This is a genomic window from Rickettsiella endosymbiont of Rhagonycha lignosa (genome assembly GCF_964031165.1).
Taxonomy (GTDB): domain Bacteria; phylum Pseudomonadota; class Gammaproteobacteria; order Diplorickettsiales; family Diplorickettsiaceae; genus Aquirickettsiella.
The window spans coordinates 400,343-458,013 of record NZ_OZ035011.1; the positions used below are offsets into that span (position 1 = coordinate 400,343).

A 57,671-nucleotide genomic window follows, 5' to 3' on the forward strand; every position below is an offset into this window, starting at 1 on the left:
TGCTTATGATAATCGGTATTCAAACTAAAGGGATTAAAATTGGTTTGCGTATCATAGATATCTAAATTTTCAATAATTTTTAAACGTTTTGCCAGGCGGATTGAAAAGGGGAGCAGCAATAATTCGATAGAAACCATGAATACCCAAGAGGCTAAAATATGGTGTATGAAATGTTTAAAATTTGGAATCAAGCCATAAAAAGCAATTGGGGCATAGATCAGTTCATTAATCGTATAAGCAGTTAAGGTAGAACCTATAAAGCGTATGCCCATGTATTTACCTTTTAAGCTAATTTTTAGTTTCGCCACGATATAAGAATTAATACTTTCAGTAACTAAATAACTTAAAATGGCTGCTAAAAGAATACGATTGTTGGTCATTAAAAAAGTGCTTAAAGCAACTTGAGAGATCGAGCCAGGCGCAAGTGTAGCAACCACCAATTGGTCAAACAGGATAAAGATTAAAAAAAATAATAAGGCGGTCCAAACGGCTATTCGGGCATGCTTATAGCCATACACTTCAGTAATAATATCAGAAATGAGATAGGTTAAAGGAAATGCAAATGAACCGGCACCCGTATTTAACCCAAATATATTTATTAAGCGCGGATCAAACCAATTTGCAAGAAAAAAAGCTAAGGTATAACCTGAGATGAATATCCATAAATAGGTTTGTCGAATAGGGTTAAGTTCTGTGTTATGGTGGGTGGCCGTTTCCAAAGTAATCCTTGTTGCTATTTAATTGATCTTATTCTGCAATGGATGCAATTTATTTAGCGTGGAAATTGATCAAATCCATTATTGTTGTGGATATACTTTACTTCAAATTTGAAAAAATTAAACTGTGTATTTTGGTCATATATATCTATTTTTTCCAGTTGCTTAACTTTTTCTATGCAAAAAGTAATAACAGGTAAACAAATCAGTGTTAAGAGTGTGCTGATAAATAGGGATGAAATGAACGGAATGTTTATTAAGCGGTCATTATAATCACTTAGATGTAAAATCAAGACATTGATGAATGTTGTAAGCATGACACAGACTAGCAATCTAAATTTTAGATGCTTGCCATTTAATTTTAGTTTTAGTTTGGCAAGAAGAAATATATTGAATGGTGCAGTCATTAAATAACTCAACATAAACATAACGCTAGTTTTCAAATAAGCGACCATGATCAAATTAAATAACGTGTTATGTACTGCGTAACTGGGACTGGGTAGATTGATAATGAATACAGCATAGAACACAGAGAGCATATTGAAAAAAAATCCGCACCAAATCGCGCGTCTGGAATTTTTATAGCCATAAACTTCAGTGATAAAGTTAGCGAGTAGAAAGTTTAATGGGTAAAGTAATATTCCAGCATTGATTGTTATGTTTTGCAAAGAGATGCTACACATAATAAACCAGCTACTGAGTAAGCTTAACATGGCATAACTTAGTGTTAAGAACCATAAACATTTAGCATCTAACCTAAGGGAAGAATGTTTTTTATTCAGATTTTGGCGGAACAATTTCAACTTCCTCGAAAGAGATGACTAAGCCTTTAGCAATAATTTTTCCAGCGGCTAAACCTACTTTTTTATTAATAGTGGGGTGTGATTTTGTTAAATCACTGACATTAAGATCATTCCAGGGTTCTTTAAAGATATGTCTCTTAAAGGGAAGCGCACAGGTTACAATGAGATAATTATTTTTCATACACAGACTTAAAGGTCGCATTTTTTCTTTATGTATACCTAGATAGTGACAAAATAAGCTATCCAGTTTTTTCGCAAACAGTTTTAATAACATACACTTCCGTGCGTCGATTAAGTTTTAGCATTGACTTGTATTACCACGCCTAGAATAGAATGCAACTGTGGATTCAAAATAACAGGAGCAGTGCTATTATCGTAAGTCGTCAGTAAAATTTCATCAAACTCAATTTGAAGCTTTCGAATCAAAATTTGCAGATTATTTTCTATTTTAACAGCGACTAAGCTATTTTTTTCAAGTGCTGCATTGGGATCAACGATAAAAATAGAACCTTTTTTAAAAATAGGTTTAATTTCTTCTTCGGATTGCAAGGCAATCAAATGTTGGGCTTGGGTGCTTAACTTAATGCATATTTGGCCAATTTTTTCAAATATAGTCGCATTAAAAGAATAAAGTGGTAATTCGGTCTCCGTATTAAAAGAAACTGCTTGCTGATCTTGAATTATCAGTTCTGATTCGTTATTAAGTCCCATCAATAAATCATTTATTGTGATATTGAAACCATCTAATTTAAAAAATTCAACAATTTTATTTAAGGTATCAATTCTTGGATTATTGACACGTTTAGTTGGTTCGAGATGAATTAATCTTAACAAGACAGAATGTGGCATGTTTAAATTTTTTGCCAGTCGGTACAGCGTGAATTTGACGCCATCGCGAGTTGACTTCATTTGCATCAAGGTTCTTAAAGTAAGATGTATTTTATTAGCATTCATCGTTGCATTGCATTTTAATTAATAGTTGATAGTTTTTCATAGTGGATGCTATCTCTTAAAGCACAGATTATTCAATGAGTTAGCGTGTACTTATATTCTCCATTACAAACTACCGTAAATTTAAAATTAATTCAATTATTATGTAAATATATTAAAAAATTTAATAAAATAAAAAAATTTAATTTTAAATAGCAAGTAAATAATTTAGGTTAAATAAGTAAATAACTTATCAAAATTTTGCAATTAATTAATAATAAATGCGCTAATGCGGAAAAGTGGAACAGGTGGGTTGAGCCGCGTCATGCATTTCTACATCAGGTTCTTGCAAAGCTAAAAATTGATTATTAATTTGTGTTAAAGATTTTTGAAGCGATTGATAAAATTTCTTAACCGTTGAACTTCGCAAACATGGAGTAGAAGAATTTTTTTGTTTGATTAAAAGATATATTTCTGAAAAAAGACTTAGCATCATAAAATTATTTTGCTCAATATTCGTTTCAGACTCTGAAGTGTCAAATGGTATTTCATCGAAAATCTTACGAATTTTTTGAATACCATCAGGAACTTTTTTGAAAAAAAATCCCCAACCTAATTTATTCCAGTCCGGGTTTTCAACCTCCTTTTTTAAATCAATTAATTGAGTTTTCAACGAATCAAAAAGATTATGTTTTTGTTGTGTATTATCTTCCTTCGATAATTTAACAATCCATTGTAAAAGAAGGTCTCCCTGCCAATTTAATTTCTTGTTCAGCAATTGTTCTTGTTCTTTGTGGGTAGAGTTTGATTTTTGTTTTTCAATTTCATTCATTATTGTATTTATAGCCGCTTCTTTCTTTCGCAATTCATCTTGAGTTTGTGTCGATTGGTTTTGCCATTCTTGGGTTTTTGAATCGCAGATTCTATTTATTACTTTTTCAATTGGATCTCCATAGACTTTCTTAGTTTTTTGTTCAGTTTTGCGATTTTCTAATTGCTCCTTTAAAGCAAGATTCAATTTAATTTTTTTCTCTTTAAGAATTGTTATATTTTCACGAGAGTTTATTTTTTTTTTGTTACATTCAAATTCCAATTTAGCAACATCTTTTTTATCATCTTCTCTTTCTAATTCAGTTATTTTTTTTTCTATTTCTGCGATTTGGTTTTGCAATTCATCAATTTCACGAATGGTGTTATCAGTAATTTTTTGTAATCTTTCGAGATTAATTAATGAGTTTATTAAATTATTATCTTCAAGTATACTGAATATATATTGATCATCTTTAGTGGCTTGTATTTTTTCTTCCACTTCACTTATTTGACTTTTAAGTTTATTTTTCTTACCTAGTATTTTTAAGTTTTGCTTTTCAATCTGTAATTTTTCGACTTCTTCTTGTTTATCGTCAGTCAATTTTTTAAGAAGTTCAATTAATTCAGATTCGTTTAGTTGTAAAAAATCGATTAATTCTTCATTAATTTTTGTTTGTTTCGTTTCTAGTGCATTTTTGTCTACGTTTAAATTTAGGATAGATTGTATTTTTTTTAAAAAATTCTTAATAATATTATTATTATTGATAGGAACAAGTTGTATTATATTTTTAAAAAAATCCGTTATATCATCTAAAGTCTGTGCATTCTGTGCAAGGTCTTTTTTAATTTTGCTTTCGGTACGTAAATCTTCTTGCTTAGTATTTGGATGTTCGATTTGTATTTTAAGGATTTTAATTGGGTCGCATTCTTTTAGCTCTGATATTAAAGAAAGTCTAGTATTTTCTAATTCCAATTGCGATAAAAGTTTTTTTATAATGTCGTCTATGCGTATCTGTTTCAAAGTGTACAAATCGCCTTCCGAATAATAAAGTTTTCTTTGATTTATTCTTAAATTTGCTTCAAGCTGATCGATGGGAAATGTCAGTTCTTCTTCAATTTTTGCTGCCTGTTCATTTATTTCGTCTAATTCCTGTGTATGCACTTTTAATTCCGCTTCATGCATAGCAATTTCAAGCTTAAAATCTCTATCAAGCTCGAGCCTAAATTTTTTAAGATCAGTTGTCAGTTCTATCAGACGAGTTAGTTCAACATCAGGAAGCAGTAATTTTTCCAATTGTTTTTTTTCTTTATTTAAATCCAATAGTTTAATTTGCAATTGCTTTGCGTCTTCGGTTAAGCTTGGTTGAGTAACAGTTTCTTCTAATGAAATCAATTTTGCATAAGTATCGCGGTATTCATCGATTAATAAACGGCAATTTTTGAGTATTTCTTCAATAAAAAATTGAATGGATAATGAAGGATCCTTTTCTTTTGCGATAAAATCATCTAATGCTAATAAAAATTCAATGCTAGTCTTTTCACATGCTTCAGACTGTAATTTCTTATCAAATGATGAAATTAAATTTGCAAGGGGCGCTGAATGTTCGATTTGAGACAAAAAACGTAGTCGGCTATGTGTTTTAGTGAGCCAAGCATGAAGAGCTTCTTGCTGTGGAGTTTCAGTTTGTTGAGAAGTCCCCGGAACGGGCTCATTATCATGCAAGAAGTTTGAAGAAGATGTAGTGCTTTGTGTGCTGGATGTAGTAGTTGATTTCAATGTGGCCCCCTAGTTCATTTATCGGTTATTATCTAAAAGGTCTTTTACTGAATCTTTTCTATATTATCGCCTTCTTAACTTACCTATTTTCCAATTTAATGCAGTGTAACAATTTTTTTTATGTAACGAAAGATCTTTTTTTGGATTAAAAGATTACATATATGTAATCTTTCTTGAGCTTTTAACACCAAAAAATGATTTAATTTTATCAAAAAAATAATTTTTTATCTATTTAATTAAAAAATATAGCTTAAAGAAATAAATAAGAAAATAATTAGGGAACAACTACTATAAAAAGAGTGAAGTGACTCCCACCTAATAAGACTTAAAAATCTCAACAAATAATTTCAAGATAAACCAAACTTGTCTTTTAATATCATTTTGGATAGTTTTATGGGAAAAGGTGGTTTTATCTTAAGCAATGAAATAGTAAGCTTCCAAGCATTGCACTATTTTATAATTTTTTTATTTGCATAAAATTAATGATTTTTCACATACATTTGTATGGATTTTTTTAGGAAAAATTCATTTATACTCTCTCATGGGAGGAGTGAAATATGGAACATTCAAGATAGATTGCAATTTTTTATATAAAATATCCATGCATTAAAAATACTTTGTTTGGCAATTGTATATGAAAGATGTTTATAACAAAGTATTGTATTTGTAATTATACTAATAATGAATAGATTGTTTTTTAAGCCTGTCAATTGAAAATTAATGGATATTAAAAAAAATCAAGACAAATAAGGAGTATAAAATGCTAAAAGAAAGTATTTTAAATAATTTAAGTAATCTCAATATAAATTACTTTGAAAAGGATATTCGATTAAATTATACAGGATGTAATGATTCAACTGCTGAATATGCAAGCCTTGATTCCCCTCAACAAATCATCCATAAATCCGATTATGATTTAATTTGGAAAGATTCTTCAGCGGAATCCTTTCGAACAACCGATCAAGAAGTCATATCTGGAAAACCGCAAATTAATCATTTAGAGTCAATTCAAGTAGCGGGTGGAATGAAGGATTTTCTTATTACCAAAACAAGCCTTCTGGATGATAACGACAAGGTTGTGGGGATTATTGGATGCAATATTTGCGTAAGTGGATTTACCCTAGCCAAAAAGGAAGGTTATTTTAACTTGGAAGAACAACGTTTATATTTAGGAAAGGCGTTTGGAGATCAAAATCTGACCAGAAGACAGCTGGATGTGTTTAAATGTATTCTTCATGCCTTTACTACTCCTGAGATAGCGCTTTATTTAAAAATATCAACGGCTACCGTTCGTTCGATCATCAGGGATTTGAAAAATAAACTTCAGTGCCGATCTAAAGCTGAAATCGTGTTAATAGCTATTAAGAATGGATGGACTTTTCTTATCAATGAAAAAGTATGCCTACCTAAAAATCTTGGAGCGACATCATGATGCAAACTCATCCTTTAGAAAAATTATTTCATGGAAAACCGTTATATTTAGAGGACAAAAAGGAAATAGAAAATTTTTTTGCAAGTCACTCTAGAAAGAAACCACTATTATTTACGAAAAAAAACAATTTGGAAAAGAAAATTTTTGAAAAATATATAAAAAACATCAATTTAAAGGAATTTAATGCCAATTTTTTTGATAACTGCCTACTTTTCTTAAAGAAAGATTTAAATACTGAAGAAGAAGAAAAACTAAAAAATTTTAAAATTCTTAATTATCTTATTGAATCGATCGAGTGTGAAAGTAATCTTAAAAACAAATTACTTAATGAAATAAGTGAAATGGAAATATTTAAGAAATTTAAGGATTCAGAGAAGAAAGAATTTATAAATTTAATAATAAACTTCTCTTCCGAAATAAATGCCTACAATAATACTATTTAATTAAATAGTATTTACAATACCTTAATAATGATTCTATCAAGGTATTTTTTTACTTATAAAATAATAATAAAATGCAACGGAACAATAAAAAAATAACTCTGTTATTCCCAATTAGTCTTATTCTTTACGAATTACCACTGTACTTTTCTAATAACCTTTTTTTGCCGGCTTTACCCGAAGTAACCAAAAATTTGCAAGTAACTAATGCTATAGGTCAATTGAGTATTGCCTACTGGTTTCTAGGTGCTTCATTATTTCAAGTCTTTTTAGAACCGTTATCTGATCATTACGGACGAAAAAATATATTATTGGGCGGGGGTGTTCTCTTTGTCTTCGCAACCTTACTCTGTGGTTTAACCCATTATATTATTTGGTTTCTTATTGGTAGATTTTTTCAAGGATGTGTCGTCAGCAGTATTTTAGTAACAGGATACGCTGCTATTCGTGAGATCATGGAAAGAGAACAAGCAGTTAAAACTATTTCCTGGATGACTAGCATCGCTATCTTAGCACCTGCTTTAGGGCCCTTATTAGGGAGCTTGTTACTACAACGGATGAATTGGAGAGAGTTATTCATTGCTCTAAGCGCTTTTACAGTCCTGAATTTGTATTTATTGTATACGTTTATGCCTGATAGTAGAGCTAGTTCAGAAAGGCTGAAGTTAGAAAAAATATTTTTTAATTACCGAACGATTTTTACTAATTTTCAATTTTGGACCTATACTTTATTTTTTTGTTTCTTATTTGCTAGTTTGATAGCCTGGAATACCTTAAGTCCTTTTTATTTGATGGATTATTTAAAACTTAACCTCATTCAGTTCGGTTTTGTGCAGCTATTAGTTTATGGTTCTTTTATTGTCGGTATTTATTTAAAACGGCTATTAATATACCCGATAGAAGAAATTCTTAAGCGCGGATTATTTTTGACGATAATCTATTTTATTTTAAGTTTGTTTACCTTAATCCATTCACCTTCACATTTATTTTGGGTGGTGGGGAGTGTTTTGCTGTTTTGCATGAGCACCGGACTTATTTTCAACGCATTGCATCGTAAAGCAATTGAGATCCCTAAAGTACCTATGGGCACAATCATATCTGTATTTTCTATCACGATGAATTTATTTGGATTTTTAGGAAGTTTAGTTGCTAGAAGCTTTAATATTTGATTTAAAATTATTTACTACATTTAATTTTTGTCTTAATAGCTCATGCAGAAGGCTAGATAAGAAAAATTGCAAAGAAGTGGGCGTCACTGGTGTACTTCATAAGTCATTTAAAAAATATATTCATATCATCATTGATTTTAGATAAATAAAAAATAGTATTTAGATGTATATATTATTTTTAACTTTTTTTAATACTGTGTTATTTGACAATAACTATTATGTTTTAAAAAAATAATAAGCTTTAATGTTCTAAAAAATTACGTCAACAAGAAACCTGGCTATAAGTAAAGAATCAAATTGTGTTGGGATTATTCTCGTTATGTTCCCGTTTGATGAGGAACAGTTGATGATAGCAGGATGAAAGTAGACTTTTCTACTATAGCGGCATCGCATTTAAAATAGCAGCATTAGTTAAAACTGATAGGCAATGCCAAATACAATTTGGTAATTTCTATTTTCAATTCCTGCACAACTAGAACAATTCAGGGATATGCCATTTACGGTAGTTCTGCCTCTCCCCAGGGTATATCTATTCCATATCCATTCACTAAAAAATTTCATCTGTGGTGTTATATAGTAACCAATATTTGCTCTTGCTGAATAATATTTAGAACTATGTGTTTTTTCTATAAAGTTTAATTGACGTAGATAATGCTCATCATTATCCATAGCTAAAACCCATGGACTATATTTTAATAAGGTATTAAATTCCCAATTTTTATATTTATATTGAATTTTACCACCAATATAAGGAACACTTAGTTTTTGTTTATATGCTATACCAGGTATCGGTGGGAACTCACCTTTTTCCTGCCCATTATTATAATCATAATATCCGCCAATTGCTGTCCAATCAAATTGCGTTTGTTGATATCCTATAACGCCAGCTAGCTTAAAATTATTTTTTTTCATCAACCAAATATTAGAATTAATATTAAATTCATTAGCATAATTAAGACGAGTGTTTGGGCTATAGCTAAGATCCGACCAATGTGTTTGATTCGGAATCGTCCAGTCAAAATCATGCATAGTTGAATGGCTTGGTTTCAAGGTTATCCATCCATTTGCTTCTAATGTTAACCAAGGGGTAGTATTCCAAGAAATATCGCCTTTAATTATGGGTGTACTTTTAATTTCCCAATCAAGTTCACTAAGTTTGCTATTATTTTCTCCATAAACATATTCCTTAGCTTGGCCTGTTAACCAACCAGATGATATATTTATTAATAAATTATCAGAAGATAAATTTTTATCTTGATTAAATTGTGCTGCATTAGCAGCAGAAGACAAGAATGTAACAGTTATTATTATAATTAAAGGTAATATTACAGGTTTCATATAATTTATTATTTTTATTTTTTTAGTGTTTATTGAATCAGCGGCAACTGATAAATATTTTTTAAGTTAGGTTGTGTTGTTGAGTCAATATCTGAGACGTCATTATTGGCAAAAATAACGACGGAACAAGATTATACTCCTCTAAGTTTTGCCGTACAATTAAGTAATGAAGATCTCATTAAGGTGTTGATTAACATAATCAACATTGATGTAAATATACCAGATAAACTTGGGCGCACTCCATTATATTGGTAGCTTCTAAAGATGATATCGAAGGAGTTAAGTTGTTGCGTAATGTCGACGATATTGATGTTAATAAGTCAGAAAATGAAGGTGCCAGGATCTCGAATAATAATCTTTAGTTAAAAAATTGCGAACCTCCTTTTTTAATAAAATGCTGGGTATAATATTTTACTTCTTGGGTATTTACTTATTTTTAAAGAAATATATAGCTAGTTTTTTTTAAATATTAAGTATCTTAAGCTTATTCTTAAGGTAAAATTAAAGTTGCTACGTATATTTAGTTATTGGCTTTATTAAATTTAGGAGGGATAATGAATTAATAAGACAAAGCTTAATTATTGAGAATAAAATGATGATAGAACAACAAGATTTATATGAAAGAGGCATCGATGTGTCCAAATGGCAAGGAACTATCGATTGGGAGAAGGTTGCCGCTGACGGGATTCAGCATGTCTTTATCAAAATGTCAGAAGGAGGAACCTATACAGACATTAAATTTCTTGATAATTGGCATGCTGCTAACAATGCGGGCCTAAAAGTTAACGTTTATCATTATTTCAGGGCATTAAATAGTACTCCGAAAGAGCAATTTGCCAATATTAAAAGAAATCTTAGCTTAGTAGGCTTTGATCCTTTTATCAATTTGTTAGCAATTGATGTAGAGAAAAGAGGCAATGAAAAGGCTAGTAAAGATGAAATAGCTGATCATCTTCAAGATCTTCTTGGAATGATTAAACAAGATATTTTGTGTCATGTTAATCCAATTATTTATTGCTCACCTGCTTATTGGGATAGTGCATTAAATTGGGAGAAATACGACTTTAGTATGAATCCACTTTGGATTGCTAATTGGAATGTAGATAAGCCTCGTATACCTCAAACCTGGCAACAATCTGGAAGTACCTGGTCATGGTGGCAATATAGCTCAAAAGGAACGGTTAACGGAATCAGTGGCTTTGTTGATTTAGATTGGGTCAATAACAAATTAACAAGCTAAACAATGGTTCTATTAATATTTAAAATAAAAAGTTTTAAATTGTTTTAACCGAAATTTTATAAATTAATTTATTCTTTGTTTAGCAATTTGACAGTAGATAACCTCGTTATCAATAATATGCAGCGTCTTTGTAAAGAAACTGCTGCTAAATCCGTGGTAGCAATATCAACAATCAAATCATTAGGTTTTGAAAGTCATTAGATAAAAAATTGAGGGAAGCAACACGGAAAAACCGCTGGATGACCTTGATTGCGATTTTCTGGACTAGCGACCGGCGTTGCGGCTGCTGCTTTAGTTTTTTAGGTTAAATTTAAAAAATTATAACAAGAATAGTTTTACGATAGAGCAGGGTGCTAACTTAGGTAGACCTAGTAAAATCCATATTTCTCTTGCGCAAAATTATATAACAATAAAAAGGGAGGCTTATTTTTTTAAAATAAAATAATTATTTATTGAATATAATTGAAGATTTTTCTTCTTCTAGTTCTTCTTTTAACGCAGGTAACTTACTCCTATTTAATTTAAAAATTCTATGGGATTGATAAATTCCTTGTTTTTGTCTTTTTCAAAAAACTGCTATGCGATTTGTTGAGCTTGCCATTCATTGGTTTGTTGAGCTGTATGGTTTGCAATTAAATTTTGTAAATATTCTGTCATTAGCGGCGTTGAAGTTTGATTAGAAACAGAAGTATTCGCTTGTTGAGCTAATTTTTCTTGAGCTGCTTTTTTACCTTGTTCATACGCATGATGTTTTGCTTGTTTAACGGCATTATCAACCACGGATTGCGGTATTTTTTTTTCAACAGGGCCTACAGATTCGATTCTTATGCTTGTTTCAGTATTGGGTAAATTTTCCATTGTTATATTTTCACTCATTTACTTTCTCCGACATTTTCCCCGTCACGCTTAAGCCTTATTTAACGTTTAAGTCCCGACTATTTACTCCGGATAGCTCCGCTCGGTAAAACCTCCACGATGCAGGAGTCTCAATAAATGCTTTTATAGTATTTAAAGGCTTATTATCTAAATACTAAATATAAATAGCGAGCCCATTATATGGGGGTCCTTAAGGGCTAAAAGCGTTTGCCCTGGTTTGCTTTGTCTGACAACTCAATTTTAATATTTCTTTAATATTATAGTTTTAAAATAAGCTAAACGGAGGAGAGCAACGGGAAGAAAAAATTTCTGTAACAAAAAAATGATCGATAAATTTAAATATTTTTATATAGGCTTTTTTATGCAAAAATTCGAAAAAAAATACCTTAACAAACAAGGTTACTTAGACCTGAGAACGCTTTGTCCCAATAATGTGAACTATTTAATAAATAAAACCAACAACAGAGTACTGGGGGTCCAGAGCATTGAATCTAGAGGCCTACAATCTTCGGATCTTAGTAATTGGTCAGATTTCAGTTCTGAGGAAAAAGCAGAAATGGTTAAAATTATACTGACTAACGAAAAACAATTTTATCAAAACCAAGCTTCTAAAACTTGGAAATGTCCAGATTTAATGCGTATGACGTTTGTCGTCACTATGTTGTCCGCCCAACTTATTGCTATGCCGGCAATAGGTTCTATCGTCGCTTTAACAGCATCATTGCCGCTCATAGCAAACTTATTAGTTGGCACAATACTTTTATCACTGGCGATTTTTGGACCCACTACTTTATTGGCTGGGTTAATAATAGGTTGTAGTTACTTGTTATATAAATGTAATGAAAGAAATTATAAGAAGGAGTTAGTCACAATTGATCAACTAGAGAAAGAGTTGTCTAGCTACCAAGCAAATACAATGGATCAATCCATCAAAAGCTCTACGGATGTTAATGTGCTAACTGAAGAAATGAGCCCTAATGTCGCAAATGATCAGACAATCACTCAAAACATTGTTAAAAACTTAAATTTAGTTGGTAACAACTTACTTGGGTACAGGGGAACATTATTTAACCAAAGCCCAAGGCAACTTGAAACTATTCATGAAAATACCATACTGAGCTTTACTAAATAAACCTAGGGCACGAAGTGTTTCGTGCCCTAGGTTTTGTGTTATTTGTCGATTCTATTTCTACTATGCAGAAGACTTAGCTTTTATAACCCTCATTGCAGAGACTCTCAATAAATGCTTTATATTTATATTGCTATTATCTAAACAATAAATAAAAATAGCGAGTCCATTATATGGGGGTCAGTCGTAGTTTTAATGTTTTTAAAAAGATAAGAAAATAGAAGGATATGGATCTGTTTTTTCAAAAGACATGGATGCGAAATATTGTTTAAATTGACTATTTCCTTGTGAACTTATTTTTATTCCTATTTCTAAAATATCAGTATAATCTAATGAATCTTTAATATGCTCAAAAATGGTTTTAAATATATTTATATCTATATTCATCAAACTATAGATATCAGAAGTTGTAATAAGTGCTTTGTTTAATAATTTCCGTTCTATCAAAAGAACGAGAAAATTATTTAAGCCATAGTAAATTGCAACATCTAAAAAAATTCTTAAGTTATCCTTTATGAGAATTTCATTTTCTTTTATTAAGGTTTGCAAATAAATTTCCCCTTTATGCTTAATTAATTCATTTATTAATGCTCCTATTTCTCCGGCAATAACTTCAAATCCTTGTCAGTTTGAAGCCATTTTTCTATAATTTGCTGGCTTAAAGAAGGGATTGCCTCTTTTCATGTATTTTTGCTCTTTCAATATAATCCCTGCATTTATGTTATCTTCAACCCCCATGAAAACCCTTGATCTACTATTTTGTGTAATAAATTGATCTAAAGTTATTTTATGCTTATTAATAAACTTGTGACTTCATCCGGTTTATGAATATCATCAATAATAATCGCACCGGAGAAACGATCAACATTTTGTAATCCTGCGCCTCGTCCGGTAATCGTTCCACCACTGCCTGCTGCAAACACACAGCCGCCCTGGGTGGTTTCAAAATTATCTTTAGCACTTGATACATCTGATAAATGGACATCAAATAATTTCTTATATTGCGGTAATGTCATAATCTGACGAATAGTTTGCGTTTGTTTCTTGGCTAACGAATGTGAGTAGGAAACATAAAGAAATTGTGCATCGGGAAAACGCGATAAACTCCAGGCGACAAAATGAATAAGTAATTCTGTCTTTCCATAACGTGGAGGAATATTAATTAATAAAAACGGCATTTTACCGTGTATCGTTTGTGTTAAGGCACGGCAGAGTGTTATGACATGGGGCTCGCGACAAGTAGGCTGAGAGATGCTAAATTCACGTCCAGTACGTAACTTATAAAACACTTGGGTAAATAATAATAATGATCCCCAAAGTTTAGCTTTGGTTAATAAGGTGCTTTGAACATTCTCAATATTCTTTACCATGTTGCTTAATGAGATCTTCGAGTTGTTGTAGATCAGGATCTGTTTTTATATTGACGTTTACATGCTTTTCTGGGGAATAGTGTCCTTGCATTTTATTCATCTCGCTAATCGCAATTAAGGCTGTACGGACTTCTTGAGACGTTAAACTGGCTTCATCATGGATAAATGTATCCACGATCTGTTTTAATTTTTTGAGCTTCCAGGCATAATTGATATTCATTTTCTCGATTAATTATTGTCTAAAAGGGAAATTGCTAACGTTTGCGTAGCCTGAAGCCGTATTGGAATTTTGTCTGTCACCTTCGTCATAATCGCTCTTTTTTTGCTTATAGAAATCACAGTAAGCTTTTTTATCAGGAAATGTGCTAAGAAGCTGCTCTAGCTCTGTGATTTCCTGCTTAGTAGTGTCAATATCTATTTGTAAAACGGTAATCTTATCTTCATATTTAGTGTACATATTCCAATGATGATCAACTTTTTCACTTAACTGCTTTATTTCGTCCAAGTTTTGAGGGTTTCGCATTAAAGCGATATTTAATCTTTGCTGTGAGTCGTTAAAAAAACCAAATCTTCCATTTTTTAATTGAACTGATTCAATAAGAAACTCTTTCAATGAGCGTAAATGCTCTCTTTTTTGATTCAATTGAACGAGTAAATTCTTGCTATCCATTTTTATTTCTCATTAAGCGTGTTTGTTCATTATGTTGCATTGTTGATGAAGTTAACTAAATATCTATTTCAATTTTTTGAACTTCATGCATTACCAAAATTCGGTCATTAACTACCGATGAAACATAAACGGGTAGTCTGTGAAGACTGACAAATTTTACTTGAAACTTGAAATTCATCATTATCAGAATCATCTTTTTCTTTGCAATGCAATAAAAATTAGACCAGATTTTTTTATTCATGGATTCGTATTTTTTGAGAGCCGTCGTTCTAGGCGTATAATTTCAATTTTAGTTGCTACACTATCTGCTTGATACGCTATGATATGAAGCTCACAGTTAGCATATGCGCATCTATCTTCTTCAAGTCTTTCTTTGATTTCAACAATTTCATCGCAGTTTTTCGGTTTTCGTAAAGCCGAAGTTAATTTTTCTTCTAAATTCTTAATAGAGAATAATATTGCAGCTTTCAACTGCATCGCATTAGTAAGTGCTGATTTTATTAAGAATAATTGTTGCTGCAATTTTCCTTTCAAATTTATAATGTCCATTTTGCAATCAATCCCAAAACTCGCATTTTTACATTATTATCTGTTTTTTTCAATTGGACAAATAGCTTATAGAGGATTAGCTTTTTTAATCAACTCAATAGTTTGTTTCCATTTAGCACAAGAATTATTTCCTGAAAAATAAGTCATAACTTGTTTAAAAGTATTACGTTTATCATTATTAACGGTCCCTATATAGATAGGTATCTCAAGAGTAGTATATCGTGTTTGACATTTATAACAGTAATGTCTTCTTCTGGTTAAACACTCTTGTAAAGCAAATGAATCACATATTTCGGTTTTAAAATAATTGCAATTTGGGTTAATGCATTTCATTTTTATCTCCAATAACAAATGATTTATTTTTTCTGATTTCTGAAAACTCGACAGCAACAGGAATATATTTTTCATGTCCATGAACTGCGTTTTGATGCGCAATACGGCCCGATAACTGTTTAGGTAATGCTATTGGCCGTTTTCGGCAATAGATTTGATACCGACGTTCAAAATCGCGTTGTATGAAAGGTAGTTCTTTTTCGTTGTGTTGACACAAAGAAATCCAACCGCCCATATCTTGAATGACTGCATGAATTAATTCATCTGAAAAAATTACACTGTCGTAATGACCAATTTCACGAATAGCTTTTGTTACTTCAATCCAGGCTAACAAACTTTTTGTATTAATATCTCCATCGATGATGGCAACAATATCTGTAGGTAGAGGGAAATAAGGATGTTTTTTAATGTCTGGATTTTTCAATACTTCACCCAAAGCATGTTGAACCTCCACGAAGGAGTAATCTTTTAAACATTCCCAGTAAGCTTTCATTAATATCGAGGATATTTTTCGATTAACCGTTTCGGCAATCACAGCAAGACTTGCAAAAAATGCTTGTTTTTCATTAGCTTCCACAGTCTTCCTCCAATAACTGATTGATGACAGCCATGTTGTGATCCCAAGTACTTAGAGATTGAACAGGTTTAACATTTAGCTTTTTCGCATGGCCTAACCATCCTTGGATATGACGATTAATTCCACGTTTTGTTTTTTGTCTATCAGGATTGGCTTGATTCCAGGCAATGAGCTTGCGAAGTTCTTGTCGTACATTCACATCAGGATAATTCTTTTGCCATTCGTCAATTTCAGATTCTTCAATTGCGCGTGAACCTCCTTGGTGTAAAGGAATAGTAAATACAACTGATGATTTAGTTTTAACAGGAAATGTAATTAAATTTTTAACTGGGAGTTTTTCTTCAACGACATTCGATGTGGGTTGCTCCCCACCTAATACTATAAGGGTATCTTTCTCTATATCTACATTCTCTATTATCTATTGCTTCGAAGGGTCTCTGAAGCCCCTTTGATGTCCCTTCTTGTAAATCTTTAGTTTGAGGTAATTCTAATTGTAATAAATCTCGGTATTTCTCGTAAAAATCAGGTAAAAAAGTTATTTTTGGTAATTTTCGAAAAAGGCAATTTACATATTTCACTCGATTATCATTTTTCTTTAATATGCCTATCTGAGAAATAGCCATTTCGTGAATCCATACATATTCTGATTCTAAGTCATAAGAGCAGAAGCTAATCTTAATCAATGCTTCTAAGCCCCTTTGAACCCCCTCCATAGGGACTCCAATTTCATGTGCAACTAGAGGCAACGGTAAATAATAAATCCCCATCATGTTGGCATGAGGGCATGTCAATAAATAAAATGTTAAGGTTTTGGCTTCCAACTCGCAGTTTCTTATTTTCTTCCCTGATGAACTAGTCCAGAAATCGCTAGATATTTTTGCAAACTCACGCATTTATTTTTCTCCTTATTATATTTAAAGATAATTTGATATTTAGCGCTGATTAAAAGGAAGATAGTCTGCCGCAGCAGCTATCCTAATTTTTTTAGCTCTTATTTTCTCAATAAGCTCATCACTACAATAATTAATTATTTTTTTAAGTTGTTGATAGTGAGTAATTGAAAACCCTAATAGACTTGCAATAAATTGATCAGTATTACGAAAAACTTTATTTCTAAATAAATTCTTATCTTTCCCTTGATAATTTCTAATGAAACTTTCTAAAGCTATTCCTATGTGGCCTAGCTCAACCGAATCGAAAATGTTGATTAAATAGGAAACTTCATATTTTCCGTTTACCAAATCATAAAGTGATATTTTCCAGGCACATATAGTTGTTTTTTTATTTTGTATATGCAAAAAATAAGTATTGTGGTTACCGATGAGTTGATTAGTTTCATCGATAATGATTGGCTTTGCTTGATTTAAATCAAAAAGCTCTTCGTTTACCCAGTCCGTTTTTGTATGGTGTTTCACATCATTTAAAAACATATTCCCTAATGTTAAAAGCGGATCGTTAAAGTTCAGTTTAATTTTGTTAAATCTATTTTTTTCTTCAGCTGAAAGTAAATCTGAAAAATTTACTTTAATGTTCTTTAGATTTATATAAATAGTTTGCTATTAATATTGCAAAATCTACTTGCATTCGGTTACGACCACTTCGAATGGCGCTTAATGTTTCTCGAGTTGTCTTTATTTGATTTGCTGTTTTTTCTACAGTCCCACAACTTTTAATAAATATTTCTAATATACTTCTGTCCATATTTATTACCCGTTCATTATTTTTTTGTTCACTTATATTACCTAAAATATTTGGTACAAAAATACCAAATATTTTAGGTAATATTACTTGGATAAAAATAATTAAAATTATTAAGCGAAAAAATGAAAATGAATAAATTTAAAAAATTCAATTTGATATTGAATAATTGGGAGTTACAAAAATGAAAACTTTCAATTTGGAAGAAGCCGCTGAGTTTTTGAAGATGAGTTCGGGAGGTCTTAGAAGATTGGCAGCTAACAAAAAAATAACTGCAGCAAAACCTGGAAGAAGCTGGTGCTTTCTTGAAGAAGACCTTGTTAATTATCTCAGATCACTTTACGATTCTTCCTGCAACCAAGTATCGCAGGGTGTCTCTAACAATAGGAGAGAAAAAATATGGCACTCTACGCGAGAAACAAAGTTTGGTGGATTGACCTTACCCACAACGGTAAGAGAATACAAAAATCGACTGGGACTACCCATAAAATAGCGGCGCAAGAACTACATGATCAACTAAAAGCTGATCTCTGGCGCCAAAATAAGTTAAACGAAAAACCAGAGCGTTTATGGCCCGAAGCTGTAGTAAAGTGGTTAGATGAAGTAAAAGAAAAACGTAAACGAAGTATGGAAAATGCCAAAATACAACTGAAATGGCTAGATCCTCATCTCGGAGATAAAAAGCTTAGTGAGATTGATCGTAGTTTACTTCAAGAAATAGCTGCTATAAAAGAAAAGGATAACGTAGCACCTGCTACTGTCAACCGAATATTGGAAATAGTCAGAGTTATACTCAATAAGGCAGCTGGAGAATGGGAGTGGATAGAAAAAGCTCCTAAAGTTCCAATGCGCTATGAAGGAGAAGGACGTGAGCGTTGGTTGACCAAGGAGGAAGCGGATCGACTTCTGTCAGATTTGCCTCTTCACTTAGCTGATATAGCAGCCTTTTCATTGGCAACAGGATTACGTAAAGCAAACGTTTTAGGTCTCCGATGGAAAAATGTTGATTTAGTAAATCGACATGCACAAATTTCTGCGAGTCAATCTAAGACAAAAAAGGCAATTCCTGTTCCTTTGAACACACAAGCAGTTACTATTATTCGCAAGCAGATAGGTAAACATCTTGAATATGTTTTTACTTATAAAGGGAAACCGATTAAAAGATGCAATACACTTGCTTGGCGTAAAGCATTGAAACGAGTAGGGATTGAAGATTTTCATTGGCATGATTTACGTCACACCTGGGCTTCATGGCATGTGCAAAATGGAACATCATTGCAGGAGTTGCAGCAATTAGGAGGTTGGTCTTCTTTTGACATGGTATTGCGTTATGCACACTTGAGTAGTAACCATTTAAAAAAGGCGGCAGAGCGAATTTACGTTACAAATTCGCTACATTTGGATTGTGTAGGGTGATGAGAGTTAGTTAAGTAAAAGTAAAAAATAACGTTATTTCCCGGTATTTTTTAATAAAACATTGGTCGGGATGAGAGGATTCGAACCTCCGGCCCCTAACTCCCGAAGTTAGTGCTCTACCAAGCTGAGCTACACCCCGTATTTTGTAAACTAAACCAAAATATGCCAATTTTAACAGCTTTACTAAGTTTCAGCTAGGTCCATATTGAGTATACCGAACATGCAATAAATTTGTAGTAACAATCATTTTTAATCTTTTTAAGGAAACGTATTATTAATTGTAAAATATAGATGATATTCGGATTTAATTAAAAAAATTTAGAAAAAATAGCCATTAAAAGACCTTCGCAACTAATAAATAAAATACAAATCTTATAGTATAAATTTTTTTACTTAAGCAGAGTATGTCAAAAAAATTAAATTTTTAAGATTAAATTATAATATTTCATTATGTATATATTTTTTTTTTAAAGTAAATTATAATTAAACGAATAAAATAAATTAAAAAAATAAAAGGAGTTTTTATGCCCAGGTCTTTTCAGATAAAATCTGATCAATTCTTTATAGCTCTAACTAATCCGATAAATATGCCTATGCCTATTTAATCAAAAAATTTTCATAAAATTCAAATAACTAGCTCATCATATTATAAAACGGAGAATAAATATGGATAAGGTTGTAGCAATTTTTGGTTATAATAACACTCGATTATATGATGTAAAAAAGATAAAAAATATTCTTGAAAAGCAACAAATTGATGTTCTACTTTGTAAAGAAGGAATTACGGATGAAGATAAAACAGTTTCTCAATACTTTTTCGATACTAAATTACATGGAACTTATCAGGAAATTGAGCAAGCATACATTTTTTTTAAAAATTGGCTTGCTTTACAAGATGTGCAAATAATTGGAATATTACCCTTTTCTGATAAAGGGATAGTATTAGCATCGTACGTTGCAGAAAAGTTAGATTTAATTTCCGATAATTATATTACAGCGGTTACAGGTTTAGACAAATTTGAATTTAGAACAATAGAGCTTACTACATCTACACCAGTTTGGTATAAAAAGCCAAAATTTCAAGAAATAAAACAAATTACAGACATTATAAAATTTTATAATCAGATTGGTGCACCCGTCTATGTTAAGCCCACTCAAGAAGGAAATAGCCGAGGTGGATTTTTAGTGAAATCAACTGAGGATATATGGAATGCATTTCAAAATGTAAAACCCTATATAAATGAAGGCGCGATTGCAGAAGAATGTGCTATGGATGCACGTGAGTATAGTTTCGATACGGTTGCAGGAAAATGTTGGGTAACAGAAAAAGAAACAACAACCGGGCATTATAGGGCAGAAATACAACAGATTTTACCCGCTCCCTTGCTCCAAAAAGAATATAATACATTAATTGAAGCAGGTAGGTTAGTAGCAGAAATAAGTGGTTCAAAAGGCGGTGCGGCTCACAACGAATTATTTTTATTCCCTGATTCTACTATCATGACGGTAGAGCCTAATAGACGCCCTGCTGGGATGCATATATGGGATATGGCTGAACATGCTTTCGCTAATTTTAAACCTTTTGAAATTTGGATAAATTGGGCCATCGGAAATCAATCTATGGTTTCCGAAGTTTTAGAAGCACACCAGTATGTTGGTATTAGAATGATACAAGCTTCTTTGGATGGAAATATTCTAGAGTTCGATAATGAAAATATTAATAAAATTAAAAACTGTTTTAATGAAATCATTGAAATAAATATTTCAAAAAAATCAAATGAGATTGTTTATGCTGATCCTAGAGATAATGCTGGATTTTTAGGTTATATAATTGCCCGACATAGGGATCCTAATAGATTAAAAAATTTACTTAAGGATTTATGTGATCAGGTTAGTAAAAGTTTTGAAATTAAATCATTAAAAGAAGAAAAGATAGATTATTCACTGATTAAAAAGATTCGCGAAGAAGCCGAAAAAGAAAAAGTAATAATATTAGATTGTTCTTATTTGAAACCGTTCATAGAAGAATGGTGGAATAAATCTGATCGTGATATTAAACGAATGGAAAATAAAGAACAGTTAAAACATTTATTGACAGACAAATTCCAAAATGAAGAACAACTTAAATTGAGCAGAGTAGGTATAAGTGAACATTATATATCTGTAATACTTATGATTGGATTATTTTCCAAGGATGATCCAGATCTTGCTTACCTAGTTCATGAGGCTTTATCTGATCTAGCACAAATCAATGATATAAAGTATGCCTATGAAGATCATAAAAAAATATTTATCAAACCAGAGGGTTTTGAAATAGGGGATTGGGGAAATGGAGCAGGTGCTATTAGTCCTCATTGTGACGATTTATATGAAGAAACAGATACAGATTTATTATCTTTAACAACTTGCAGAAATAAATTAAAAGTTTCAACGTTACTTTTTATGGCTAATCAAATATTTAAAAATTTATCAGATAATGAAATGGATAGATTGATAAAGATGGTTCCTTTATTTTCTTCTGGAAAAAATGTCAGTGATAAGGTTATAGAGAAAAAACGTCCCGTTTTATTATGTAAAAATAATAGTTTTTTTATGGCACTCGATTATAGAATGGATGAAAAGAGGGGAGATCGTATGCGAGTTGAAGACGATCAAGATTTAGCGCTACTAAGAAAAATTAGAACCTGTCTGAGTTCAGATAATGCCTTAAGAGCCGAGTCGGAAGTAGGTAATTTTGTAATTTTATCAAACACTAAAGTTTTACATGCTAGAGAGGCAATAAATGCAGTAAAAGAATTGTGTTCATTGGATATGGACTCTACACCCCGACTTCTATTTAGAAGCAAGGGTCCTAGACTATAATTTAGACAATTGAATAATAAAAAAATTAAGGATGTTAATATGGAAAACGATAGATTAATTGTTAGGAATTATAATAATGCAGACGTATACTATAAATCTGAAATAATAGTAGATATCTTTTTATTTTTTCTGGCCTCATGGTCTGAGCTCGGATATGCTGTTTTTACTAATTCTTCCGTTTCAGAATCTATTTTAGATCCACTTAAACAATATTTATATCCTTCTTTATCACCTGAAACATCTAGCAGTATTACTCAATATTTGAATATAGCATCAGAAGTATTTAGTTTTACAGATGCAAGTTTAACGATTGCAACGATACTTGATATAAGAACAAAAAGACAAAAATTTCTCAAAGAAATAAAAAAAGGCTTTAATCAAATACAGAATGGGGAAATTAAAAAATTTGCTTTCTCGTTTAATTTATTGATATTTTCTATTTCTTTTATCATTATATCTCTTTCTCCATGGACTGGTCTAAGAATGAGAAATTTCAGTAATAATTTTTCATTACCAGTAGGGATTAGTATGTTTATAGGTCAAATTACTATACTTTTATTACAATATGCTGACTATATTTTTTCAACACCTAAAGGTATGGTAGATTTTTTAAATTTATCGCGAGATGATAAGAAAAATATACTTCACAATATCCTTTGCTCTAAAAAAGGATTTGGACTTTCTTTGCGAAGCGCAGCAAACGCAATAACAATGGGTTTACGCTTTCATGGTATTAGTTTATTTACTAATAAATTTTTATTTGCTGATAGTGAATTTAGATTTTTTTATTCAGTTATTGCGCCTGTTTCAGTCGTTTATCGAGTGCTAACAGCACAAGCATTGAAAGATTATAGAGATACATTTAAAGAAAACAATGAGATTCAACATCAAATATTACCTAATAATGAATTACCACTTACGCCGGTTGAAACAAAAAATAAGTGTAAAGGGCTATTGTTAGTATTATTGGCTGGTTTAATTGGAATGACCTTTTTATTAAGAACATTTTCTACACCCGTATTATTTACAGGGCCTATAGAAAACCCAGAAAACAATTATGGTATAAAGGATACCGTTTTTGGATGTTTTGGTTTGTTATTTGGTGCATTTGCTTCTTTTCAATATTGTAAATTCATGTGGGGTTTAGGAAAAGAAGCATCCATAAATATTTCAAATCATAGTTTTTTTAGATCTACAGGTCTTCGTGCTACTGAAACCAGTATTAATAATGATGCTCAAGCTTCTTATGGAAGTATAGAAGAGGATACGGAGAGTCTTTTATCTGAAGCTAGTTCGAGAAGTAGGCTTCACCCTTAATTTCGATGTTTTTTTTCTTTATGGAAATATAAATTTTACTTGCTTTCTGTAAATTAGATCCTTGTTCTATAATATAATTAGATTCTAATTCTCTTTTGCTTTGACTTATCAATAGGCTCAAGGCTGCAGCTGCAACCCCCGTAGCAATATCTTCTTGATGGCTAAATAATGGGTTAAAGCTACGACCAACATAGCTAGAGTTTGTGTTTTCGGTATCTTTTGAGTATGCATACATCCCATTGACACAATGATTTTTGCACCATTGAATAATTAGATCGAGTTTGGGTAGCATGCTAAATAAAATTTCTCTATCAATAATAGGTATTAATAATTTTGGGCTTCCTATTGATGCGATCCCGCAAGGTAAATTTGTATCTAGATAAACTTGGTCTATATCCAAAAGTTTACTTAGGAGTGAAAAATCTATATTTGTAGTTAATATTTTTCCATGATTGGGTATCGACATTGATATTAGATTATTAGCATATCTAACGTTAATCTTATGGCGATCATGGTAAGATTGTATATTAATTGGTTTCGGGCTATTTGACTTAAATAAATAAAATGCTGCTCCAAGAGTGCCATGACAGCACAGAGGAAGTTCACCTTTTGTAGCGAAAAAACGAATAATATATCGATTTTTATTCCGAATGATGTAGACAGTTTCAGGAAAATTTAAATGTGTTGCCATGATCTGCATTTTTTCGACACTGAGATTATTGGCATTATCTACTATGACACAGGGGTTTCCGCCCTGATTATTTATTGAGAATACATTAATAGTATTAACGTCCATGAAATTGGTTGCTTCCTTTCATCGCCAATAAAGTCTTTTAATATGAGTTATTTTTAATACGATCAAAGTGTTTTATTTACTTTGAATTATTGTTCTATAAAGATTGCAAAGAAAAGTTATTGAATAAAAGTATTAGCATTAATATTACCTTATATTATCTTTTATTTCTATAACTCCTTTTTAATTAATAAGAGTCGGCGAGCTAAACTAAAATACAATTTTATAAGGTAAAATTAGATGTTTGGATATCCATGCTATGTTGATGATAAGCGGTTGATATTTTTTGATAGTTTTCATTAAAAAAAGTGCTTATAGAGGGCAATGCTTGAACGACATTTTTTATTTGCGGTTTAGAAATAGGTTTATTTGCTTGCTTTAGGTTTTCATTAGCGGGAGGCAACACATTATTAATCGATGAGATGAACTCTGAAATAATGAAATTTTCTGATAGATTCTCTTTTTCAAGATCTATTTTAATCTGCTTTAATGTTTCATATAATACTTCTTTTGTTAAAATTGTTGGGAAAATAAAATATTCAATGGTAATTTTTTTTAGGGATTCGATATATTGTTTTAATTTTTCCTTTTGTGAAAAAAGAAGTATGTCTTTAGAAAACACTTCAGTATATAAATCAGGCGAAAAATTTAAACGTTGCAGATAATCATCAAGCTTTGTAACAAAACTTTTTATCGGTGTATATTCTTTAAGCGCATTCCCAAGTAGGGTGGCTTCGAGATTAATTTTATATTTATCCTCAAACTCACTGATTAAGAAAGATTTACCCATCGTTTTAAAAGTTTTCAAGTATTTTAAAAAATTGAGCATGCCTTCGCGTGCTTGATCACTTTGTCGATATTCATCAAAAGCTGGGATTTTGTCAGCTGCCTCTTGTAGGTGCTCTTTTCTGGTAATAATAAACTCTGACATTAGCGTAATATCATAGGGATTAGTAATGTAATTTTGCGTAAAAAATTGAATAAGTTCGTTAGGTAATGAAATTACGCGCAAAATAGTTCGATATAATTCCTGTTTAAAATAAGGACTTTGATTGATCTTTTTGTCTAATGGTGTCGGATCATCTTTCATGGCACCTTTTTGCAAGTCCCATTGAATATGGTGCAGCCAATTACAAGCCTCATAGGTTTGTAAATTAGGCAATGCTTCCAGATCGACCTGCGTAATATCAAGATTTTTCCCTTCATGTAAATGCTTATATTTAGGATTCAGTTTAATTAAACTTAAACCCCCATCAATTTTAATAATATGTCCATCCTTATCTATACCTACATTACCGCTTTTAAAATCAATTTCATTTAGCCATAAGGCAAGTACTTGAATAGCAGCCAATCCGGTCATGCTATTGTTGAATATCTTTTTATAATTTTCTGTAGTTAAGAAAAATGCTTTAAATTTTGGTACTTCTTTGGATAGAACATAATATTCGTTTACTCCAGTTGCTGTTGATATTGCTCTGCGTGTTTTAGGTTGAGGAGGGTGTATTAGGCGATATAATTCTTGAGTAAGTGTTTCTAATATCGCTTCACATCTGTTTTCTCCTAAAGATTTAGTGTACCAAATACTTTTTTGTATTCCTTTTTTGATCTTATATTTTAAATTAACTGCATGTGAAAAATTCACGTTTTTTTTAATTTTTTTTGATAAAAAAAAATAATTCAAATTTTTTTGAGAAAATTTTTGAGGAATATATGGCATATAATAAGTTTTTTTATGTTTTTTTGAATTTTAGCTAAACTTTATTATCAGAGCCTTAAATTGTTGATATAATTTATTTTTTAAATAAAAGAAGCGAATGTAAATTAATAATTTATATAATAAATTAGGCTTGATTTAGATAAATACTTAATCAATAAGTGCGTGCACAGGCAAATTTTGCTAATCGTGCCAATGCTTGACGGTATTCAGAATTAGGAATGATATCTAAGTGCAGCAACGCTTGCTGGATGTGATGCTCTGCAAGGTTGCGCGTATAATCGATAGCCGAGGTGGATTTCAGAATGGCGATAATGGCTGCTAAATGCTCTAGATTACCTTGTGCGATGGCATCGCGAATTAACTGTGCTTGCTCTGCATCAGCCTGTTGTAAAGCATAGATTAAAGGTAATGTTGGTTTACCTTCGGCGAGGTCGTCACCGAGACTTTTGCCAAGTTGTATACTGGCTCCGGAATAATCGAGTGCGTCATCAGTTAATTGAAAGGCAATACCTAAATGTGTCCCATAATTGGCCATCGCTAAAATTTCAGTTTCGGAGCGTTTTGTTAAAATAGCAGGTTGTTCTGCGGCAATAGAAAAGAGTACGCCTGTTTTACCTTGGATAATCTTCAAGCAATATTCTTCATCAACATTGGTATTGTGACAACTAAGTAATTGTAAAATTTCTGCTTGGGATAGTGTGTTGGTGGCATCAGCAAGCGATGTGAGGACACGCGAATTGTTAATTTGACTGATCAATTGAAAGGCGCGTGAATAAAGAAAATCGCCGACTAAAACGCTGGCTGGATTACCCCATAAACTATTCGCAGTTTTTTTACCGCGACGTAACTCAGATCCATCAATCACATCATCATGTAGTAAGGTAGCCGTATGAATAAGCTCTAAACTGGCGGCTAGCTGAATATGTCCTTCTCCCTGGTAGCCAAATGCTTTAGCGCTGAGCAGGGCAATTAATGGACGTAAACGTTTACCACCACTCTCAATAAGATGCTTCGCCAATTCTGGGATCAGGGGGATTTCAGAATAAAGGCAAGTATCGATTAGGGTATCTACTTGGTAAAGCTCATTCTTGACCAAGGCTGTTATGGGCGCTAAATCCATAGGTTTGATTAGATAATGATTTATTTAAAGCGGAATGCTAGGCGGCGTGGAAAGGCCTGTCAAGCAGCAGGGATTTATTGCATCTTGAGGGGCTCGACCGTATAATAGGCCCGCTTTTAAGGGTAGTCCTTGGAGCATCGACTAAGTATACTCGCTCTACCACATTAGTTGGGGAGCTTTAACCGAGAGAATATAATATGCGTCATTATGAAATCGTGCTTTTAATTCATCCTGATCAAAGTGATCAGGTTTCTGCTATGGTTCAGCGTTATACGGCTATCGTGAAAAACAGCGGTGGACAGGTTCACCGTCTTGAAGATTGGGGCCGTAGACAGCTTTCCTATCCTATTAATAAGCTTCTCAAAGCCCATTATATTCTAATGAATATTGAGTCCGGAAAAGAAGCGATGGCTGAACTCAGCGATAATTTTCGCTTTAATGATGCTGTGTTACGTCAACTTACTATTAAAGTAGATCGAGCAATTACTGAAATGTCTCTTTTAGCAAAAGCAAAAGAGATGCAAGGTCAAGAAAATAGACGTGAGTATTTTAGAGAAACTGAAGTGGAAGGAAGATCAGTTTAACTTACCTTGCTATGTCACAAGCTTTTTTAATTATTAGAATGAGTAGATTTTATGAACAATTACCAAAATAGACGCCGCAAGCATTGCCGAATTTCCGCTGAAGGTACAGAGGTGGATTATAAAGATATCCCTCTTTTAAAAAATCATCTGACGGAGACTGCTAAAATAGTTCCCAGTCGTACGACAGGAACCTCAGCGTCTGTTCAGCGTAAGATAACGCAGGCGATTAAGCGCGCACGTTTTTTAGGTTTACTTCCTTATTGTGATAAGCATCAAAACATGGGTTAATGTTTTGAGGTAAACTAAAGTGATGGGAATGCTGCATCGTTTTGCAAGCTATATCATGCGTGGACGCCGTCAGGCAGTCATCGTAGGATTATTATTTACTATTCTTCCTTTATTTGGTTGGGTTAGTAATGTAATCGTTTCTTTGGTTACCTTACGTAAAGGGGCTAAAGAAGGGGCTATCGTATTATTGTGGATTATTTTACCAGCGGTGGTTGTCGCGAGTTTAGGTAATCGTTTAATTATTTTGTACGGAATTATTGGCGGTAGTTTATTTACTTATGTGTTAGCTTTAGTGTTACGCCAAACACAGAGTTGGAAAGCGGTATTAACAGCAAGTCTGTTGATAGGTTTATTCGCAGTGTTACTGGTGCATGCTTGGATACCCAATATTACTGAGGTATGGGTAAATCAGTTTGGTCATTATGCACTAATGGTTAAAAATCAATTTAATGTGGTGGTTGATACAGCACGTTTACAATTTTTTGCCAAGTTTGCTACGGGTTTTCAAGTAGCGTTTATTACCTTGTCGGGGCTTATTAATTTAATACTTGCACGAGGGTTCCAGTCAATGCTATACAACCCAGGTCAACTTCGTCCAGAGTTAAAAACTGTTCGACTTAGCCTATGGGAAGTATTAATTCTTCTAGTGATAGGACTATTGAGTTTTCTGGGTATAGTCATGGCGCAAGATGCTATATCTGTGGTGGGATTAATTTTTATATTGGCAGGGTTGAGTGTTGTGCATGCGTTGGCAGACTTAAGAAACGTGGCTAATAAATGGATTTTTTTATTTTATGTATTATTGGTCGTTTTTTTTCCGTATGTAGCTGCTGCGTTGGTAATATTTGCAGTCGTCGACAGTGTGTTTAATTTACGCTATCGATTAAAAAGAAATACTTAATAAGGCTAGGAGAAAAACTAGCGCAGGAAAAACTTAGAACGAAGATTTAAACTGAGTTCTAGGGTGTTTGATAAAATGTTAACAAGTGAATTTTGAGGTTTATTTTTCATGGCAAAAGTAATTTTATTAGAAAATATACATTCTTTAGGTAAAGTAGGAACCGTGGTTACGGTAAAGGATGGTTTTTATCGAAATCATTTAGATCCTACTGGAAAGGCAGCCCCAGCTACTCCAGAAAATATTGCTATATTTGAAAAAAAACGTGTCGAATTTGAAAAAATTGAACAAGAAAAATTACAAACCGCGGAAACACGTGCAAAAGCCATTAATGATTTAATATTAACCATACCCGTTAAATCAGCAGAAGAAGGTCGCCTATATGGTTCTATTGGTGTGTCTGAATTAGTTCGTGCAGCAGATGCCGCGGGTGTTACTCTTGAAAAGAGTGAGATTCACTTACCTAATGGTCCCTTACGTCAATTGGGCGAACATGAAGTATCTGTACAATTACACAGTGATGTTACTGCTGTGCTGAAGGTAAATATTGTTGCAGAAGAATAATTATTTATTTTACCAATATTGTTTTGCTATGGATTATCGCTGGCTAATATAACAAGGATGTTGTATTTTGAGTGTTAAGTCCTATTATCTATAGGAATAAATAAGCGCTTTAATGATTTCTGTAAAATACAAACTAACAACGAGAATGTTTTTGTTAGTTTATGGTTTAGGCAATTCTTGCTATGCAAAAAACCGATCATCTTAAATTACCTCCACATTCACTTGAAGCCGAACAATCGGTTTTAGGTGGTTTGATGCTGGATAATCAAGCATGGGATAGGGTTGCGGATAAATTAAAAGAAAAGGATTTTTATCTTTTATCACATCGTATCTTATTCCGTACTATCGTCAGTTTTGCCAATCACGCTAAACCTTTTGATGTTGTTACACTCACTGATGCTTTAAAAAGCACGAATGAATTAATAGAAATTGGTGGTGATCTTTATTTATTTGAATTGGTGCGTAATACACCGAGTGCTGCCAATATTGCCGCTTACGCTGATATTGTACGCGAACGCTCAGTTTTGCGGCAATTGATAGGCATTGCTTCTGAAATTACTGAAAATGCTTTCATGCCAGAAGGTCGTTCGATTACTGAACTGGTGGATGAAGCCGAGCGGAAAGTATTTCAGATTTCTGATCAAGGGGCACGTGGTAGTGGACCACTTAGAATTAGCGACTTTTTGGCGAAAGCTGTCGATAGAATCGATATTTTGTTTCATTCCGATCAAGTTATTACTGGACTTTCAACTGCTTATAAAGATTTAGACGAAATGACCTCCGGTTTGCAACCGGCTGATCTTGTGATAATCGCTGGTCGGCCTTCCATGGGGAAAACTACATTCGCCATGAATATTGCTGAACATGCTGCAATACAAGGTGACAAACCAGTATTGATTTTTAGTATGGAAATGCCTGGTCAAGCATTAGCGATGCGCATGATGTCGTCATTAGGACGCATTGATCAGCATAAAATTCGTACAGGGAAATTAAGTGACGAAGATTGGCCACGAGTTACTTCTGCAGTTAGCATGTTATCTGAAGCAAAAATGTTTATTGACGATACGCCGGCGTTAAGTCCTGGAGAAGTACGCGCGCGTGCGCGCAGGGTAGCGAAAGAGCAAGGCACATTAGGTTTAATTGTTATCGATTATATACAATTGATGCAAGTGCCCGGTTCTAAGGAAAATCGCACGACAGAAATATCTGAAATTTCACGTGGATTAAAAGCTTTAGCTAAAGAACTCGATGTTCCTATCATCGCATTGTCACAATTAAACCGTAGTTTAGAACAACGTGCCGATAAAAGACCCGTCATGTCGGATTTACGGGATTCAGGAGCGATTGAACAAGATGCAGATTTGATTGTTTTTATTTATCGTGACGAAGTTTACAATGAAGGTAGTCCAGATAAAGGTAGCGCAGAAATTATTATTGCAAAACAACGTAACGGACCTACCGGTAAAGTAAGACTGACTTTCTTAGGAAAATATACGCGTTTTGAGAATTTTGCTCCACAACGTTATCATGCTGAGAATTATGCATGAGCAGACCGTTTACTGTAGAACTTGATTTAGCTGCGCTACGTCATAATGTTAAACGGGTACGTGATATTGCTGCACGATCCAAAATATTGGCCATGGTTAAGGCAAATGCTTATGGGCATGGTTTAATTTCTATCGCAAAGGCATTAACCGATGTCGAGGGTTTCGGAGTTTCATGTTCAGAAGAAGCTTTGTATCTACGTCAGGCAGGATTAAAACAACGGATAGTTTTAATGGAAGGTTTATTTTCCAAAGATGAAATTCCTTTATTAATGGATTATGAACTCGACACGGTTATCCATGATCGTAATCAATTAAATTTATTAACCGAGCATCCGTTACCGCAACGTATTAATGTATGGTTGAAAATAAATACCGGAATGAATCGTTTAGGTTTTTTGCCGAATGATTTTACGGCGGTTTTGCAAAAATTAGATTACTGTCCTTGGATTAATATTATGTGTGTTATGACGCATTTTTCGAATGCGGATAAATCAGAAGATATAACGACTCAATGTCAGATAAAACTATTTGAACAAACCATCAAAAAGCATAGCTTTCCAACTAGCTTAGCTAATTCTGCTGCGATTTTAGCTTATTCTAAAGTCCATGGTGATTGGGTACGTCCGGGGTTAATGTTATATGGTGTTTCACCTTTTGCAGATTCTTCAGGCGCACAGCATTCGCTAAAGCCGGTAATGACCTTAAAATCTGAAATTATTTCTATTCATCAATTAGAATCTGGCGATAGAGTTGGGTATGGAGGAACGTGGATAGCGCCTAAGCCACTACGGGTAGGTATTGTGGCAACAGGATATGGAGATGGTTATCCACACCGTGCTGAAAGTGGCACACCTATTTTAGTGAATAACAAGCTCAGTGAATTGATAGGGCAAGTTTCTATGGATATGCTAGCCGTTAATTTGTCGAATCAACTGGATACTAAGATAGGCGACCCGGTTGTGTTATGGGGAACCGGTCTTCCTATCGAGCAAGTAGCAGAAAGTACGTCATCTTTTCGTTTTGAATTATTATGTGGCATTAATCGAGGACAGTTAGTCCGTACGCGCATTGAGGAAATAAATGATGCAAAATAAAATGATTAAGTGTTTATTCATTTGGATGTGTATTTTGAATTTAAGCGCTTGTGCGAGCCATCATTTGCAAACACCTCAAACACATATAGAACCACAGGTAGATACTAGTCAGGATATCTTCATTGATCCTTCAATTGCTCATTTTATGGGAAATACCGATCATATTAAGTTGCAAAATTTAGTGGCAACTGCGCAAGCTAATGAATTTATTAGTTGGACCAGCGATACTACCGACACTCGCTTTGCATTTACCAGTAAAGAAATTTTCGTTAATCCCGAAGGACAAGGCTGCAGAGATTATGAAATAAAATTAATTCGTGGTTTCTTTGAGCGTCCTTCTTTTAATTATACAGCTTGTCGAAATAATCAGGGTATATGGCAAGTTATCAGTCATTAATAAAGGTGTGTTGGCAATTGCACGATGATGGCTAAAAAGAGTTGTTTTTCTGCGTTTCGTTACTCACATAATCTATGTATGTTCCGTTACGATACTAAAAAAGCAACTCTTTTTTCGTTCATCCTAGCACAATTGTCAATACACCTTGTATTCTTCGCAGTTGAGTTTTTTTCTGCTCAATAAACATGAATTCTATATGAAAAAGAAAAAATATTTTTTGTTAAAATTTTTATTTATTATTTTTTATCTAGTCTGTGCCCCAATTCTTGCTATTGAAAACAATACTTCAATTCAACGTTCAGAATTATGGGTTGATTTGACTCATCCTAAAATTCTTTATGCTAAAAACGATCACTTACGTTTAATTCCTGCATCGGTGACGAAACTTTTTATTGCTGCCAGCGCGTTAACGCACTGGGGTGCTAGGCATACTTTTTCAACGCGAGTGTATACAAGAGGAAACATTAAAGCGGGTGTACTGAACGGAGATTTAGTTTTTTATGGTTTGGGGGACCCTGAGTTAACCAATGAAAAAATTTGGAGCTTGATTAATAATCTATAACAACTGGGTTTAAAAAAAATTAATGGAAACTTAATCGTTAATACATCTTATTTTGGAAAAATCATTTTAGATGCTCCGGATCGAATACAAGCAAAAACACATAGTAAAGTCGCCTATGATGGTTTGCCTTCTCCAATAGGGACTAACTTTGGAAACATATCTGTTTTTATAACGCCCGGACGCAAAGTAGGTGATGCAGCGATAATAAAAATTTCACCTTATAGGTTAGATAACATCTTACTTAAAGGAGTCGTGCAAACTTTTTCCGAAAAAAACAATACTATTCAAATCAGTCGTGTCACTCAGAATAAACAAGAAATTTTAACCGTTTCGGGAAAATTAGGAGTGGAAAGTAAGCCGCTAACGATTTATCGCTCAGTAGGAGATTCGAATTTAACAACGGCAAATTTATTAAGCGCTTTTTTGCAAGAAGCGGGCATCAGTTTGAATGGGAAAACTCTACTTGAGTCAACCTCCCTGTTACAAACAGATAAATTGTTAACACAATTGGAAAGTGATCCGCTCATTCACTCCTTGCAGGATATGTTATTTTACTCGAATAATTATATAGCAGATATGCTGATGCTGGATTTATGGCGCGACAATCAGACGACGTTAGCTTCAACAGCGATAAATTTATCTGACGCAACACAATTACTGTTTAATAATTATAAGCCCATGCAGGCAAACACACCTTTTAGTATTAAAAACAACAGTGGTTTACCTATCATCAAAAATGCGAGTGGATTAACACCTTTAAATCGAGTATCGGCAAGAGATCTTGTTATTCTTTTAGATGGAATGTATAAAAATAAACGCGATTTTCCTATCTATTATGGAAGTTTGCTTATGCCAGGGCAACAAAAAATTTGGCGGGGGATGATTACTGTTCAGCATCCTTGGATGGAATATTCAAGTTTTAAAACTGGCCATATTAGTGTGCCAAAATCTGTTTATACCATAGTAGGTTATTTCAGCATGCAAAATGGTGATATAGGTGCGTTCGCAGTATTATTCAATGCCCCGCCCACAATGGATAAAAATGGAAGCTTATTTAAAAAACTTATCCAACATTTAGATCATGAATTCCAAACTCTACGTACTTGACATGACTATGTTGCCACTTCACTTATAACCCTCGTGTCTCTTGAATACATTCGTTGCTTCATTCTCATGGCTAGTCAAAAATTTAATTGCTGTGAGTTTATTTAGTAAGCATAGTAAATTTGTTTTTCAGTTATCACTGCATTTAAAGGGATATCCCAGTTTTTTTTTGCAAGAGCTGCTAATTTTTGCCATTCATAAGCAAGGCCGAGTAAAAAAGGGCGAGCAGGCCTTGGCGAATTGAATAAAAAAGCAAAGCTTCTATCGTAAAAACCAGCACCCATTCCTAAACGTTGCCCTTTTTCGGTAAATCCTACGAGAGGAACTAATACTAAATCAATGTCTTCTGGTGCAATGCATGCATTCGAAGATACAGGAGGTTCTAGAATATTAAAATGATTTTTTTTTAATAAGGTGTGCGGTTGATACTTACAGAATATTAATTGTTGCCCTTGTAAAACCGGTAAATAGCAAGTTTGCTTATTTTGCCAAGCTTTGTGGATGAGTGCTGATGGATCAATTTCATGTTGAATAGCTTTATAGCTGGCAATTGATCGGCTTTGTAAAAATAGTGGTTGTTGGCTAAGATGTTCGGTAATTATAGCGGAAGTTTTTTTTTGTTCGCTTAAACTAATTTTGGCTCGTTGTTGTTGTAATTTCTTGCGAGTTAATTGGCGAGTATCCATAGCTTATCATACTATATTAAGAATATCTGACTCAGCTACGTTTCCTGATCCTGGGATGCAGGTGGGATTAAGTTTATCTACTTTAGGCTTCTTACTAAATTGCAAGCATGCACACCGTAAATAAATCAAGTATCCCTAACTTAATAAAAGTATCGATCGAAAAACTATCGACTGAGTCAGATACTCAACCAGTATAATCTATTTTGAGGCCTATGTTTATCTTAAGAAAATTTAGAAATTTTTTTTAAAACCAAGACCACACATGAATAGAAAATAACCTATTTTATCAGCTCTTTACGCAAAGTTTATTTTATTCAGATTAGCTTGACTGGAACCTAGCGTAGAATGGTAAAATACATAAGACTTACTTTCTTTACAGAGTACGCCCATGCAAACTCAGGCTAAATCTCCGGCTTTCGACGATTTTTACCATTTACTTACACAAGCAGAAGTCGCTACTTCTCCAGCTGAAATACATGGTATGTTGTGTGGTTTTGTCTGTGTAGGTCCAAAACTCAACGGTGGTTTTTTGATCGATATTTTATTAAAGCGTCTTGGGACTAGACCGCCCCCTATGTTGGGATCCCAAGGTGCCGTCGTTGGTTTGTATGATGCGGCTTGTCGTCAATTGAGCGGATTACAAACTTTTCAATTATTGTTGCCTGATGAACAACATGAGTTGGAAGAACGAGCTGAAGCCTTAAGTTTGTGGTGCGAAGGGTTTTTATATGGCTTAGGCTTAGGGGGAAGCTCTATTGAAGATGAGACACCTGATGTTATACACGAAGCATTGTATTGCATTGCCGAGATTGCCAAACTTGAAATTATCCATTTAGAAGTAACTGAGCTCGATAAACTGGCTTATGACGAGGCAATCGAGTTTATTACACATGCCATTCCCTTGATTTACGAAGAATTGATTCGTTATTCAGTAGAAGGAAGTGCAGGTTCCATGTACCTTCATTAGTCTAGCTACTGAATTACTTATGTTTAGGCTTTCAGAATTACAACAGCGGCGCCAGCAATTATTGTCCCATATAAAAAGTGATGAGTTAATTGTCTTGATGGCAGCTCCAGAGTATCTCCGTAATGGCGATGTACTCTATCCTTATCGTCAAAACAGTGATTTTTACTATTTGACCGGTTTTCCTGAACCTGACGCGATTGCTTTACTTATACCTGATAGCAAAAAGGGTAAATTTATATTATTTAATCGTGCAGAGGATTCGGCAGCTGCTATATGGAATGGTGAGCGTATTGGTCAAATAAGAGCTAGAAAAGAATACGGTGCAGATGAAGCTTATCCTATCGATCAACTTGAGATTAAGTTAAGTGAATATATCGCTAATACGCGAGTTTGTTACTATTTAGGCGATGAAACAATTAATCATCAAGTTTTAGCACGAATTAATAAGATATTAATGCATTTAAAAAAAACATCTGTTGAATATGCTAAAAAATTAGTCGATAGTGTCCATGAAATGCGGTTAAAAAAAAGCCCAACAGAATTAGATTGCTTACGTCAAGCTGCACATATTTCTAGTCAGGCTCATCTGCGTGCGATGCGCGCTTGTCGACCTGGTTTGTATGAATATCAGCTAGAAGCTGAATTAATGTATGAATTTTATAGGCAAGGTAGCCAAACATTAGCTTATCCTAATATTGTCGCGAGTGGGGCGAATAGTTGTATTTTGCATTACACAGATAATCGCGCACAGTTAAAATCGGGTGATTTAGTGTTAATTGATGCGGGATGTGAATATCAAAACTATGCTTCAGATATTACGCGTACTTTTCCAGTCAATGGTCGGTTTAATCCAGAACAAAAGGCCATCTATCATATTGTATTAAAAGCACAGCAAGCCATCATAGCGCTGATAAAGCCCGGTATTGCATGGAATCAATTACAGAAAACCTGTGTGGACTTTGTGACGCAAGGTTTAATGGATTTGGGCTTATTAAAAGGAAATCTTAACGATTTAATTCAACAAAAGAGTTATCAAAAATTTTATATGCATGGTTGTAGTCATTGGTTAGGCTTAGATGTCCATGATGTAGGGACTTATAAACTAGAAAAAAATTGGCGAAATTTAGAACCTGACATGGTTTTCACAGTAGAACCTGGAATTTATATCAGGCCGGCAACGGATATCGATAAAAAATGGTGGAATATTGGTATCCGTATTGAAGATGATGTGCGAGTGACATCTGCGGCTTGTGAAATCTTGACAGCACAAACACCTAAAGATTTGGCTGACATTGAAAACTTAATGCGAATGCCCTCATGAAGCAAGATTACGATATTCTTATCGTCGGTGCCGGAATTATAGGGGCTAGTTTGGCATTAGCTTTATCTCAGCTACCATTGCGGATCGCACTGATCGAACAATCCTCTTTTAAAACACTCGATGCTCCTTTACCTGCAGAAAGCAAACCTATTGCTTTGAATCTCGCTAGCCTACGCATTTTACAGACACTGAATGTATGGCCTGCTTTAGAAGTTTATGCAAATCCAATTAAATCGGTACATATTTCGCAACAGGCTTGTTTCGCTCAATCGAGAATTAATGCAAAAGAGTTGGGTGTTCCACAATTAGGTGCTGTTATTCCTGCTGCACGTTTGGGACATGAATTAATCAAGGCCTTACTTCAGGTCGTTGCTAACAAGTCTATGCAAGGAACTTTTGATCTTTATAATCCAGTTACCTGTGAGTCAATTAGCCAATTTGAAGGTACTTGGCAGGTGGTTATGAGACATCTACAAGAAGAAAAAAAAATTATTTATCCACGTTTAATCATTGCTGCAGATGGTACATATTCTACGGTACGTAAATTATTAAATATTGGTTTAAAAACTAGACTTACTTCTGAAGCTGCTTTGACAACATTCATCGATATTAGTGGTGATCATCAACACATCGCTTATCAACGATTTACTAAACAAGGAATTATTGCAAGCTTACCTCTACCCGCAAATAAAATAGGTTTAGTTTGGACTGCAGAACAACAAATCATTGAAACCTTACAAAATCTAACTGAATCTAATTTTTTAGAAAATTTACAAGGGCATTTTTCTTATCGTTTTGGCAGGTTATTACACTGTACTAAACCACAAGTTTATGCATTAAAAAGTTGTATTTCTGAAACCCAAGCGCAAGCAGGTTTGATTTTACTAGGAAATGCTGCGCATACTTTACTTCCTATTGCCGCTCAAGGTTTAAATTTAGGTTTGCAAGATATGGCTGAATGTGTGGATTTGATTGCAAAAGCGCTGAAACAACATAACGATCTCGCTGATGCAAGTTTGGCTCAATCATACCTTAAGTCACGGTTGGCCACACAGCGACAAATCATCGGTTTTACCGAGCATTTGACACGCTTGCAAACCCGATTCGGGCCGTTGACTTTCATTTACAATAATGGTCTATTAGCACTGGATTTACTCTCACCCTACAAAAGAAATTTATCGCGCCGCTTAATGGGAATTCATGGCCGACTTCCTCGCTTGATTCGCGGTTTAAATTTATACTCACAGCAATGGGATTTTTGTCAAGTGTCGCGTCCATGCAGTAATCATGGTACATCCAATAACCATGAGGATTGCGAGTTGGGTGGCAACGCAGACAAAAATTCAAATGCAAAGAGTGTACAACAAGAAGAATATTAATATGCCAAAATTCAGATCCATCACCGATAAAAATGCTAAAGTTCTCTACCTAGAAACTAATGCCTTGGGTTCTGCTTTACTGACTACCCCTAAATTAAATAAAGGTACAGCATTTACTGAATCGGAACGTCAACAATTCAGGTTACGCGGCAAATTACCTTATAGTATCGAAAGTTTGCAGCAACAAGAAATGCGTGTTTACCAACAATTTTTAAAAAAAGAAAATAATTTAGAAAAACATCTTTATCTACGTAGTTTGCATAATACGAATGAGGTGTTATTTTATAAATTGGTCAGTCAACATTTAACTGAAATGTTACCTATTTTGTATACACCTACCGTTGGAAAAGCGGTTGAACAATTTAGTCAGGAATTTCAGCAACCACGCGGTTTGTATCTTAGTTATCCAGATAAAGAACATATTGAGGAAATCCTGGATAATCGCTTGAATCCTGAAGTGGATATTATCGTCATGACGGATGGCGAAGGTGTATTAGGTATTGGTGATCAAGGTATTGGCGGAATGGATATCTGTATTGCAAAATTGATGGTTTATGTTTTGTGTGCGGGTGTTAACCCCAATCGTTTATTACCAATACAAATCGATGTTGGAACTAACAATGAACAGTTGTTGAATGATCCGATGTATTTAGGCTGGCGTCATCCACGCTTAGCCGATCAAAAATATGATGACATGATAGAAACGGTTGTTTCTGCTATACGACGAAAATTACCTCGTGCCTATTTGCATTGGGAAGATTTTGGCCGAGAAAATGCACGACGTAATTTAGAACGTTATCATAATCAAATGTGCACGTTTAATGATGATATGCAAGGAACGGGTGCTGTGACTTTAGTCGCACTCTTATCAGCCCTTAAACGTACCAAAATCCCTTTAACGGAACAGCGCGTGGTTATTGTCGGTGCCGGGACAGCAGGAACTGGAATAGCTGATCAACTTTGCGCGGGGATGATGCGAGAAGGTTTATCTAAAGAAGAAGCGTTATCGCGGTTTTATTTGGTGGGCAGACACGGTTTGATACATGATGCTATGTCAAATCTGACTGCTTTTCAAAAACCTTATGCACAACATTTAAAGGGTGAATTAGTCACTAGATTACAGTTGTATGATGTCGTGCAAAAATTTAAACCTACTGTTTTAATTGGTTGTTCTGGTCAAGGTGGCATTTTCACTGAAGCGATTGTTAAAACCATGGCGGCACAGGTGGAATATCCGATAATTTTTCCTTTATCAAATCCTACAGAAAAATCGGAAGCGACACCCGATGATTTATTGAATTGGACAGAAGGGCGTGCACTGATTGCTACCGGCAGTCCTTTTGGTCAAGTCGATTTTAAAGGTGAAAAAATCCCGATTGCGCAATGTAACAATGCACTTATTTACCCGGGAATAGGTTTAGGTGTCCTTGTCGCCAAAGCGACACGCTTGAGTGAAGGTATGCTTTGGGAAGCATGTAAAGCGCTAAGTAGTTTTGCTAGTAAAACCGCTGATGCTAAAAATGCATTATTACCAAATTTTGAAGACGTTCAGGCGATTAGTCGCTGTATCGCGTTGGCAGTAGCAACACAAGCTCGCGAAGAAGGATTAGCCGAAGTTAAAGAGTCTGTGGATTTATCTGAGGAAATCGATCGTCAATTTTGGTATCCGGAATATGTTAACTTTCATTATTCAACGTCAATATGACTTTATTAGAAGAAACCTGCACGGATTATGATCTCGTTATAGTTGGCGCAGGGATCATTGGCTTGATTTTGGCTTGTTATTTGCAGGAGCAGGGTTTAAGAATCGCCATAATAGATAAGGGAGCTTCTAATGCTACTTCGAGTCTTACAACCCAGCTACGTTTTATCGCGCTTACATTGGCTTCACAGCTTTCTTTACAAGATTTGAACGTTTGGCAGCGACTAAACAAAAAACAGTGTGCGCCATTCCGTAATATGCAAGTATGGGAATCTGGGCAAACCACGCAGCTTTTTTTTGATAGTGCGGATATCGATGAAGTTTGTTTAGGTTATATCGTCAATAATTTCGATTTAGAACAAGCTTTGTACGCACAAGCAAAAACCGATAATGAATTGACTTGGTTTGCGCCCGATGCTTTAGTCGATATGCAGGTGGAAGAACAGCAAGTATTAGTAACATTAACGTCTGGGACTGAAATAAGTACCTGTTTGTTAATCGGTGCCGATGGAGAACAATCTAAAGTGCGCCAATTGGCTGATTTACACATTAAAGCAACTGATTATGCGCAGCGCGCACTGATTGCGACAGTACAAACTGAAAGTATGCACGATGAAACTGCAAGACAGATTTTTTTAGCGAATGGCCCTTTAGCTTTTTTACCTTTGAAGGACGCCTATCATTGCTCCATTGTTTGGTCGAATTCACCCGAAGAGATACAGCGTTTAGAATCTATGAATGACGAATCCTTTTGTAAAGAATTAACACGGGTTTTCGAGCTACGTTTGGGGCAAGTGATATCGACCAGTGCACGTTTAAGTTATTCCTTAAAAACGCAAGAGGCGGAGCATTATGTTAAATCGGGTGTAGCATTAATTGGAGATGCAGCCCATACCATCCATCCCTTAGCTGGCCAAGGTGCAAACTTGGGTATGGCTGATGCACAATGCTTAGCAAAGGTGATCTTAGAAGCAAAGAAAAAGCACCGATCGATAGGCGCATACCATACTTTGCGTCGTTATGAACGAGAACGTCGTTTTCATAATCGTATCATTATGGGAGGTGTGGATGGAATTAAGCATTTATTCGCGACCAGCAATCCAATTATACGAAAAACGCGCCAGTTCGGATTGGGTTTTATTAATAAAACAGCTTGTCTGAAAAATGTCATTACGCGGTATGCGATGGGGAATAAGTCAATGTTTTAGTTGCTTATTTGTATTACTCCTTTCGATCAAATTTTCCAACAAATTTAAACTGGCTGTAAAAGTATCTAAGCAAATTTTTATATGTTGTTGATAGATAAGGGGTAATTTTGGTGGGTTTTTAAAAAATTTACCTGTGAGCACCCATTTATTTGTATCCTGTATACGAAAACCAGGATTAATAGATGTTTTTATTTGATATAAATTAGCTCTTATACTTCCCAAACTTGTAATAAAAAGTTTATTTTCATCTGTCTCATTTTGATTATTATTTAGATTTAAGAGTAGATTATCAAGTGAAGTGTTTAAATGATTAATATCTTCATTTATTTTATTATAAACATTTTTTTCAAAATTACTTTCCTTGAACGACTTAACATTCTCGTAAAGGTGTCTACAATTTGTTAGTAAGGTTGTTGATTCTTCATGATAGGACATAATTGACTATTTTTTTAACCAATAATATTTATCTACAAAGTATAGATCTTTAATATTAAGAGAGACTTAAAAGGAAGCAAAAAATGGCTAAAAATGCTAAAAACCCTGCATTTATCATTCTGGATCGAGATGGTGTGATTAATTTTGAATCCAAGGATTATATCAAGACTCCTGAGGAATGGTTACCTATTCCTGGTAGTTTACAGGCCATCGCCTTACTCACTAAGGCGGGCTATACCATCGCCGTGGCGACTAATCAATCAGGTGTCGGTCGTGGCTTTTATACTGAGGCCGATTTAGCGCTTATTCATCAAAAAATGTCGAATAGCGTAAAAGCATTGGGCGGTAAGGTGGATAAGGTGTTTTACTGCCCTCATCTCCCTGACGATCATTGTAGCTGTCGTAAGCCAGGCATCGGCTTATTCGAACAAATTGCTGACTATTATCAACTGGATTTAGGAGGCATCATAGCTATTGGCGATTCTCTACGTGATATCAAAGCAGCACTGAAAGTGGGTTGCGAGCCTATCTTAGTGTTAACGGGCAATGGTGAACAAACCCTACTAAATAACCGCGAATTAGCCGATGAGATTCCGATTTTTCCAGATTTGTTAGGCGCCGTGCAGAAATTATTACAGGAAGAGCAGCATGTCTAAACCAAAACGCATTTACACCTGTCAGTCTTGCGGCGGACAGTTTTTACAATGGTCTGGTCAATGTGGTGAATGCCAGGCTTGGAATAGTTTAGTAGAAGAGAGTAGTACATCGCGTTCATCGCATGCGCTTCCACGTGTGAATGGATATGCAGCTGTTGATGCAAAAATAACCGATTTAAATAGCATACGATTTAGTGAAATAGAGCGATTTTCTTCTAGGATTAAAGAATTGGATAGGGTCCTAGGCGGAGGGATAGTCCCAGGTTCGGTGATATTGATGGGTGGCGACCCAGGTATCGGAAAGTCTACCTTATTGTTACAAAGTCTTTGTCAATTGAGTGAGCACCATTCCGTGCTTTACATTACGGGTGAAGAATCACTTCAGCAGGTGGCTTTACGTGCGCAACGTTTAGAATTGCCACAAAAGAAAATTCGTCTGCTGACTGAAACTCGAGTTGAAAGTATTTTAACGCATGTCTTACAAGAGAAGCCGCAAGTTTTAGTCGTTGATTCGATACAAACCATGCATACCGATTTAATTCAATCTGCTCCGGGTGCAGTAGGCCAAGTTCGAGAAAGCGCTATGCAATTGACCCGTTTGGCTAAGCAAACAGGAATTGCTTTGTTTTTAGTCGGGCATGTGACTAAGGATGGTGCACTCGCAGGCCCTAGGGTTTTAGAGCATATGGTGGATACTGTTTTGTATTTTGAAGGCGAAGCGGATAGTCGACATCGATTGATACGATCAGTTAAAAATCGTTTTGGTGCGGTGAATGAATTAGGCGTTTTTGCTATGACCGAGAAAGGTTTGCGTGAAGTTAGCAATCCTTCAGCGATGTTATTGTCGCGATCCGGTTTAGCGGTTTCAGGTAGTTTAGTGACAGCTACCTGGCAGGGTAGTCGTCCTTTATTGGTCGAAGTACAAGCTTTAGTGGACAACAGTCACTTAGGTAATCCCCGCCGGGTAACCGTTGGTTTAGAAAGTAATCGTTTAGCCATGTTATTAGCGGTATTGCATCGACATGCCGGTATTATGACTTATGATCAGGATGTTTTTATTAATGTGGTGGGTGGTGTGCGTTTATTAGAAACCAGCGCAGATTTACCGGTTTTATTAGCTGTGCTATCGAGTTTACGTGATAAACCTTTTCCAGAAGATTGTTTAGTATTTGGCGAGGTCGGTTTATCCGGTGAAATCCGTCCGGTGCCGAATGGTCAAGAACGTTTACGCGATGCCGCTAAACATGGCTTTAAATCGGCTATTATTCCTAAAGCTAATATGAGCAAGCAAGCAATTGATGGTATGACGGTTTTTCCGGTTGCACAATTAACAGAAGCTCTGGATATAGCGCGGCAGATTAATAATCTAGAGAAATCATTCAATTAAAGCTCTTTATTTTTCATTTGAATTAGTATTCGTTAAAAATTCGGAAATTACTTTGGCTATGCGCATTGCCGCCTTCCCATCTCCATAAGGCGAACCCGCTTCGCTCATCTTTTGATAATGATTTTTATCGTGCAACAATTTTTCAGCTTGATTAACAATAGTATCTATATCAGTCCCCACCAATAAAGCAGCGCCACAGGCTACACCTTCTGATCTTTCTGTTTCTTCTCTTAACACTAATAGAGGTTTGTGTAAAGCAGGAGCTTCTTCTTGTAATCCACCCGAATCGGTAAGGACAAAATAACTCTTGTTTAAGAGAGTAACGAGTTCCATATATTCCAAGGGTTCACATAAAGTTATATTTTTAATAAGGTTAAGTTCTTTTAAAATAACTGTTTTGATATTAGGATTAGGGTGGATAGGCAAGACTATTTCGATAGTTGGATTTCTTTCCGCTAGTTTTTTTAATGCCTGGCAAATATTAAAAAGTGGTTTTCCAAAATTTTCACGACGGTGACAGGTTACTAATATAATTTTTTTGTCATTTGTTACTGAAGTTTTTACTTCTTTTATAGAATGATATAAAGTATCGATAATCGTGTTGCCTGTCACATAAACATGTTGGGTAATATTCGAATTTGCTAAATTATTAGCACTGACTTGGGTTGGGCAAAAATGTAAAGCAGATATTGATGAGATGGTTCTACGGTTAAATTCTTCGGGAAAAGGGTTATAAATAGTTGAGGTTCGTAGTCCTGCCTCGATATGAGCAAAAGGAATTTTTTTGTAAAATGCGCAGAGAGCGCTAATTAAAGTGGTGGTTGTATCACCCTGAGCAATGAGTAAATCACAATGGTTTTCTGCAAAAAATTTGTCAAAATTCAAAAATAAATTAGCGCTCAATTGATTAAGACTTTGGTTGGGTGTCATCACATCAAAATCAGCATCAATTTTGATATCCATAGATTTAAGTATAGGTATAAGTAATTCACGGTGTTGTGAAGTAATCACTGTTTTTACAGTAAATTGATTTATTTTTTGCAAACTTTCGATAACCGGAATCATTTTCAAAGCTTCTGGTCGCGTGCCTATGACACAAACAATATTAAATTTTTTCATAAAAATTTGTAGTTTACTTATTAAATAATTTTAAGTGGGTAAATAATTCTTCAGCTTGTTTCTCTCGAGTAAAGTTTTTTGCAAATTTTAACGATTTTTCTGCTTGATCTGACATTTGTTGTTCATCATTTGCTAAACTCAGAATTAATTTTTCTAAACTGGTTTTATCACCACCCATAACAGACCACCCTATACCTGACTTCGATAAAAATTTTCGTGCTTCTCCGTCTGGGCCATAAAATAATACCGGAATTCCCATAGCCATTGCTTCGATTATTTTTGAGGGTAAAACCATTTTATTGGTTTCTATCGGTGCCAACGGGATAATTGCTAAATCAATCAGAGACCAATACTCTGGAATAACTTTTCCGGGAAATGGGCCATCTATCGTGACATTATTGATGTTATTTAGAATAAGATATTGAGTTAATTCTTTTCGCCTAGGGCCATCGCCAATCATGAGGAAATGTATCTGGTTATAATTTTTTTTGGTTAATGATTCTGCTATTGCAATAATATCTTCATGATTATGTGAAATACCAAAAGTGCCAATATAGCCCACCACAAATTTTCCAGACAAATGATAATTCACTAGTAATAATGGATTTTTCTTTCTAGGATAGAATTCTCTACTCGCACCGGAAATAGAAGTTACAATTTTGTGGTCTGGAATACTTAATTTATTTAGATAATCTCTATAATAATCCGATAAAATAATAATAGAATTAGCCTTACGGTACATCCAAAATTCGATTTTCTTAATAAATTTATAGATCCAATTTTTTTTTATGAAACCGCTTGCAGCCACAGCATCGGGCCATAAATCGCAAACTATCATGATAAACGGTACTTTTTTTATGAATGCTAAACAACAAGCGGAAAATGCACAAAAAAATTGTGGTGTAACGCCAATAATCATGTCCGGTTTTGACTGCCATAAGCCAAAAAAGAAAGCAGACAAACCAAATGAAATAAAATCTAAGGTTCTCCGAATGAGCCCATGGTTTGGACGCATATAGGTTTTAACACGTATAATTTTGACATGATTAAGAATAGATGTGGTTAACCACTTATTTTTGTAACCAGGAAAAATTTTTCCTTTTGGAAAATTAGGATGGCAGGTTATCACTGAAACGGATTGTCCTTGTTCAGCCCATAACTCAGCGAGCTCGGAAAAAATCCGAGCATTTGCATTCATTTCCGGCGGATAATTATCACTCAATATTAAGAGATTCATAAATGGCAACTATTATTATTTTTGTTCTATGATTCCAAGTATTTTCTTTAGCTTTTTTTTCATAACCTGAAAGTATTTATGATATTTCAGAATTTTTATTGATTGCATCTATAATTACATTTGCCCGAGTTTCCCAAGTATTTTCTTCTGCTTCCTGCTTCATGATTTGGAAATATTTATCATCTTTTGCTATGTTAAACGCTTTAGTTACTAGACTGATGAATTCTTCATGGGTGTTTGCAATCAGAACTGATTTATATTGTCTGCATTCTGGAATATCAGTCGTTACAATAGGAACTCCTATATTCATATATTCGAATAACTTAACGGGCGAGCAACCCGCAATTACCTCGTTATCAATAAAAGGAATAATTGATATATCAAACCATCTAGCATAATCAAACAATGCTTCGTGCTTTATAGGAGGTTCTGTAATGATATTGCCTTGTTTATTTAAACCATATTGATTAAATAACTGATTATTAAATAGGCCAATAAGGCAAATATCACATTCTGGAAAAAACTGAGATAGTTTAAGTACCAATTCATAGTCGAACCAATTGGCAATTGCTCCAAAATAGCCAATGATCTTCCGTTTATTTTTGGTTGATTGTTTAAGTTTTTTTGGGATTTTTATAGCACGATTATGCTGAAAATTATCCTTATTGGCTGCATTTGGAACAAGAAAAATATTTACCGTGGATCCCCTTATTTTTACGGCATGCTCATACAAACTATTAGCCGAAGCAAGAATCAATATTGACGAATTTTTAAAGCAATACTCTTGACTTTCTAAGACATTTTTAGGAATCTCAGTGAGAAAAATATCTTCATGAATATGATCGCAGTAGTCATAGATAACTAAATGGTTGTTTTGAATCAAATTCTTCAAATATTCTACATATAAAACATCTTTAGCATAACAATTAAAATAATAAACAGTTTTGATTCGGCCACGCACCTTTTCAATGAAAGTTTTGTCTGCAGTTAAATAAAGCTTATCCTGCAATTTTATAATTTCTTTTGCGTTTAGTTTATCGTGGTGTTCGAATCCATGAAAAATACAAGATAAACCAAGCTTACTTAATGCTATAGGAATATGATGAAATCGTTGGATATATTCGAAGTTCCAAGGCATAAATTTCTCAAAAATAACAGTAGCATCTCCATAGTCGAATAGAACCTGTTCCTTATTAGAAATTTTTATAATCGGGTTATAAGGAACAGTTTTCAATAATTTTTCCCATTTATCTTTCCATATATCAAGTGAAAAAGCTTGCGCAACTTGATGAGCATGTTGTCCCAGTTCTCTACGCAATTGTGGATCTTCAATTAAGCTAGCAATTGCTGTGTATAATTCATCTTTGCAAGGATCTATTGTCAATCCATTATATCTATTAATAATTAATTCCGGTAAACCGCCAATATTAGTTGTTATAATTGCTTTACCACAAGCCATTGCTTCTAAACAGCTTAATGATGTCCCTTCAGTATAGGGAGTAGGAATTAACACAATATCTGCTTTTTGATAAAGACCTAGCATTTCACGAGGCTCAGCTTCGATATGTGAAACTTTACCTTCAAATTCATTTAGAAATGTTTGAAGTTGATTTTTTTGATCATGATGAACATAACCTCCAAGTATTAAAAATATATTTTCATATTTTTTAAATAATTTCGGAAATACATCCAAAATATACTGAAATCCACGATCAGCAGTAATTCTACGTGGAAAAAGTATATGAATTATATTGCTTCCATTAGTTGATTTTTTTAATGGTTTAAAAGACTCTAAGCATACAAAGTTGGGAATATAATGAAAATTATGATATCCAACTCCTTTATAGCCTCTGAACCAATTTATAGCTACAGCACTATTACTGACTACAAAATAGCAAACCTTTAATTTTTTAGAATATAAATCGATATTTGAAAAATGCAAACGGGCAGGATCATCCCAAAACATACTATGAATAATGCCAATGGATATTGATTTGCTATTTAAGGGCACTAAACTAAAAGGTGAGTATATACATACATCAGCAAAACACTCTAGTTCCTCTATAGCTTTAGAAAATTTATCAGCACTTGTTTGAACTGGGATACCAAAAATACTTAACCCATGGTATGTTTTAGCCCAAAAATCAGAATTGCCCATTTGAACTAAAATAATTTCGAAATTATTGTTCTTTAATATATTTGATAATTCTCTGCAATATCTTTCAGCACCACCCGCTAAATATTTATCGCCATTAAAATCTAGAAAGGCAAGTTGAAAAATAATGCATTTCTTATTTTTTCCGTTACGATGTAAAGTATGTTTTATTCTTAATGATTGCTCATCAGTCAACAATGGATCTGACATTTGTCTAGAGGGAACTTTGCTATTAATTCTAGGGAAAATTTTAGATTTGGAATGTTTTATCGTTGAAAATACACCGTATTGTTTGACATGGTATCTGAACCTGGAAAAAATATTTAGGATCCCAAACGTTTTATAAATTAAATATATCTGTTTTGTAACAGTTTTTATTTTAAAATAAAATCGGGCTAAGTAATTTAGGATTCCTATACTATTTGAACTCAATTTATCCTCATATTTTTCTTTTTATTATTTTAATGATAATTTATTAAGAATAAGGTGAGGAACAGTCTTTGACCTGGCTGGTCCAAAAGCATATTAATCCCTTATTGTTATCAATTTATTCTAGAGTCATTCTGGTGGCTATGGGTGGGCTCGAACCACCGACCCCAGCATTATGAATGCTGTGCTCTAACCAACTGAGCTACATAGCCTAAACTTCTTCAACCTGTATCGACTTTGCTGTGCTCCTTTCTGCGCTACACAATATTGCTTCGCTTCAGAAAAGGTGGCCTATTGTGCTAAAGCAGCACTGAATCTGTCAAGCAATAAACCTAGAAAAAACTTATTTTTTATCTTTAGAGTAATAGCGTTGAGTTAAGCCTAAGGCGGCTAAGGCATTTTTCATCGGTAATGCCTCATTAGGCAACAACTTAGCTTGGAGGTTTTGTGTTTGATAATAACCTGAAGGGAAAATGGTGATAATTTCTTTACCATTCACCAGACCTAAATTGGTATAACTATGAATTAATAAAAAAGCAGGCGCTTTTTTATTAAACAATGATTGACCAATACTGTAGTCAGTTATGGGATTTTGCAAACTAAAGATTCGGCTGAGTAAAGTGGGTATTACGTCGTAATGACTAGTCATATGTTTAACTAACTGCGGTTTTTGGCCTGGCCAATGAATAATTAAAGGGACTTGAGTTTGGTAACGAGTGAAATTACTGGCATGCCCCCAATAACCTTGATGATTATCATTGAACTCATTACCATGATCGGCAGTTATAAGAACTAAAGTATTATCTAATAAATGTCGTTTTTTAAGTAAAGCTAGATCTTCACCCACTAGTTTATCAATGTAATATAAGGCATTTTTATAACGGTTAAAGGTGGGGCTTGGATTAGTATGGCTAGTATAAGTTAAGCGATCACAAACCGCTATGCTGGGTTGAAAAATATGTATTGGACTATCCCCAATGCAGAAACTATGCGCGGCATCATAAAATACAAAGCTAAAAAAGGGCGAAGGGGTTTGTGTTATAAATTGCTTAAATTCTTTTGTAATCTGTTTGTCTCTATCGTAAGGGGTATACCCTATTGTTGAGGTTTTTAAATTTTTTATTTTCGCAAATACATTTAGGTTAAAAGGGGGCGCGAGTAGTGAAGCGCTAGCGAAAATGCCCATATGGTAATTTTCAACGAGCAGTTTATCCATAAATAATGGGCTTTTATGCTGATTAATAGTGGCTGCCCAATAAGTAGCCGGTAAACTATAAAACAAAGAAAATAGGCCGGGCTGAGTTCCATTTCCGCCGCTGAAATGTTGTTGAAATTGCCAACTCTGTTGAGCAAAACGATAAATATTCGGGGTATTGGCAGCACTCAACATATCAAAACGCCAGCTGTCTATCAGAATAAAAACGATATTAATCGGTTTTTTATGTGATTTGTAAACTAGAGGATGCAGAGGGTAGTCAAGTTTTTGATTAGCATGATTAATTTCTACAAAGTCTGAACGATAAAGACTCTCTAAATGAGAAAGGGCTTGTTGGCCAGGTAATAATTTGGCTAAAACTTCATAATAGAGGGGTATTGCATAAGCTTGCTGGTTAAGCGCTAACGCGGTGGAACTTTTGATTAATATGGCTAGCATATAGTAAGAAAATAAAAGACAAGCTAGCATTGCAACAGGGTAATGTAAGACGTAAGTTTTATGACGTAATTTTTTCCATATGAACAGGGCTAAACCTATTTCTAAAACAAATAAAAAGCCAGATAATAATCCTATCGAAAGCCATTCCAGCCAAGAAAGATCAAACACTTCGCTGGCTTCTCCTCCTGTCAATAATTTCCAAATAACGCCATTTAAATGAAAGTGGTATTGGCCAAATACAAACGTGTCTACGCTAAGTAAATAAGCGAATAAAAAACCTATAATGACTGAGACAGAAAGTATGAGCTTTTTTCTAGGATAAAGAATGACAAGAAGAATGGGAATAATAGCAGCAACACAAGCAAAAAAACCGAGTTGACCCAAAAATGCACTGAATAAAAACAAGCACGCTAGTAGCTGATTAGGCAGGGTCGAAACCGATAAATGAAAGGGGATAATAATGGCAAGATAATGTAAGCCAATCCCCCAAAATAATAAGGTATTTCCAATGAAAAACCAAAATATCCAATTAAAATAAATTTTTCTTGTTGTTAAGGACATTTTTTTTTATTGTTGTTATTTTTTTTTATAAATGCACGAAAGGTTTATTTAGTGGTTTTTTGATCTAGCAAAGGTCGCATTGTTTTAGTTTTTTACGTAAAGTACCGCGACTGATACCTAACATTTTCGCTGCTTTGGTTTGGTTTCCGCGAGTTTGGCGTAATACCACTTCTAACATGGGTGATTCCACCTCGGCTAAAACAAGACCATAAAGATTAGAAGGTGAGTTTCCATCTAATTGCGAAAAGTAATTTTCTAAAGCCTGTTCGACATAAGTTTTTAGCGGCTGCTGAGGTGCGCCAGTGCTAGCAACCATAGGTAGAACAGGAAGTTGATCGAGTGCATTTTGCATATACATTATCCTTTGAGACTTGACTAGGTCAGAGGAGTTTCCATGATATAGTAGCTAAGAGGTTGCGACAAGCGTCTTTTGGCGGATTTTTTGAATTTCTTAGCCACTAAGTAAAGCCAAGCCCTAATTATTCTTAAATGTTTCGCACATTAATGCAGAAAAACCGCGTCTTTAGGATGATCATTATGCAAAATGGCGATCTAGCCTAGAAAAATTGCCTGGATAGGTCTATTTAATATATGGGGTTTGATATGCATATCTATCTTAAAGGAAGATATATTTTGTTAAATTTTACTAAGTTTTTAATAGTATTGGTATTTGGGCTGAGCTTCGGGACAGGAATATTGCCTGCTTATGCTACTCAACAAGCTTTACCTGTGGATCAGGTTTTTCAAGTCTCAGTACAGCGTTTAAATAATAAAACATTGACTGCACGCTGGACTATCAAGCCCGGTTATTATCTTTACCGAGATAAAATACACTTCCAAAGTACACCCCTAGGTATAAATTCAGTGGTTTTTCCTAAAGGGATAATTAAACATAATCAATTTATTGGAAAATATGAAGTCTATCAGGGACATGTGGTGACGTTATTAAAATATATACACCCTCTTCCTGATCAACATCTTGAGATAGAAATCCACTATCAAGGTTGCGCTGTAGCAGGTTTTTGTTATCCGCCTGTAGTTAAACACTTAATACTAACCCGTTCTGGAATGTCTGCTAGCGGAATTAATCAAAATTCTACAGATGTAGGGCAGAATTCATTGGTAAACAATCAAGGCCAAGTTATAAAAACGGCTAGCGAACAAAGTAAAATCTTAAGCTTATTAGCAAGTCATAATATTTTTTGGACACTGATTAGTTTTTTTGGATTTGGTTTATTATTATCGTTGACGCCTTGTGTATTGCCGTTGATTCCTGTGTTATCGGCTATCATTTTAGGGCAAAAGCAATTAACGACGGTTAAAGCGTTTAGTTTATCAATAACTTATGTTCTGGCTATGGCATTTACCTACGCTGTGGCAGGGGTTTTTGCTGGTTTAGCAGGTAGTTATCTACAAGCATTCTTACAAAGTCCTTGGGTAATTATCATTGTTTGTGCATTGTTTGTAGGCTTAGCTTTTTCGTTATTTGGTTTCTATGAGTTACGTTTACCAACGAGTTGGCACGAAAAACTGATCCATATTACTAATCGTCAGCAGGGTGGAAATTACGTTGGTGTGGCCTTGATGGGCTGTTTGTCTACGTTAGTTATATCACCTTGTATAACAGCCCCTTTAGTTGGCGTATTAACTTATATTGGCAATACCGGTAATGCCATACTAGGAGGTATTGCATTATTTGTTTTAGGTTTGGGGTCTGGCGTTCCTTTGTTAATTATTGGGACTTCAGCAGGTAAATGGTTGCCTAAATCAGGTCCTTGGATGAATGGAATTAAAATCGTCTTAGGCATAATGATGTTGGCTATGGCGGTGTGGTTGTTGGCACGAATCATCCCTAGCAATTCCCGACCTTTTCGTCTACTTCATCCCGATCAAGTAGTCAGCTCAGAAACAAGTAACTTTCAGACAATTAAAAGTATTTCTGATTTAAATTTAGTCTTAAAACAAGCAAAACAACAAAATAAACCCGTACTAGTCGATTTTTATGCTAATTGGTGTATATCTTGTAAGGAAATGGAGCGTGTAGTTTTTACGGCTCCACAAGTTAAGTCCCTAATGTCACATTTCATTTTATTAAGAGCGGATGTCACGGCCAATGATGATACGGATAAGGCTTTAGAACGTCAATTCCATGTGATTGCACCACCGACCTTTTTATTTTTTGCGCCGAATGGACAAGAATTAACGGATTCTAGAATAATTGGACAAGAAGAAAGTCAAACCTTTGCTAGTCATTTACAACAGATTTTAGCGATTAAATATTCTCATTCTCTTCCGAAGTAGTTTTTCGGATTGATTTAATTAATTCTTTTTAAATAAGAATGATAAAAAAGGGAATTTGATTTTATCCAAAATAATAGGTAATCAATGATATCGAGAGCTTAATTTCCTGTTAAAAAATATTAAGCTGCTTTTTTATTAAAAATAAAAGGAGTAAAAAATAATGGAATTTAATAGAATAACTAATGCAATTAATAAAAGCCAAATAGTTCTGCCTCGCAATATCAATTTACATGTACAAGATGAAAATGATAATACGCTATTACATCTTGCTGCTGCTCAAGGAGATCTGAATAAGATTGATAAATTAATTAAGCGGCATCCCTACTTATTAGAAGCTAAAAATAAATTTGGGAGTACCCCACTATATTATGCGACCTGGCTTGGTCAATCATCAATTGTAGAATATTTAATGGAACAGGGAGCTGATATTAAAACTAAAGATATTTATGATCAAACTTTAATGCATGCGGCAGCATGGAATGATGATTTAAAATTAGTGAAATTTTTTTTAAAAAAGGGCTTTCTTTAGAAGAAAAAGATCTAAATGGAAATACTTCTTTGCTTTCTGCGGCTAAAAATAATCATTTAAATATAGTGAAATTTTTTGTTATTAAGGGTGCAGACATAGCTGTGCATGACAATGAAGGTAATAATATTTTTATGATAGCTGCTAAGAATGGTTATCTAAAAATTATTGATTACATTGCTCATGAGAAAGAAATAGATCTATCGACTATTAAAGATAAAAACAATAATACATTGCTACATTTAGCTGTCCTACATTATCATGATTTAGATAATTCAAATGATCTTCTTAAGTTAATTAAATATTTATTTTATTTCCGAAAGCTTGATTTAGAAGAAAAAAATGATGATGGAAATACTCCTCTCGATTTAGCCATGGAAATGGAAGATAACAATTTAGTGGAAAATTTACTTCAATTAGGGGCAAAAATAGATCCTGCCAAGCCCCGAAGTAATGTCCATGTACATCAAATTCATCAAGATAAACCTGAAGAATTAGGTCGGTATGTCTTAAAACAAAATGAGGATTTATTAGCTAATTCAACTTTACCTGAAGCTTATCCTAAGCAAAAAAAAGTGAAACGATCAAAGAAAAAAGCACGTCATTTTTCTAAACTTCAACAAACACCAGTAAAAGATGCTTTTGATATGCAGGGATTAAATGATTCGTTAAATCCTTTGGTAAGTGCAACTGGGTTTTTTCAGAATCATTTACAAGCTCCTCAATCCCTGGTTAGTCCATTTAATTTGAGTTCAATTTCTGTTGGGAGTATGGGAATGAATCACTCCAATGCTTCGCAAGCGTTAAGTTTGGTACCGGCGTTATTTAACATACCCCGAAAAAACCATAGTATTAATATTAGCCAAATTGAAAGACGCGAGCAAGAAGATAGGATGGTTGAATCTATAAATAACTATGAATTTAATACAACGGTTAAACCTTTTTAGTTAATGATTATCTTTAATTAAAATGAACAGCTAGGAGGTAAAGTTTTAAATTCCAGCCGAAATTAGGTTTTTATTTTGACTTCTGCCTTCTAGCTGTATTTTAAATAGCTATGAGTATTTTATTTAACCCGAAATGATTTTGGTAAATTTTTAGGAAATTGTATTAACACGACACCAAGTAAAATGGCAATGACCCCTAAGCCTTCAGTCCATTGCGGGCGATTGTGGAAAAAAATAAAATCCCAAAATATAGCTAAGATAGGAATTACATACATCACCGCACTCGCTCGTACCGCATCCCATTCACGAATTAAATAATAATAAATAATCCAAGCAATTGCAGTGGAAAATAAACCCATATAAACACTGGCCACCCAGATAATGGGCGTATGCAATAATAAACTACTACTTGGCCAATGCTCGAATAGCAGTGATACTAGTGTAAGAAAGATAAGGCTGGCCCAATGCTGATGATAGATATTGGCGTAAAAGTCTAATTTAGTTTGACCGGATAACATATGTTGGTTCAGTAAATTACCGACTGAATAACTGATAGCCATCAGTAATAACGAAGCGGTGCCTAACAAGGCAGAATGTGCAGAATTAAAATTCAGTAAAGGCCAAAAAATAATACAAATACCTAATAAACCTGTGAGTAAACCGATGAATTTTAAAAAAGAAAAATTTCTGGTTTTGGGAGAAATTAAACTAAATATTAATGTCCAAATCGGTACAGTTCCATTTAAAATCCCCGCTAAACCGGAAGAGATATGCTGTTCACCGTAAAATAAGAAGAAGAAAGGAAGTCCTTGAGAGAAAAGTCCCATGATCCAAATACGCCAACGCAGATTAAAAGGAACGGTTACGCTTTTTTTTAAGAAATAAAAAATAAGACTTAAGAATATTAATGCTAAACCTACGCGTAGCATTGCGCCAAAGAAAGGAGGAACGTGTAATACTACGGCTTTAATACCAACAAATGAACCACTCCAAAAAGCAGCAAGTAAAAAAAACCAACAATAATTTATATTTTTATTCATTATTATAATTAACCATTAAATCAAGTTAAGTCGACTGTTAGTGCGTCTAATTTTTGCAAACCGCGTGGTAATTTATGGCCGCGTTGACCTCTTTTTCCGATATAATTTGCCAAATCCGACCCTTTTAAAATAAATTGTTTTTTTCCTGAAATTAACACCAACTTACTATTTTTTGTCGGTAAAATTACTATTTTACTTATAAATTCTTCACGTAGCTCGAGTTTTTTTGGAGGAATTTGTATCATTTTATTCCCTTTACCGCGGGCCAATATCGGTAATTCTTGTGCAGAAATAATTAATAAGTATCCCGTATTCGTAGCTAAGGCAATATAGCTGGAGTCAATGTGATTAACCATCAATAGAGGTAGAACATGCGCATGAGGAGACAATTTTAACAATGCTTTGCCATTACGATTTTTAGAATACAGTTCGGATAATTGTGTAATAAATCCGTAGCCAGCATCAGCACCGACTAACACAGACTGTTCAGGATCTCCGGTTATCATCTCTTCAAAATTTGCTCCTGCTGGAGGATTAAAGCGACTTGTTAAGGGTTCTCCGGAACTACGAGCCGAAGGAAGCGTATGTATTGATGTTGAATAACTACGTCCGGTTGAATCGATGAAAGCAATTAATTGATTACTGCGGCCAAGTATAGTCGCTTTTAAAGAATCACCCGCTTTAAATGCTAAACCACTGACATCAAAATCATGACCTTTTGCTGCGCGGATCCAACCTCTAGTCGACAAGATGACTGTCATGGGCTCGGAAGGAATTATTTCGGTTTTTTGTAGGGCTTGTGCAGCGCTACGTTCAACCAATGGTGATTTGCGAGGGTCACCGTACAGCTTGGCGTCTTCTTGTAATTCTGTTCGAATAAGGCGTTTCAATTGCGCTTTAGAAGATAAAGTTTTCTGAATTTTGTCACGTTCAGCGCTCAAGTTTCCTTGTTCCGTTTGTAATTTAATTTCTTCTAGTTTGGCGAGTTGGCGTAAACGGATTTCCAAAATGGCATCGGCTTGAGTTTCACTTAATTTGAAACGATTCATCAACCGAATTTTTGGATCATCGTATTGCCGTATAATTTTTATGACTTCATCGATATGCAAATAGACAATCAAAAAGCCTTCTAGAAGATGAAGTCGATGTAAAATTTTATTTAGATGAAACTCTAAACGTTTTCTTACGGTAGCTTGTCGGTATTCTAGCCATTCTTTTAATATGACGAGCAGATTTTTTACCTTAGGACGTCCATCAAGACCTATCATATTAAGATTAATACGATAACTGCGTTCTAAATCTGTTGTTGCAAATAAATGTGTCATCAAGGTGTCGGTATCAACTCGATTCGATCGAGGTACAATCACAAGTCTGGTTGGATTTTCATGATCCGATTCATCACGTAAATCTTCTATCAGCGGTAATTTTTTATCGCGAATTTGTTCAGCAATCTGTTCAATAATTTTTGCGCCAGATACTTGATAAGGTAGATCGGTAATAACAATTTGGTTTTTTTCTTCTATGTAAACAGCGCGCGCTCGAATGACACCTTGGCCTTGTTGATAAATATTACAAATCTCAGCACGAGGAGTAATTATTTCTGCTGCGGAAGGGAAGTCTGGTCCGATAACTAGTTCACAAAGCTCTGCCAAAGTGGTATCGGGTTCGTCTAATAAACGAATACAAGCGCTTATTACTTCGCTAAGGTTGTGTGCAGGGATATCCGTCGCCATGCCGACTGCAATACCTGAGCCACCATTTAATAAAATATTAGGTAAGCGAGCTGGTAATAGTTTAGGTTCTTCCAGTGTAGCGTCAAAATTAGGCACCCAATCAACCGT

Annotated in this window: 57 protein-coding genes, 2 tRNA genes, 1 other RNA gene and 1 pseudogene (2 of these 61 running past the window's edge); 28 read left to right on the plus strand and 33 right to left on the minus strand. The window is 34.2% G+C overall.

The features are described from left to right. The 5 genes from AAHI99_RS01825 to AAHI99_RS01845 form a co-directional block, all read right to left on the minus strand. Positions 1 to 719, minus strand: the 5' portion of a protein-coding gene (locus AAHI99_RS01825; protein ID WP_342227985.1) for a queuosine precursor transporter. It extends 25 nt beyond the left edge of the window; the window shows 719 of its 744 coding nt (coding positions 1-719); its start codon is at positions 717 to 719; the stop codon falls past the left edge of the window. 53 nt (positions 720 to 772) lie between these two features. Then, a complete protein-coding gene (locus AAHI99_RS01830; RefSeq protein ID WP_342227986.1) occupies positions 773 to 1,399 on the minus strand; it encodes a VUT family protein in 627 nt (208 codons plus the stop codon). Between the two features lie 91 nt (positions 1,400 to 1,490). Continuing rightward, on the minus strand, positions 1,491 to 1,793 hold the full coding sequence (locus AAHI99_RS01835) for a hypothetical protein (RefSeq protein WP_342227987.1): 303 nt from the start codon (positions 1,791 to 1,793) through the stop codon (positions 1,491 to 1,493). 17 nt (positions 1,794 to 1,810) lie between these two features. Next, positions 1,811 to 2,473, minus strand: coding sequence for a S24 family peptidase (locus tag AAHI99_RS01840; RefSeq protein ID WP_342227988.1), 663 nt, complete (start codon positions 2,471 to 2,473; stop codon positions 1,811 to 1,813). A gap of 262 nt (positions 2,474 to 2,735) precedes the next feature. Further along, complete coding sequence (locus AAHI99_RS01845; protein WP_342227989.1) at positions 2,736 to 5,036, minus strand: hypothetical protein; 2,301 nt, start codon at positions 5,034 to 5,036, stop codon at positions 2,736 to 2,738. 760 nt (positions 5,037 to 5,796) lie between these two features. Between AAHI99_RS01845 and AAHI99_RS01850 the strand changes: the two genes are divergently transcribed. The 3 genes from AAHI99_RS01850 to AAHI99_RS01860 all read left to right on the plus strand — a co-directional run bounded on the left by AAHI99_RS01850 (position 5,797) and on the right by AAHI99_RS01860 (position 8,077). Further along, a complete protein-coding gene (locus AAHI99_RS01850) occupies positions 5,797 to 6,468 on the plus strand; it encodes a LuxR C-terminal-related transcriptional regulator (protein WP_342227990.1) in 672 nt (223 codons plus the stop codon). After that, entirely contained in the window at positions 6,465 to 6,911 is a 447-nt protein-coding gene (locus tag AAHI99_RS01855; protein WP_342227991.1) for a hypothetical protein, read from the plus strand. Before AAHI99_RS01850 ends, AAHI99_RS01855 begins: the two co-directional genes overlap by 4 nt. Positions 6,912 to 6,982: 71 nt before the next feature. Continuing rightward, a complete protein-coding gene (locus AAHI99_RS01860; RefSeq protein WP_342227992.1) occupies positions 6,983 to 8,077 on the plus strand; it encodes an MFS transporter in 1,095 nt (364 codons plus the stop codon). A 411-nt stretch (positions 8,078 to 8,488) separates the two neighbouring features. Here AAHI99_RS01860 and AAHI99_RS01865 read toward each other — a convergent pair whose 3' ends face one another. Next, positions 8,489 to 9,415: an omptin family outer membrane protease gene (locus AAHI99_RS01865; RefSeq protein ID WP_342227993.1), complete on the minus strand. Its 927-nt coding sequence runs from the start codon at positions 9,413 to 9,415 to the stop codon at positions 8,489 to 8,491. 105 nt (positions 9,416 to 9,520) lie between these two features. On the opposite strand from AAHI99_RS01865, the gene AAHI99_RS07575 reads away from it, so the two are divergent. Together AAHI99_RS07575 and AAHI99_RS01870 are read left to right on the plus strand one after the other, a co-directional pair. After that, positions 9,521 to 9,670 carry a hypothetical protein gene (locus tag AAHI99_RS07575; protein ID WP_425288723.1) on the plus strand — a complete coding sequence of 50 codons (150 nt, stop codon included), beginning with the start codon at positions 9,521 to 9,523 and terminating at the stop codon, positions 9,668 to 9,670. Between the two features lie 337 nt (positions 9,671 to 10,007). Then, positions 10,008 to 10,655, plus strand: a complete 648-nt coding sequence (locus AAHI99_RS01870) for a glycoside hydrolase family 25 protein (protein WP_342227994.1) — start codon at positions 10,008 to 10,010, stop codon at positions 10,653 to 10,655. 576 nt (positions 10,656 to 11,231) lie between these two features. Here AAHI99_RS01870 and AAHI99_RS01875 read toward each other — a convergent pair. Continuing rightward, positions 11,232 to 11,531: a hypothetical protein gene (locus tag AAHI99_RS01875; RefSeq protein ID WP_342227995.1), complete on the minus strand. Its 300-nt coding sequence runs from the start codon at positions 11,529 to 11,531 to the stop codon at positions 11,232 to 11,234. Between the two features lie 556 nt (positions 11,532 to 12,087). On the opposite strand from AAHI99_RS01875, the gene AAHI99_RS01880 reads away from it, so the two are divergent. Next, positions 12,088 to 12,663 (plus strand): hypothetical protein, encoded by a 576-nt coding sequence (locus tag AAHI99_RS01880; protein ID WP_342227996.1) that lies wholly within the window; start codon positions 12,088 to 12,090, stop codon positions 12,661 to 12,663. Positions 12,664 to 12,861: 198 nt separating this feature from the next. Here the strand turns inward: AAHI99_RS01880 and AAHI99_RS01885 are convergent, their stop codons facing one another. The 11 genes from AAHI99_RS01885 to AAHI99_RS01935 all read right to left on the minus strand — a co-directional run bounded on the left by AAHI99_RS01885 (position 12,862) and on the right by AAHI99_RS01935 (position 17,860). After that, positions 12,862 to 13,209: a hypothetical protein gene (locus tag AAHI99_RS01885; protein WP_342227997.1), complete on the minus strand. Its 348-nt coding sequence runs from the start codon at positions 13,207 to 13,209 to the stop codon at positions 12,862 to 12,864. A gap of 233 nt (positions 13,210 to 13,442) precedes the next feature. Continuing rightward, entirely contained in the window at positions 13,443 to 14,030 is a 588-nt protein-coding gene (locus AAHI99_RS01890) for a hypothetical protein (protein WP_342227998.1), read from the minus strand. Beyond that, positions 14,014 to 14,250: a hypothetical protein gene (locus AAHI99_RS01895; protein ID WP_342227999.1), complete on the minus strand. Its 237-nt coding sequence runs from the start codon at positions 14,248 to 14,250 to the stop codon at positions 14,014 to 14,016. The genes AAHI99_RS01890 and AAHI99_RS01895 overlap by 17 nt, the downstream gene beginning before the upstream one ends. 12 nt (positions 14,251 to 14,262) lie before the next feature. Next, positions 14,263 to 14,700, minus strand: a complete 438-nt coding sequence (locus AAHI99_RS01900) for a hypothetical protein (RefSeq protein ID WP_342228000.1) — start codon at positions 14,698 to 14,700, stop codon at positions 14,263 to 14,265. Between the two features lie 237 nt (positions 14,701 to 14,937). Further along, on the minus strand, positions 14,938 to 15,249 hold the full coding sequence (locus tag AAHI99_RS01905; RefSeq protein ID WP_342228001.1) for a hypothetical protein: 312 nt from the start codon (positions 15,247 to 15,249) through the stop codon (positions 14,938 to 14,940). Positions 15,250 to 15,315: 66 nt separating this feature from the next. After that, positions 15,316 to 15,582, minus strand: coding sequence for a hypothetical protein (locus tag AAHI99_RS01910; RefSeq protein WP_342228002.1), 267 nt, complete (start codon positions 15,580 to 15,582; stop codon positions 15,316 to 15,318). After that, on the minus strand, positions 15,569 to 16,159 hold the full coding sequence (locus AAHI99_RS01915) for a DUF6475 domain-containing protein (protein WP_342228003.1): 591 nt from the start codon (positions 16,157 to 16,159) through the stop codon (positions 15,569 to 15,571). Before AAHI99_RS01915 ends, AAHI99_RS01910 begins: the two co-directional genes overlap by 14 nt. Continuing rightward, positions 16,149 to 16,358 carry a hypothetical protein gene (locus AAHI99_RS01920; protein WP_342228004.1) on the minus strand — a complete coding sequence of 70 codons (210 nt, stop codon included), beginning with the start codon at positions 16,356 to 16,358 and terminating at the stop codon, positions 16,149 to 16,151. Before AAHI99_RS01920 ends, AAHI99_RS01915 begins: the two co-directional genes overlap by 11 nt. Before the next feature lie 142 nt (positions 16,359 to 16,500). Then, a complete protein-coding gene (locus AAHI99_RS01925; protein WP_342228005.1) occupies positions 16,501 to 17,052 on the minus strand; it encodes a hypothetical protein in 552 nt (183 codons plus the stop codon). Between the two features lie 39 nt (positions 17,053 to 17,091). After that, positions 17,092 to 17,589, minus strand: a complete 498-nt coding sequence (locus AAHI99_RS01930) for a hypothetical protein (protein ID WP_342228006.1) — start codon at positions 17,587 to 17,589, stop codon at positions 17,092 to 17,094. Positions 17,590 to 17,683: 94 nt separating this feature from the next. Further along, a complete protein-coding gene (locus AAHI99_RS01935; protein WP_342228007.1) occupies positions 17,684 to 17,860 on the minus strand; it encodes a hypothetical protein in 177 nt (58 codons plus the stop codon). A gap of 181 nt (positions 17,861 to 18,041) precedes the next feature. On the opposite strand from AAHI99_RS01935, the gene AAHI99_RS01940 reads away from it, so the two are divergent. Further along, complete coding sequence (locus AAHI99_RS01940; RefSeq protein ID WP_342228008.1) at positions 18,042 to 18,350, plus strand: helix-turn-helix domain-containing protein; 309 nt, start codon at positions 18,042 to 18,044, stop codon at positions 18,348 to 18,350. After that, on the plus strand, positions 18,257 to 19,273 hold the full coding sequence (locus AAHI99_RS01945) for a site-specific integrase (RefSeq protein ID WP_342228009.1): 1,017 nt from the start codon (positions 18,257 to 18,259) through the stop codon (positions 19,271 to 19,273). The genes AAHI99_RS01940 and AAHI99_RS01945 overlap by 94 nt, the downstream gene beginning before the upstream one ends. A gap of 62 nt (positions 19,274 to 19,335) precedes the next feature. Here AAHI99_RS01945 and AAHI99_RS01950 read toward each other — a convergent pair. Next, positions 19,336 to 19,412: transfer RNA gene (locus tag AAHI99_RS01950), tRNA-Pro, on the minus strand. A gap of 527 nt (positions 19,413 to 19,939) precedes the next feature. Between AAHI99_RS01950 and AAHI99_RS01955 the strand changes: the two genes are divergently transcribed. Then, a complete protein-coding gene (locus AAHI99_RS01955; protein ID WP_342228010.1) occupies positions 19,940 to 22,135 on the plus strand; it encodes a hypothetical protein in 2,196 nt (731 codons plus the stop codon). A 39-nt stretch (positions 22,136 to 22,174) separates the two neighbouring features. Continuing rightward, on the plus strand, positions 22,175 to 23,452 hold the full coding sequence (locus tag AAHI99_RS01960; protein ID WP_342228011.1) for a hypothetical protein: 1,278 nt from the start codon (positions 22,175 to 22,177) through the stop codon (positions 23,450 to 23,452). Here the strand turns inward: AAHI99_RS01960 and AAHI99_RS01965 are convergent. From AAHI99_RS01965 to AAHI99_RS01975, 3 genes are all read right to left on the minus strand, one after another. After that, the gene (locus AAHI99_RS01965; protein ID WP_342228012.1) at positions 23,424 to 24,248 is read right to left on the minus strand and encodes a PhzF family phenazine biosynthesis protein; all 825 of its coding nucleotides are present in this window, start codon (positions 24,246 to 24,248) and stop codon (positions 23,424 to 23,426) included. The two genes, AAHI99_RS01960 and AAHI99_RS01965, sit on opposite strands and share 29 nt — an antisense overlap. A gap of 220 nt (positions 24,249 to 24,468) precedes the next feature. Then, a complete protein-coding gene (locus tag AAHI99_RS01970) occupies positions 24,469 to 25,962 on the minus strand; it encodes a hypothetical protein (RefSeq protein ID WP_342228013.1) in 1,494 nt (497 codons plus the stop codon). Between the two features lie 151 nt (positions 25,963 to 26,113). Next, positions 26,114 to 27,082, minus strand: coding sequence for a polyprenyl synthetase family protein (locus AAHI99_RS01975; protein WP_342228014.1), 969 nt, complete (start codon positions 27,080 to 27,082; stop codon positions 26,114 to 26,116). A gap of 197 nt (positions 27,083 to 27,279) precedes the next feature. Here AAHI99_RS01975 and rpsF point away from each other — a divergent pair, with 197 nt between their 5' ends. The 8 genes and pseudogenes from rpsF to dacB all read left to right on the plus strand — a co-directional run bounded on the left by rpsF (position 27,280) and on the right by dacB (position 34,123). Continuing rightward, positions 27,280 to 27,666, plus strand: a complete 387-nt coding sequence (gene rpsF, locus AAHI99_RS01980) for a 30S ribosomal protein S6 (RefSeq protein ID WP_342228015.1) — start codon at positions 27,280 to 27,282, stop codon at positions 27,664 to 27,666. A 51-nt stretch (positions 27,667 to 27,717) separates the two neighbouring features. Next, positions 27,718 to 27,954, plus strand: coding sequence for a 30S ribosomal protein S18 (gene rpsR / locus AAHI99_RS01985; protein WP_339051063.1), 237 nt, complete (start codon positions 27,718 to 27,720; stop codon positions 27,952 to 27,954). Between the two features lie 28 nt (positions 27,955 to 27,982). Then, complete coding sequence (locus AAHI99_RS01990; protein ID WP_342228016.1) at positions 27,983 to 28,855, plus strand: DUF2232 domain-containing protein; 873 nt, start codon at positions 27,983 to 27,985, stop codon at positions 28,853 to 28,855. A 108-nt stretch (positions 28,856 to 28,963) separates the two neighbouring features. Then, entirely contained in the window at positions 28,964 to 29,416 is a 453-nt protein-coding gene (gene rplI / locus AAHI99_RS01995) for a 50S ribosomal protein L9 (protein WP_339051066.1), read from the plus strand. Between the two features lie 182 nt (positions 29,417 to 29,598). Then, positions 29,599 to 30,963 (plus strand): replicative DNA helicase, encoded by a 1,365-nt coding sequence (gene dnaB, locus AAHI99_RS02000; protein ID WP_342228017.1) that lies wholly within the window; start codon positions 29,599 to 29,601, stop codon positions 30,961 to 30,963. Beyond that, entirely contained in the window at positions 30,960 to 32,057 is a 1,098-nt protein-coding gene (alr, locus tag AAHI99_RS02005) for an alanine racemase (RefSeq protein WP_342228018.1), read from the plus strand. Before dnaB ends, alr begins: the two co-directional genes overlap by 4 nt. Further along, positions 32,044 to 32,454, plus strand: a complete 411-nt coding sequence (locus AAHI99_RS02010; RefSeq protein ID WP_342228019.1) for a hypothetical protein — start codon at positions 32,044 to 32,046, stop codon at positions 32,452 to 32,454. The genes alr and AAHI99_RS02010 overlap by 14 nt, the downstream gene beginning before the upstream one ends. Positions 32,455 to 32,650: 196 nt before the next feature. Next, a pseudogene (gene dacB / locus AAHI99_RS02015) lies at positions 32,651 to 34,123 on the plus strand (D-alanyl-D-alanine carboxypeptidase/D-alanyl-D-alanine endopeptidase). 101 nt (positions 34,124 to 34,224) lie between these two features. Here dacB and AAHI99_RS02020 read toward each other — a convergent pair. Beyond that, complete coding sequence (locus tag AAHI99_RS02020) at positions 34,225 to 34,806, minus strand: 5-formyltetrahydrofolate cyclo-ligase (protein ID WP_342228020.1); 582 nt, start codon at positions 34,804 to 34,806, stop codon at positions 34,225 to 34,227. 19 nt (positions 34,807 to 34,825) lie between these two features. Further along, positions 34,826 to 34,992: non-coding RNA, 6S RNA (gene ssrS / locus AAHI99_RS02025), on the minus strand. 202 nt (positions 34,993 to 35,194) lie between these two features. Between ssrS and AAHI99_RS02030 the strand changes: the two genes are divergently transcribed. The 5 genes from AAHI99_RS02030 to AAHI99_RS02050 are packed head-to-tail and all read left to right on the plus strand — an operon-like array spanning position 35,195 to position 41,383. Beyond that, positions 35,195 to 35,773 (plus strand): UPF0149 family protein, encoded by a 579-nt coding sequence (locus AAHI99_RS02030; RefSeq protein WP_342228021.1) that lies wholly within the window; start codon positions 35,195 to 35,197, stop codon positions 35,771 to 35,773. 19 nt (positions 35,774 to 35,792) lie between these two features. Next, entirely contained in the window at positions 35,793 to 37,094 is a 1,302-nt protein-coding gene (pepP, locus tag AAHI99_RS02035) for a Xaa-Pro aminopeptidase (protein ID WP_342228022.1), read from the plus strand. Then, a complete protein-coding gene (locus AAHI99_RS02040; protein WP_342228023.1) occupies positions 37,091 to 38,473 on the plus strand; it encodes an FAD-dependent monooxygenase in 1,383 nt (460 codons plus the stop codon). The genes pepP and AAHI99_RS02040 overlap by 4 nt, the downstream gene beginning before the upstream one ends. Position 38,474: 1 nt before the next feature. Continuing rightward, positions 38,475 to 40,178 (plus strand): NAD-dependent malic enzyme, encoded by a 1,704-nt coding sequence (locus AAHI99_RS02045; protein ID WP_342228024.1) that lies wholly within the window; start codon positions 38,475 to 38,477, stop codon positions 40,176 to 40,178. Then, on the plus strand, positions 40,175 to 41,383 hold the full coding sequence (locus AAHI99_RS02050; RefSeq protein ID WP_342228025.1) for a UbiH/UbiF/VisC/COQ6 family ubiquinone biosynthesis hydroxylase: 1,209 nt from the start codon (positions 40,175 to 40,177) through the stop codon (positions 41,381 to 41,383). The genes AAHI99_RS02045 and AAHI99_RS02050 overlap by 4 nt, the downstream gene beginning before the upstream one ends. Here AAHI99_RS02050 and AAHI99_RS02055 read toward each other — a convergent pair. After that, the gene (locus AAHI99_RS02055; protein WP_342228026.1) at positions 41,372 to 41,818 is read right to left on the minus strand and encodes a hypothetical protein; all 447 of its coding nucleotides are present in this window, start codon (positions 41,816 to 41,818) and stop codon (positions 41,372 to 41,374) included. The genes AAHI99_RS02050 and AAHI99_RS02055 overlap by 12 nt on opposite strands. 83 nt (positions 41,819 to 41,901) lie before the next feature. On the opposite strand from AAHI99_RS02055, the gene gmhB reads away from it, so the two are divergent. Next, entirely contained in the window at positions 41,902 to 42,474 is a 573-nt protein-coding gene (gmhB, locus tag AAHI99_RS02060) for a D-glycero-beta-D-manno-heptose 1,7-bisphosphate 7-phosphatase (protein ID WP_342228027.1), read from the plus strand. Beyond that, positions 42,467 to 43,861 carry a DNA repair protein RadA gene (radA, locus tag AAHI99_RS02065; RefSeq protein WP_342228028.1) on the plus strand — a complete coding sequence of 465 codons (1,395 nt, stop codon included), beginning with the start codon at positions 42,467 to 42,469 and terminating at the stop codon, positions 43,859 to 43,861. The genes gmhB and radA overlap by 8 nt, the downstream gene beginning before the upstream one ends. 6 nt (positions 43,862 to 43,867) lie before the next feature. Here radA and wecB read toward each other — a convergent pair whose 3' ends face one another. From wecB to fis, 6 genes are all read right to left on the minus strand, one after another. Continuing rightward, positions 43,868 to 44,980 (minus strand): non-hydrolyzing UDP-N-acetylglucosamine 2-epimerase, encoded by a 1,113-nt coding sequence (gene wecB / locus AAHI99_RS02070; protein ID WP_342228029.1) that lies wholly within the window; start codon positions 44,978 to 44,980, stop codon positions 43,868 to 43,870. 13 nt (positions 44,981 to 44,993) lie between these two features. Beyond that, complete coding sequence (locus tag AAHI99_RS02075; RefSeq protein ID WP_342228030.1) at positions 44,994 to 46,217, minus strand: glycosyltransferase family 4 protein; 1,224 nt, start codon at positions 46,215 to 46,217, stop codon at positions 44,994 to 44,996. A gap of 76 nt (positions 46,218 to 46,293) precedes the next feature. Next, positions 46,294 to 48,582: a glycosyltransferase gene (locus tag AAHI99_RS02080; RefSeq protein ID WP_342228031.1), complete on the minus strand. Its 2,289-nt coding sequence runs from the start codon at positions 48,580 to 48,582 to the stop codon at positions 46,294 to 46,296. Between the two features lie 354 nt (positions 48,583 to 48,936). After that, positions 48,937 to 49,013: transfer RNA gene (locus AAHI99_RS02085), tRNA-Met, on the minus strand. 131 nt (positions 49,014 to 49,144) lie between these two features. Then, a complete protein-coding gene (locus AAHI99_RS02090) occupies positions 49,145 to 51,016 on the minus strand; it encodes a DUF3413 domain-containing protein (protein WP_342228032.1) in 1,872 nt (623 codons plus the stop codon). Between the two features lie 64 nt (positions 51,017 to 51,080). Further along, a complete protein-coding gene (gene fis, locus AAHI99_RS02095; protein WP_342228033.1) occupies positions 51,081 to 51,368 on the minus strand; it encodes a DNA-binding transcriptional regulator Fis in 288 nt (95 codons plus the stop codon). A 251-nt stretch (positions 51,369 to 51,619) separates the two neighbouring features. On the opposite strand from fis, the gene dsbD reads away from it, so the two are divergent. The 3 genes from dsbD to AAHI99_RS02110 all read left to right on the plus strand — a co-directional run bounded on the left by dsbD (position 51,620) and on the right by AAHI99_RS02110 (position 54,790). Then, positions 51,620 to 53,317, plus strand: a complete 1,698-nt coding sequence (gene dsbD, locus AAHI99_RS02100) for a protein-disulfide reductase DsbD (protein WP_342228034.1) — start codon at positions 51,620 to 51,622, stop codon at positions 53,315 to 53,317. A gap of 160 nt (positions 53,318 to 53,477) precedes the next feature. Continuing rightward, the gene (locus tag AAHI99_RS02105; RefSeq protein ID WP_342228035.1) at positions 53,478 to 53,846 is read left to right on the plus strand and encodes an ankyrin repeat domain-containing protein; all 369 of its coding nucleotides are present in this window, start codon (positions 53,478 to 53,480) and stop codon (positions 53,844 to 53,846) included. Between the two features lie 29 nt (positions 53,847 to 53,875). After that, a complete protein-coding gene (locus AAHI99_RS02110; protein ID WP_342228036.1) occupies positions 53,876 to 54,790 on the plus strand; it encodes an ankyrin repeat domain-containing protein in 915 nt (304 codons plus the stop codon). 119 nt (positions 54,791 to 54,909) lie between these two features. Here AAHI99_RS02110 and AAHI99_RS02115 read toward each other — a convergent pair whose 3' ends face one another. Together AAHI99_RS02115 and parC are read right to left on the minus strand one after the other, a co-directional pair. After that, on the minus strand, positions 54,910 to 55,830 hold the full coding sequence (locus AAHI99_RS02115; RefSeq protein WP_342228037.1) for a DMT family transporter: 921 nt from the start codon (positions 55,828 to 55,830) through the stop codon (positions 54,910 to 54,912). Positions 55,831 to 55,850: 20 nt separating this feature from the next. Further along, positions 55,851 to 57,671 carry the 3' portion of a DNA topoisomerase IV subunit A gene (gene parC, locus AAHI99_RS02120; RefSeq protein WP_342228038.1) on the minus strand. It continues 441 nt past the right edge of the window, so only the last 1,821 of its 2,262 coding nucleotides appear in the window; its start codon lies off the right edge, out of view; its stop codon occupies positions 55,851 to 55,853.

Coding starts and splice junctions, on each gene's coding strand:
- AAHI99_RS01860 (WP_342227992.1), top strand. CDS start 6,983: ATGCAACGGAACAATAAAAAAATAACTCTGTTATTCCCAATTAGTCTT.
- wecB (WP_342228029.1), bottom strand. CDS start 44,980: ATGAAAAAATTTAATATTGTTTGTGTCATAGGCACGCGACCAGAAGCT.
- rpsR (WP_339051063.1), top strand. CDS start 27,718: ATGAACAATTACCAAAATAGACGCCGCAAGCATTGCCGAATTTCCGCT.
- gmhB (WP_342228027.1), top strand. CDS start 41,902: ATGGCTAAAAATGCTAAAAACCCTGCATTTATCATTCTGGATCGAGAT.
- AAHI99_RS02090 (WP_342228032.1), bottom strand. CDS start 51,016: ATGTCCTTAACAACAAGAAAAATTTATTTTAATTGGATATTTTGGTTT.
- fis (WP_342228033.1), bottom strand. CDS start 51,368: ATGCAAAATGCACTCGATCAACTTCCTGTTCTACCTATGGTTGCTAGC.
- AAHI99_RS01890 (WP_342227998.1), bottom strand. CDS start 14,030: ATGGTAAAGAATATTGAGAATGTTCAAAGCACCTTATTAACCAAAGCT.
- AAHI99_RS02050 (WP_342228025.1), top strand. CDS start 40,175: ATGACTTTATTAGAAGAAACCTGCACGGATTATGATCTCGTTATAGTT.
- alr (WP_342228018.1), top strand. CDS start 30,960: ATGAGCAGACCGTTTACTGTAGAACTTGATTTAGCTGCGCTACGTCAT.
- AAHI99_RS01965 (WP_342228012.1), bottom strand. CDS start 24,248: ATGGACGTTAATACTATTAATGTATTCTCAATAAATAATCAGGGCGGA.
- AAHI99_RS02055 (WP_342228026.1), bottom strand. CDS start 41,818: ATGTCCTATCATGAAGAATCAACAACCTTACTAACAAATTGTAGACAC.
- AAHI99_RS01900 (WP_342228000.1), bottom strand. CDS start 14,700: ATGGATAGCAAGAATTTACTCGTTCAATTGAATCAAAAAAGAGAGCAT.
- AAHI99_RS01835 (WP_342227987.1), bottom strand. CDS start 1,793: ATGTTATTAAAACTGTTTGCGAAAAAACTGGATAGCTTATTTTGTCAC.
- AAHI99_RS01960 (WP_342228011.1), top strand. CDS start 22,175: ATGGAAAACGATAGATTAATTGTTAGGAATTATAATAATGCAGACGTA.
- AAHI99_RS01905 (WP_342228001.1), bottom strand. CDS start 15,249: ATGGACATTATAAATTTGAAAGGAAAATTGCAGCAACAATTATTCTTA.
- dsbD (WP_342228034.1), top strand. CDS start 51,620: ATGCATATCTATCTTAAAGGAAGATATATTTTGTTAAATTTTACTAAG.
- dnaB (WP_342228017.1), top strand. CDS start 29,599: ATGCAAAAAACCGATCATCTTAAATTACCTCCACATTCACTTGAAGCC.
- AAHI99_RS01895 (WP_342227999.1), bottom strand. CDS start 14,250: ATGAATATCAATTATGCCTGGAAGCTCAAAAAATTAAAACAGATCGTG.
- AAHI99_RS02115 (WP_342228037.1), bottom strand. CDS start 55,830: ATGAATAAAAATATAAATTATTGTTGGTTTTTTTTACTTGCTGCTTTT.
- AAHI99_RS01940 (WP_342228008.1), top strand. CDS start 18,042: ATGAAAACTTTCAATTTGGAAGAAGCCGCTGAGTTTTTGAAGATGAGT.
- AAHI99_RS02045 (WP_342228024.1), top strand. CDS start 38,475: ATGCCAAAATTCAGATCCATCACCGATAAAAATGCTAAAGTTCTCTAC.
- rpsF (WP_342228015.1), top strand. CDS start 27,280: ATGCGTCATTATGAAATCGTGCTTTTAATTCATCCTGATCAAAGTGAT.
- AAHI99_RS01955 (WP_342228010.1), top strand. CDS start 19,940: ATGGATAAGGTTGTAGCAATTTTTGGTTATAATAACACTCGATTATAT.
- pepP (WP_342228022.1), top strand. CDS start 35,793: ATGTTTAGGCTTTCAGAATTACAACAGCGGCGCCAGCAATTATTGTCC.
- AAHI99_RS02030 (WP_342228021.1), top strand. CDS start 35,195: ATGCAAACTCAGGCTAAATCTCCGGCTTTCGACGATTTTTACCATTTA.
- AAHI99_RS01870 (WP_342227994.1), top strand. CDS start 10,008: ATGATGATAGAACAACAAGATTTATATGAAAGAGGCATCGATGTGTCC.
- AAHI99_RS01925 (WP_342228005.1), bottom strand. CDS start 17,052: ATGCGTGAGTTTGCAAAAATATCTAGCGATTTCTGGACTAGTTCATCA.
- AAHI99_RS02040 (WP_342228023.1), top strand. CDS start 37,091: ATGAAGCAAGATTACGATATTCTTATCGTCGGTGCCGGAATTATAGGG.
- AAHI99_RS01855 (WP_342227991.1), top strand. CDS start 6,465: ATGATGCAAACTCATCCTTTAGAAAAATTATTTCATGGAAAACCGTTA.
- AAHI99_RS01910 (WP_342228002.1), bottom strand. CDS start 15,582: ATGAAATGCATTAACCCAAATTGCAATTATTTTAAAACCGAAATATGT.
- AAHI99_RS02020 (WP_342228020.1), bottom strand. CDS start 34,806: ATGGATACTCGCCAATTAACTCGCAAGAAATTACAACAACAACGAGCC.
- AAHI99_RS01930 (WP_342228006.1), bottom strand. CDS start 17,589: ATGTTTTTAAATGATGTGAAACACCATACAAAAACGGACTGGGTAAAC.
- AAHI99_RS01875 (WP_342227995.1), bottom strand. CDS start 11,531: ATGAGTGAAAATATAACAATGGAAAATTTACCCAATACTGAAACAAGC.
- AAHI99_RS01830 (WP_342227986.1), bottom strand. CDS start 1,399: ATGTGTAGCATCTCTTTGCAAAACATAACAATCAATGCTGGAATATTA.
- AAHI99_RS01880 (WP_342227996.1), top strand. CDS start 12,088: ATGGTTAAAATTATACTGACTAACGAAAAACAATTTTATCAAAACCAA.
- AAHI99_RS01850 (WP_342227990.1), top strand. CDS start 5,797: ATGCTAAAAGAAAGTATTTTAAATAATTTAAGTAATCTCAATATAAAT.
- AAHI99_RS02075 (WP_342228030.1), bottom strand. CDS start 46,217: ATGAATCTCTTAATATTGAGTGATAATTATCCGCCGGAAATGAATGCA.
- AAHI99_RS01975 (WP_342228014.1), bottom strand. CDS start 27,082: ATGGATTTAGCGCCCATAACAGCCTTGGTCAAGAATGAGCTTTACCAA.
- AAHI99_RS01865 (WP_342227993.1), bottom strand. CDS start 9,415: ATGAAACCTGTAATATTACCTTTAATTATAATAATAACTGTTACATTC.
- AAHI99_RS02080 (WP_342228031.1), bottom strand. CDS start 48,582: ATGTCAGATCCATTGTTGACTGATGAGCAATCATTAAGAATAAAACAT.
- AAHI99_RS01935 (WP_342228007.1), bottom strand. CDS start 17,860: ATGGACAGAAGTATATTAGAAATATTTATTAAAAGTTGTGGGACTGTA.
- rplI (WP_339051066.1), top strand. CDS start 28,964: ATGGCAAAAGTAATTTTATTAGAAAATATACATTCTTTAGGTAAAGTA.
- AAHI99_RS01840 (WP_342227988.1), bottom strand. CDS start 2,473: ATGAATGCTAATAAAATACATCTTACTTTAAGAACCTTGATGCAAATG.
- radA (WP_342228028.1), top strand. CDS start 42,467: ATGTCTAAACCAAAACGCATTTACACCTGTCAGTCTTGCGGCGGACAG.
- AAHI99_RS02010 (WP_342228019.1), top strand. CDS start 32,044: ATGATGCAAAATAAAATGATTAAGTGTTTATTCATTTGGATGTGTATT.
- AAHI99_RS01970 (WP_342228013.1), bottom strand. CDS start 25,962: ATGCCATATATTCCTCAAAAATTTTCTCAAAAAAATTTGAATTATTTT.
- AAHI99_RS01990 (WP_342228016.1), top strand. CDS start 27,983: ATGCTGCATCGTTTTGCAAGCTATATCATGCGTGGACGCCGTCAGGCA.
- AAHI99_RS02105 (WP_342228035.1), top strand. CDS start 53,478: ATGGAATTTAATAGAATAACTAATGCAATTAATAAAAGCCAAATAGTT.
- AAHI99_RS01945 (WP_342228009.1), top strand. CDS start 18,257: ATGGCACTCTACGCGAGAAACAAAGTTTGGTGGATTGACCTTACCCAC.